General features: G+C 49.3%; 45 protein-coding genes and 1 tRNA gene (1 of these 46 running past the window's edge). 14 read left to right on the forward strand and 32 right to left on the reverse strand.

All coding sequences use genetic code 11. The annotated features are described in order from the left end of the window. Window positions 1–203 precede the first annotated feature (203 nt). Together scpA and V2I46_07665 are read right to left on the reverse strand one after the other, a co-directional pair. Window positions 204–2357, reverse strand: coding sequence for a methylmalonyl-CoA mutase (gene scpA, locus V2I46_07660; protein ID MEE4177369.1), 2154 nt, complete (start codon window positions 2355–2357; stop codon window positions 204–206). 34 nt (window positions 2358–2391) lie between these two features. Beyond that, window positions 2392–4236 carry a methylmalonyl-CoA mutase family protein gene (locus V2I46_07665; GenBank protein MEE4177370.1) on the reverse strand — a complete coding sequence of 615 codons (1845 nt, stop codon included), beginning with the start codon at window positions 4234–4236 and terminating at the stop codon, window positions 2392–2394. 260 nt (window positions 4237–4496) lie between these two features. Between V2I46_07665 and V2I46_07670 the strand changes: the two genes are divergently transcribed. From V2I46_07670 to V2I46_07695, 6 genes are all read left to right on the forward strand, one after another. Next, a complete protein-coding gene (locus V2I46_07670) occupies window positions 4497–8609 on the forward strand; it encodes a trypsin-like serine protease (protein ID MEE4177371.1) in 4113 nt (1370 codons plus the stop codon). 151 nt (window positions 8610–8760) lie between these two features. Then, window positions 8761–11523, forward strand: a complete 2763-nt coding sequence (leuS, locus tag V2I46_07675) for a leucine--tRNA ligase (protein MEE4177372.1) — start codon at window positions 8761–8763, stop codon at window positions 11521–11523. A 136-nt stretch (window positions 11524–11659) separates the two neighbouring features. After that, window positions 11660–12490, forward strand: a complete 831-nt coding sequence (locus tag V2I46_07680; GenBank protein ID MEE4177373.1) for a DUF3108 domain-containing protein — start codon at window positions 11660–11662, stop codon at window positions 12488–12490. Window positions 12491–12553: 63 nt separating this feature from the next. Next, window positions 12554–12958 carry a hypothetical protein gene (locus V2I46_07685; GenBank protein MEE4177374.1) on the forward strand — a complete coding sequence of 135 codons (405 nt, stop codon included), beginning with the start codon at window positions 12554–12556 and terminating at the stop codon, window positions 12956–12958. Between the two features lie 18 nt (window positions 12959–12976). Further along, the gene (locus V2I46_07690; GenBank protein ID MEE4177375.1) at window positions 12977–13420 is read left to right on the forward strand and encodes a peptidylprolyl isomerase; all 444 of its coding nucleotides are present in this window, start codon (window positions 12977–12979) and stop codon (window positions 13418–13420) included. Then, window positions 13413–13646: an RNA-binding S4 domain-containing protein gene (locus V2I46_07695; protein MEE4177376.1), complete on the forward strand. Its 234-nt coding sequence runs from the start codon at window positions 13413–13415 to the stop codon at window positions 13644–13646. The genes V2I46_07690 and V2I46_07695 overlap by 8 nt, the downstream gene beginning before the upstream one ends. A 402-nt stretch (window positions 13647–14048) precedes the next feature. Here V2I46_07695 and groL read toward each other — a convergent pair whose 3' ends face one another. The 7 genes from groL to V2I46_07730 all read right to left on the reverse strand — a co-directional run bounded on the left by groL (window position 14049) and on the right by V2I46_07730 (window position 19619). Next, entirely contained in the window at window positions 14049–15683 is a 1635-nt protein-coding gene (groL, locus tag V2I46_07700; GenBank protein ID MEE4177377.1) for a chaperonin GroEL, read from the reverse strand. A 41-nt stretch (window positions 15684–15724) separates the two neighbouring features. Then, the gene (locus V2I46_07705; GenBank protein ID MEE4177378.1) at window positions 15725–15994 is read right to left on the reverse strand and encodes a co-chaperone GroES; all 270 of its coding nucleotides are present in this window, start codon (window positions 15992–15994) and stop codon (window positions 15725–15727) included. Between the two features lie 205 nt (window positions 15995–16199). Further along, entirely contained in the window at window positions 16200–16553 is a 354-nt protein-coding gene (gene secG, locus V2I46_07710; protein MEE4177379.1) for a preprotein translocase subunit SecG, read from the reverse strand. A 3-nt stretch (window positions 16554–16556) separates the two neighbouring features. After that, window positions 16557–17294 carry a hypothetical protein gene (locus V2I46_07715; protein ID MEE4177380.1) on the reverse strand — a complete coding sequence of 246 codons (738 nt, stop codon included), beginning with the start codon at window positions 17292–17294 and terminating at the stop codon, window positions 16557–16559. A gap of 15 nt (window positions 17295–17309) precedes the next feature. Beyond that, window positions 17310–17825: an LptE family protein gene (locus tag V2I46_07720; GenBank protein ID MEE4177381.1), complete on the reverse strand. Its 516-nt coding sequence runs from the start codon at window positions 17823–17825 to the stop codon at window positions 17310–17312. A 45-nt stretch (window positions 17826–17870) separates the two neighbouring features. Beyond that, the gene (locus V2I46_07725; protein MEE4177382.1) at window positions 17871–19118 is read right to left on the reverse strand and encodes a sigma-54 dependent transcriptional regulator; all 1248 of its coding nucleotides are present in this window, start codon (window positions 19116–19118) and stop codon (window positions 17871–17873) included. Window positions 19119–19121: 3 nt separating this feature from the next. Then, window positions 19122–19619 (reverse strand): hypothetical protein, encoded by a 498-nt coding sequence (locus tag V2I46_07730; protein ID MEE4177383.1) that lies wholly within the window; start codon window positions 19617–19619, stop codon window positions 19122–19124. Between the two features lie 289 nt (window positions 19620–19908). Here V2I46_07730 and V2I46_07735 point away from each other — a divergent pair, with 289 nt between their 5' ends. The 4 genes from V2I46_07735 to V2I46_07750 all read left to right on the forward strand — a co-directional run bounded on the left by V2I46_07735 (window position 19909) and on the right by V2I46_07750 (window position 24825). Continuing rightward, window positions 19909–21996 carry a PAS domain S-box protein gene (locus tag V2I46_07735; protein MEE4177384.1) on the forward strand — a complete coding sequence of 696 codons (2088 nt, stop codon included), beginning with the start codon at window positions 19909–19911 and terminating at the stop codon, window positions 21994–21996. A gap of 275 nt (window positions 21997–22271) precedes the next feature. Next, on the forward strand, window positions 22272–24344 hold the full coding sequence (metG, locus tag V2I46_07740) for a methionine--tRNA ligase (protein MEE4177385.1): 2073 nt from the start codon (window positions 22272–22274) through the stop codon (window positions 24342–24344). Window positions 24345–24444: 100 nt separating this feature from the next. Continuing rightward, window positions 24445–24516: transfer RNA gene (locus V2I46_07745), tRNA-Arg, on the forward strand. Window positions 24517–24609: 93 nt separating this feature from the next. Further along, the gene (locus V2I46_07750) at window positions 24610–24825 is read left to right on the forward strand and encodes a hypothetical protein (protein ID MEE4177386.1); all 216 of its coding nucleotides are present in this window, start codon (window positions 24610–24612) and stop codon (window positions 24823–24825) included. Here the strand turns inward: V2I46_07750 and V2I46_07755 are convergent. Continuing rightward, window positions 24822–26789, reverse strand: a complete 1968-nt coding sequence (locus V2I46_07755) for a M1 family aminopeptidase (GenBank protein ID MEE4177387.1) — start codon at window positions 26787–26789, stop codon at window positions 24822–24824. The genes V2I46_07750 and V2I46_07755 overlap by 4 nt on opposite strands. A gap of 107 nt (window positions 26790–26896) precedes the next feature. On the opposite strand from V2I46_07755, the gene V2I46_07760 reads away from it, so the two are divergent. Further along, on the forward strand, window positions 26897–28399 hold the full coding sequence (locus tag V2I46_07760; protein ID MEE4177388.1) for a polysaccharide biosynthesis C-terminal domain-containing protein: 1503 nt from the start codon (window positions 26897–26899) through the stop codon (window positions 28397–28399). Between the two features lie 244 nt (window positions 28400–28643). After that, window positions 28644–30848 (forward strand): KamA family protein, encoded by a 2205-nt coding sequence (locus V2I46_07765; protein ID MEE4177389.1) that lies wholly within the window; start codon window positions 28644–28646, stop codon window positions 30846–30848. Window positions 30849–30871: 23 nt separating this feature from the next. On the opposite strand, the gene V2I46_07770 is transcribed toward V2I46_07765, so the two are convergent. The 7 genes from V2I46_07770 to ileS form a co-directional block, all read right to left on the reverse strand. Continuing rightward, window positions 30872–33268 (reverse strand): ABC transporter permease, encoded by a 2397-nt coding sequence (locus V2I46_07770; protein ID MEE4177390.1) that lies wholly within the window; start codon window positions 33266–33268, stop codon window positions 30872–30874. Window positions 33269–33567: 299 nt separating this feature from the next. After that, complete coding sequence (locus V2I46_07775; GenBank protein MEE4177391.1) at window positions 33568–33798, reverse strand: 4a-hydroxytetrahydrobiopterin dehydratase; 231 nt, start codon at window positions 33796–33798, stop codon at window positions 33568–33570. 6 nt (window positions 33799–33804) lie between these two features. Continuing rightward, the gene (locus tag V2I46_07780; protein ID MEE4177392.1) at window positions 33805–34785 is read right to left on the reverse strand and encodes a lipoate--protein ligase; all 981 of its coding nucleotides are present in this window, start codon (window positions 34783–34785) and stop codon (window positions 33805–33807) included. A gap of 118 nt (window positions 34786–34903) precedes the next feature. Beyond that, entirely contained in the window at window positions 34904–35680 is a 777-nt protein-coding gene (locus V2I46_07785; GenBank protein ID MEE4177393.1) for a radical SAM protein, read from the reverse strand. 35 nt (window positions 35681–35715) lie between these two features. After that, window positions 35716–36435 carry a lipoprotein signal peptidase gene (locus V2I46_07790; GenBank protein ID MEE4177394.1) on the reverse strand — a complete coding sequence of 240 codons (720 nt, stop codon included), beginning with the start codon at window positions 36433–36435 and terminating at the stop codon, window positions 35716–35718. Window positions 36436–36451: 16 nt separating this feature from the next. Continuing rightward, window positions 36452–36841: a TraR/DksA C4-type zinc finger protein gene (locus V2I46_07795; protein ID MEE4177395.1), complete on the reverse strand. Its 390-nt coding sequence runs from the start codon at window positions 36839–36841 to the stop codon at window positions 36452–36454. A 29-nt stretch (window positions 36842–36870) separates the two neighbouring features. Beyond that, complete coding sequence (gene ileS / locus V2I46_07800) at window positions 36871–40239, reverse strand: isoleucine--tRNA ligase (protein ID MEE4177396.1); 3369 nt, start codon at window positions 40237–40239, stop codon at window positions 36871–36873. Window positions 40240–40468: 229 nt separating this feature from the next. On the opposite strand from ileS, the gene lipA reads away from it, so the two are divergent. Next, window positions 40469–41332 (forward strand): lipoyl synthase, encoded by an 864-nt coding sequence (lipA, locus tag V2I46_07805; GenBank protein MEE4177397.1) that lies wholly within the window; start codon window positions 40469–40471, stop codon window positions 41330–41332. Window positions 41333–41334: 2 nt separating this feature from the next. Beyond that, window positions 41335–42003 carry a lipoyl(octanoyl) transferase LipB gene (gene lipB / locus V2I46_07810; protein MEE4177398.1) on the forward strand — a complete coding sequence of 223 codons (669 nt, stop codon included), beginning with the start codon at window positions 41335–41337 and terminating at the stop codon, window positions 42001–42003. Window positions 42004–42092: 89 nt separating this feature from the next. Here the strand turns inward: lipB and V2I46_07815 are convergent, their stop codons facing one another. The 15 genes from V2I46_07815 to V2I46_07885 form a co-directional block, all read right to left on the reverse strand. Next, window positions 42093–43268, reverse strand: coding sequence for a C1 family peptidase (locus V2I46_07815; protein MEE4177399.1), 1176 nt, complete (start codon window positions 43266–43268; stop codon window positions 42093–42095). A 267-nt stretch (window positions 43269–43535) separates the two neighbouring features. Continuing rightward, entirely contained in the window at window positions 43536–44660 is a 1125-nt protein-coding gene (locus V2I46_07820) for a PQQ-dependent sugar dehydrogenase (GenBank protein MEE4177400.1), read from the reverse strand. Between the two features lie 139 nt (window positions 44661–44799). Continuing rightward, the gene (locus tag V2I46_07825) at window positions 44800–45564 is read right to left on the reverse strand and encodes a class I SAM-dependent methyltransferase (protein ID MEE4177401.1); all 765 of its coding nucleotides are present in this window, start codon (window positions 45562–45564) and stop codon (window positions 44800–44802) included. A 94-nt stretch (window positions 45565–45658) separates the two neighbouring features. Next, entirely contained in the window at window positions 45659–46066 is a 408-nt protein-coding gene (locus V2I46_07830) for a GtrA family protein (GenBank protein MEE4177402.1), read from the reverse strand. Beyond that, window positions 46059–46763 (reverse strand): CDP-alcohol phosphatidyltransferase family protein, encoded by a 705-nt coding sequence (locus V2I46_07835; GenBank protein ID MEE4177403.1) that lies wholly within the window; start codon window positions 46761–46763, stop codon window positions 46059–46061. The genes V2I46_07830 and V2I46_07835 overlap by 8 nt, the downstream gene beginning before the upstream one ends. 145 nt (window positions 46764–46908) lie before the next feature. Further along, the gene (locus V2I46_07840; protein ID MEE4177404.1) at window positions 46909–47247 is read right to left on the reverse strand and encodes a hypothetical protein; all 339 of its coding nucleotides are present in this window, start codon (window positions 47245–47247) and stop codon (window positions 46909–46911) included. A gap of 40 nt (window positions 47248–47287) precedes the next feature. Beyond that, window positions 47288–48709 carry a glycoside hydrolase family 47 protein gene (locus V2I46_07845; protein ID MEE4177405.1) on the reverse strand — a complete coding sequence of 474 codons (1422 nt, stop codon included), beginning with the start codon at window positions 48707–48709 and terminating at the stop codon, window positions 47288–47290. A 347-nt stretch (window positions 48710–49056) separates the two neighbouring features. Beyond that, window positions 49057–49479: a DUF3788 family protein gene (locus V2I46_07850; GenBank protein MEE4177406.1), complete on the reverse strand. Its 423-nt coding sequence runs from the start codon at window positions 49477–49479 to the stop codon at window positions 49057–49059. 84 nt (window positions 49480–49563) lie between these two features. Continuing rightward, window positions 49564–50556: a zinc-dependent peptidase gene (locus tag V2I46_07855; GenBank protein MEE4177407.1), complete on the reverse strand. Its 993-nt coding sequence runs from the start codon at window positions 50554–50556 to the stop codon at window positions 49564–49566. A 212-nt stretch (window positions 50557–50768) separates the two neighbouring features. Continuing rightward, window positions 50769–51749, reverse strand: a complete 981-nt coding sequence (locus V2I46_07860; protein ID MEE4177408.1) for an alpha/beta hydrolase — start codon at window positions 51747–51749, stop codon at window positions 50769–50771. 24 nt (window positions 51750–51773) lie between these two features. Then, the gene (locus V2I46_07865; protein MEE4177409.1) at window positions 51774–53354 is read right to left on the reverse strand and encodes a hypothetical protein; all 1581 of its coding nucleotides are present in this window, start codon (window positions 53352–53354) and stop codon (window positions 51774–51776) included. 124 nt (window positions 53355–53478) lie between these two features. Next, on the reverse strand, window positions 53479–54000 hold the full coding sequence (locus V2I46_07870; protein ID MEE4177410.1) for a hypothetical protein: 522 nt from the start codon (window positions 53998–54000) through the stop codon (window positions 53479–53481). A 76-nt stretch (window positions 54001–54076) separates the two neighbouring features. Then, on the reverse strand, window positions 54077–55582 hold the full coding sequence (locus tag V2I46_07875) for a long-chain fatty acid--CoA ligase (protein ID MEE4177411.1): 1506 nt from the start codon (window positions 55580–55582) through the stop codon (window positions 54077–54079). Beyond that, window positions 55582–57120 carry a hypothetical protein gene (locus tag V2I46_07880; protein MEE4177412.1) on the reverse strand — a complete coding sequence of 513 codons (1539 nt, stop codon included), beginning with the start codon at window positions 57118–57120 and terminating at the stop codon, window positions 55582–55584. The genes V2I46_07875 and V2I46_07880 overlap by 1 nt, the downstream gene beginning before the upstream one ends. Before the next feature lie 18 nt (window positions 57121–57138). Beyond that, window positions 57139–57671, reverse strand: the 3' portion of a protein-coding gene (locus V2I46_07885; GenBank protein ID MEE4177413.1) for a ketoacyl-ACP synthase III. It continues 457 nt past the right edge of the window; 533 of the gene's 990 nt are visible here — the last part of the coding sequence; its start codon lies beyond the right edge, outside the window; it ends in the stop codon at window positions 57139–57141.

The raw sequence follows: 57671 nt of genomic DNA on the forward strand, positions 1-57671 counted from the left end.
GTCAAACTTGAAGTGCATCAGACCAACACCGCCGCCATAGAACTATACAAAGGCCTGGGCTTTCAGTATCTGGGCGATTACGATGTTTACATCATCCGCAAATACTGAAAAAAGGCCTGAGATTCAAATCGGTAGATCTGAAACCACAAGCCCGTTCTTTTGAACTTTGAACCTTAAACTTTGAACCTAAAAACTTCCCCGTTCTATTCTTTCCGGCTTTCCAGCAAAATGGCAAGCATTTTAATGGCCGCCTCGGCAATAACGGTTCCTGGGCCGAATACGCCCACCACTCCGGCATCGTAGAGGAACTGGTAGTCCTGTGGGGGGATTACCCCACCCACGATAACCATGATGTCATCGCGACCGAGGGCTTTCAGCTCTTCGATGATCTGGGGTGCGAGGGTCTTGTGCCCTGCGGCGAGACTTGAGACGCCCACGATGTGCACGTCGTTTTCCACGGCCTGGCGGGCAGCTTCCTTAGGGGTCTGGAACAGGGGTCCCATATCCACGTCAAAGCCCATATCGGCATATCCGGTGGCGACCACCTTGGCGCCACGGTCGTGACCATCCTGCCCCATCTTGGCAATCATAATGCGGGGGCGGCGTCCTTCGAGGGCGGCAAAATCATCGGCCATTTTGCGGGCTTTGGCAAACAGGTCGTTATTTTCAATTTCCATGGAATACACTCCTGATATAGAACGAATTACCGCCTGGTAGCGGCCAAATACTTTTTCGCAGGCCATACTGATCTCGCCCAGCGAAGCACGTTTGCGGGCGGCATCAACGGCCAGTTCGAGCAGGTTGCCCTCGCCCGTTTCACAGGCATGGGTAATGGCATCCAGTGCGTCCTGCACCTCCTGGTTGTTGCGGTCGGCGCGCAGTTTTTCCAGGCGCCTGATCTGTGAAGCCCGGACAGCAGTGTTATCCACATCGAGGATCTCGATGGGGTCTTCCTTCTCGCGGCGATACTTGTTTACGCCTACAATGATATCTTTCCCCGCGTCGATCCTGGCCTGTTTACGGGCGGCGGCTTCCTCGATGCGCATCTTGGGGATGCCGGTTTCGATGGCTTTGGCCATTCCTCCCAGGCTTTCAATCTCCTGGATGTGCTCCCAGGCACGATGGGCAATCTCGTGGGTGAGGGCCTCCACATAATAGGAGCCTGCCCAGGGATCGATGGCTTTGCATACGTTGGTTTCCTCCTGGATGTAAAGCTGGGTGTTGCGCGCAATGCGGGCCGAGAAGTCGGTGGGCAATGCAATGGCCTCATCGAGGGCGTTGGTGTGCAGCGACTGGGTGTGGCCCAGCACGGCGCCCATTGCTTCAATGGCCGTGCGTGCCACGTTGTTGAACGGATCCTGTTCCGTAAGGCTCCAGCCCGAGGTCTGCGAGTGGGTCCGCAAGGCAAGCGACTTGGGATTTTTCGGGTTGAACTGCTTGACGATCCTGGCCCACAACAGACGTGCAGCCCTCATCTTGGCAATTTCCATGAAGTGGTTCATTCCCACGGCCCAGAAGAACGACAGGCGGGGGGCAAAAGCGTCGATGTCCATGCCCGAATTTACGCCCGTCCTGAGATACTCCAGCCCATCGGCCAGGGTATAGGCCAGCTCGATGTCGCAAGTGGCCCCGGCTTCCTGCATATGGTATCCGCTGATGGAGATGGAGTTGAACTTAGGCATGTTCTTCGAGGTGAACTTGAAGATGTCGGCAATGATGCGCATGGAGGGCAGGGGAGGGTATATATAGGTGTTGCGCACCATGAACTCCTTGAGGATGTCGTTCTGAATGGTCCCGCTCAGCTTTTCCATGGTGACGCCCTGCTCTTCGGCCGCCACGATGTAGAAGGCCATGATAGGCAATACGGCCCCGTTCATGGTCATCGATACCGACATTTTATCGAGGGGTATCTGGTCGAACAGGATTTTCATATCGAGGATGGAGTCGATGGCTACGCCAGCTTTCCCCACATCGCCGACCACCCTTTCGTGGTCGGAGTCGTAACCCCTGTGGGTGGCCAGGTCGAAGGCCACCGAAAGGCCCTTTTGCCCTGCTGCCAGGTTGCGGCGATAAAAGGCATTGGATTCCTCAGCGGTACTGAAACCTGCATACTGCCTGATGGTCCAGGGCTTCATCACATACATCGTGCTGTAAGGACCGCGCAGGTAAGGAGCAATACCGGCAGCATAGTTCAGGTGTTCCATTTCCAGCAGGTCATCAGGGCCGTAGGCTGGCTTTACCGCGATCTGCTCGGCGGTGAGCCATTCCTGTCCGGCCGGCTGCTTTTCGCGCATGGATGCATAAGCGGCATCCTTTGTTTCAGACTGGAAAGCGATATGTTTAAAATTCGGTCTCATATTGGTACTTGTTTTTTGATTCAACTTACGGCCATTAAACGATGCCCATCAGCTCATTGAAGTGGGTAAGGGCTTCCAGCAGGTTGGTGCGCATATGAATGTAGTGATCCACCCCAGCGGCATCCAGTTGCTCAAGCAACTCTTTGGGAAAACCGGCCACCACCACCCGGGTATTGGGTGCTTTTTCCTTGATGAGGCGAGCAGCCGGTTTCATATCGGCATATTCTTCATCACTGCTGCACAACACCACGATCTCGGCTTTCGAATCAAGGGCCGCCTGAACCCCTTCTTCAATGTTCAGAAAGCCGGGGTTATCGATGATTTGATATCCGGCCACCCCGAAGAAATTGGTGGAGAACCCTGCCCGAGCTTTTCGCATGGTCAGGTTGCCGTAAGTTAATAGGAATACGTTGGGGACTTCCAGTCCTTTCTTTTTATGATTTTCTACTGCCAGGCGCAGTGCCTCAATGGCCTGCAATCCGCGATAGGGCCTGAGGCCTGCCAGGTCACTGAGTTTGGCAGTAGGCTCTAATTTGTCCAGCATCTTTTCGTTCAGGTTGGGATATTGGTTTACCCCCACAAACACCTGCTTGCGCATGGCAATGTCCATGTCACGCTGCTGGCAGGTCTTGTCAATCTGTTCACGAATGAAGCGGCTTTCCACGGCAGGGATAAAACCGCCTTTGTCTTCCACTTCCACAAAGAGGTTCCAGGAGGCCTCAGCAATAGAGTGGGTGAGGTTTTCCACGTAATAGGAACCTGCAGCGGGATCCGCGATCTTATTGAAGTACGATTCGTATTTAAGAACGATTTGCTGGTTACGTGCGATGCGTTCCGAGAAATCGTCAGATTTTTTATAGGTGAGGTCGAAAGGCAGCACGGTCATGCTGTCAGCTCCCCCTATGGCGGCTGCCATAGCTTCGGTGGTGGTGCGCAGCATGTTCACATAGGGGTCGTAAATGCTCTTGTTCCAGGTGGAGGTCACTGCGTGGATGTTCATCTTCATGCTGGCTGCACTGGCAGGCTTGTATTGTTCCACAATGCGCGCCCAGAGGAGGCGGGCTGCTCTCAGCCGGGCGATCTCCATAAAATAGTTGGATCCTACCGCAAGGGTAAACTGCATGCGGGGGGCGATGTCATCCACGCTGAAGCCTTTATCGGTAAGCGATGCAAGGTATTCATTACCCTGTGCCAGGGCAAAGGCAAGTTCCTGTACAAGACTGGCTCCGGCATTATGATAATGCTGCCCATTGACAGTGATCATATAAAAATTCGGGAGCCTTTCCTGGCCAAGGGTGATCAGCGCAGCGGCCTCTTCAAGGTTTTCCTCAAGGCCACCGTAAAATTTGTTGTATAAAACAAAATATCCCAGCGGGTCAAAGTTTACCGATCCACGGGCTTCCACCGGAACCATATCCTTCAGCCATTCCATAAGCTGGGGGAAGTTTTTCCCATGGCTGAAATGCAGGGCGTGCTTATTGGAGTCAATGCCTTCAATAAGTTTTGCCAGGTCACGTGCGTCTTCTGCCTGTCCAGCGTTCAGTGCCACGCCTTCAGCGCCTTTTGAAAGGGCCTTTAGGGCTTTCTGGTTTGCCAATGCGATATCTTCCTCGTCAATGTCCTGGCGGATCTCCCAGTCGTTGTCGCGGGTTTTTCCTCCGCGCACAAAGGGAGGTTCCCCGGGAAGGGCATGCATATGCGCCAGCTTTTCAAGGTCTTCTGCACGATAATAGGGCCGGATATTTAAACCCTCAACGGTTTTCCATATCAGCTTCTTGTAATCCGCACCCTTAAGGTCTTCCAGAATCTTTTCTTCCCACTGCTGGGTCGAAACCGGCGGGAACTCTTGGAATAAGCCGGTGTTCTTTTTCTGATCCATAAAAAGTATTTTTGGTTTGTGGCTGGTAAATGCTTTTAGCGCTGCAAAATTACAACAAAAAATGCAAATGGCTTAATTTAATAGGCCTTTCAGCTAATCCTTGCCAGGATAATAGTTGATTTTCTTCTCCTATTCCTTTTTCCCGTTTCGGCAATTTATCCTACTTTTACTGGAATAAATTTATTTAATCCCGGAACCTGCCGTTTGAGCACTTTCTCTTTCTTGTAAATTCCTGATTTTAACCCATAATTTCAAAATCTATGCATTCAAAATTTACCTTTAAGGCCCTTTCCCGGCTTGGCTTGCTTCTTATGCTCATGATTCCCATGCTTGGGGTTGCACAGATCAATCCACCACACCAGGGGCAGGAAATGGGGTTTTCATTGAAGGAAAGCTCAGCAGATAAAGATCAGGTTGTTCAGGAGCCCACCCTGGAATCTTTCCAGCGCTTTCTTGAATTTCACGATCTTCAGGATCGTATTGTTGGCGGGGATCCGGTTGAAATAAGGGATTATCCCTGGCAAGTTTCCCTTCAACTGCAGCCGCAGTATGGTGGTGATCATTTTTGTGGCGGAACCATCATCAATGGCGAATGGATTCTTACCGCTGCCCACTGCCTGGTTTGGGATGATGTAGACTTCCAGCCCGGTTTTATGAGGGTCAGAGCGGGGTTCACCGGCTTGAGCTCCAATGAAGGAAGCTATTACAATGTAGTGGAATTTGTCCTGCATCCCGACTACAATGACGATACCCATCAGAATGATATCGCTTTGGTTCGCCTTTCCAGCCCCATCGATCTTACGAATCCCCTTACCAAGGCTGTGAAAATCGTAACCCAGTCTGATGCTGCTGCAGGACTTACCGATCCCGACGTTATTGGGTTGGTGTCCGGATGGGGTACTTTATATTCCGACGGCCCTTCACCCGATACGCTGCAGGCCGCCGCCATTCCCATTGTTGATCCTTCCCAGTCAAGCTATCCACCTTCCATGATCACAGCCGATATGCTGATGGCAGGAGAGCCTGGCCTCGATGCTTGCCAGGGAGATAGCGGCGGGCCTTTTGTGGTTCCCGATGGTTTTGGGGGATACAAGATTGCCGGCATAGTTAGCTGGGGGATTGGCTGCGGACTCCCTGGATACCCCGGCCTGTATGCCCGTGTTAGCCATTTTGAGGAATGGATTGGCCAGTATGTTGTGGTTTCCGACCCCAACCAGTTTACCAACCTGTGGTTCGAAGGTTTTGAGCCACCCATGCAGAATGGCGCCATGCCTGATGGCTGGACCCTGAAGCGCAATACTGCTGCCGATGGTGGCCTTAACGGAAATAACCTGGTTGATCCTACTGCAAATATCCCGCTCAAATGGTTCCGCCTTTCAAGCCTTAACTATCCCTATTCTTCAGGTAACGCGGGGCAGTATATCCATTCGGGCGAAGCATCCATGCACATCAACTGGAATGCCACCGACTTCAACTGGGCCATCACACCTGAGATTACCCTGCCCTCCGAAGGAAACAACCTTGAGTTTTCTTTCTGGCTCTGGTCCAACAGCGATATTCCCCAGGGCTGGATCACCAAGTTGTATGTCAATATCTTCGTGAATGGGCAATGGGAAACCATCGCCTCACTCGATGACGGCGCTTCTAACCTTTTTGCCAGCAGCGTGGATATCGCTCTTGATGATTACCTTGGTGAAACGGTCAAATTTGCATTTATTCACGAATGGAATGATGGGATTCAACTGAGCATCGATGATGTCTCCATCAGGTATGAAAATCCCGCTGCAACAGCCATCTTCAGGGTGACCGATGGGGAAAACCCCCTTTCGGATTCCAATGTGGATGTGACTGGCGTGGGCACGTTTATCACTGACGTGGATGGCACTGTTCCTGTAAATGTTTTCATTGGCCCCCATGCCTATCAATTTTCCGTGACCCGTCAAGGTTATTTCCCCTTTAGTGGATCAGTGGAAATTACTGCTGACAACCAGCTGGTAGAGATCGTTCTGGAGAAGATTCCTGCTCCTGAGATCGAAGTCAGCCCCCAAAGCATTGTCATGGAAGTTTTTCAGGGGCAAACAGTTTCACAAGGACTTACCATTTCCAACACAGGAGATGCAGAGCTGAACTTCAACCTGTTTTCTGTTCCTGCTGTAAAAAAGGCCTCTCCAGCCATCCATGCTGAAGGCCCCGTGATGTATGACGACATCAAAGCGGAAGGAGTTTTCTCGGCAGCAATAGTTCCTGCTGACCTTTCTGCCGGCCTGACTCAGGATGACCGCCAGTTTGAACAGGTAGAGATTCACTACGATTCAGGCCCCGGAGGAAATGCTATTGGCACAGGGGGTGCAGCCACCTGGATCTCAGCCGTTCGCTTTACCCCGGAAGAACTGGCACTCTATTATGGAATGTATGAATTAAGCGCCATTAAATTCCACATCAATGGTCAGACTTTTTCTTCGGTCACGGCCAAGATATGGAAAGGGGGCAACGATATGGGGCCATCCGAGGAAATTTATTCGGCGGATGTGACATCAGATATAATCCCGAATAGCTTCACGACCCATGAGTTGCCTGAAAACCTTCCCCTTGAATCGGGTTACGAATACTGGATCGGATACCAGATCCAGGCTACCAGCGGCTATCCCTCCACCGTGGATGCCGGCCCTATGGTCGAAGGCAAGGGCGCCTGGATGTATTTAAACAACACCTGGGCTGAACTTACCGACATCAATGCTTCGCTTGATTACAACTGGGTCATCCGTGGGATACTCGACCCCATCCTGGGCGTCGACTGGCTCTCCTTTGACCCTGAAAGCGGTAATGTTTTACCCGGTGAGGACGCCACACCTATGGTGATTGCTGATGCAACCAACCTTGAACTGGGCGAGTATCAGGCAAACATCGTGGTTCGCAGCAATGCCAGCGATGATGTGCTGGTGCCTGTAAATCTTACCGTGGTTCCTCCGGCCTTCCTGGTTGCGTTCGATGTGGTTGATACCAATGGCGATCCGATTACCGATGCCGTGATTTCCCTGGCCGGACAAACCAATGCTTCCGGCGACTATACATTCCCTAACCAGCAGGCAGGAACGCTGGCATACGCTGTGGAAAAGGAAGGCTTTCTAACGGCCAGTGGTTCTGTAATGGTGGTCGACCAGAATATTCTCCTTGCCGTTACCCTCATCCCCGATGATGCCACCACCTATGCCCTTGATGTATTGGTAAATGATGAATTTGATACTCCTGTCGAAGGCGCCTATTTCACACTGGAAAGTGTGGGAAGCTTCTTTACGAATGAATTAGGGCAAATTGGCCTTACCGTTGTTCCGGGAGAGTATAACTTTAGTGTCTCCAAAGAAGGGATGCTTGCCCAATCCGGCACGGTGACCATTGTGGATGACAATATGGCTCTGGGCATTTCCCTGAACTACATGCGTTACCTGGTAGAGGTCGTTGCGGATCCTGAAACCGGAGGTGCCGTTATTGGCGGTGGCGAATATTATCACGGACAAAGTGTCACGGTAAGTGCACAGGCGGCCGAATATCATTCTTTCCTCAGCTGGACCGAAAACGGTGAAGTGGTTGCCGAGACTACTGACTACACCTTTGAAGTGATTGGCCCGCGCAGCTTGGTGGCTCATTTTGAGATTTTTACCTATGATATCATTGTCTCGGCAGATCCGGAAGAGGGCGGTACTGTTGCAGGTTCTGGAACATACGAGCATGGCACTGCTGTTTCTGTTCTGGCTCAGCCTGCCACTAACTACCAGTTCCTGCATTGGACCGAAAACGATGTGGTCATCGAAGGGGCTGAGGAATCTTATTCCTTCCCTGCCGAAAGCGACCGCAACCTGGTGGCTGTCTTTGCCATGATTCAGCATACCCTTACGATCGTGAAAGAAGGAGAGGGCATCACTGATCCTGATGAAGGCGAGCACCCCTATCCCCATGGCACCCAGGTGACCCTGACGGCCACCAACAATGGCATGTGGGAATTTGTGAAATGGAGCGTTGGACCGCAAACCATCCCCGGAAATCCCATCACCATTACCATCAGCAATGATGTAACCTTAACGGCTACTTTTCAGGATGTCACTTCCGTAATCGAAACCGGTGCATTGGATGAAATGATTGTGTACCCCAACCCAGCCTCCGGAAAGGTATTTATCAAGCTTAACCAGCAAATCAGCAATGGGCTGTTGCGCGTAATTGATGCATCCGGCAGTGTGGTCTGGTCAATGGAGCTGCAGGGGATGGTCCCCTCGCAGATTCTCCAACTGGACGCTACCCACTGGAACCGTGGTATTTATTTTGTCAGCCTTACCGGCGAAAATGGCGTACAAACCTTGCCGCTGGTTATCAGCAGGTAAGCGGAACAAGACGCCTGGCTTTTATCACCTTTTCAGAAGCCCCGGCAAATCTTGCCGGGGCTTTGTTTTGGATGCAGGAAAATTTTAACTCCCTGTTTGTTTTACATTTACTAATTTCGCAGTTTGAACCGACATAACCTTTTTTATTGATATGGATTACAATTTCAGGGAAGTAGAGAAAAAGTGGCAGGACGTCTGGAAGACCAAAAAAACCTATAAAACCGAGATTGACCGGCAGAAGCCTAAATTCTATGTGCTGGATATGTTTCCATATCCTTCGGGCGCAGGCTTACACGTTGGCCATCCACTGGGATACATAGCCTCTGACATCTATGCACGCTTTAAGCGCCTGAAAGGCTTTAACGTGCTGCACCCCATGGGCTATGATGCCTATGGGCTGCCCGCCGAGCAGTATGCCATCCAAACCGGGCAGCACCCGGCAATCACCACCGAAAGAAACATCAACCGTTACCGCGAACAGCTGGATAAGATTGGTTTCTCGTTCGACTGGGATCGCGAGGTGCGCACCTGCGACCCCGGCTATTATAAATGGACCCAATGGACTTTCATTCAGCTTTTCAACCACTATTATAACAACAAAACCCGAAAAGCTGAACCCATCGCCGCGCTGATTGCCGAATTTGAGAAGCAGGGTAATGCAGGCGTTGATGCAGCCTGCGATCCCGTTCCTCCTTTCTCGGCTGCCGATTGGAAGAATATGGATGAAGCAAAGCAGCAGCAAACCCTGATGCAATACCGCCTGGCCTACCTGTCTGATACCATTGTTAACTGGTGCCCCGCTTTGGGTACGGTACTGGCCAATGACGAGGTGAAGGAAGGTTTCTCGGTAAGGGGCAACCACCCGGTCGAAGGCAAGAAAATGCAGCAGTGGTTCCTGCGTATTACGGCTTATGCCGAGCGCCTTCTGGAAGGCTTGGAGCGGATTGAATGGAGCGACTCGTTGAAGGAGATCCAGCGAAACTGGATCGGGCGATCGGAGGGTGCCACCATATTCTTTGGCCTCAATGGCCACGATGCCTCCATCGAAGTGTTTACCACCCGCCCTGATACCATCTTTGGCGCCACCTTTATGGTGCTCGCGCCCGAACACGAGCTGGTGAAGCAAATCACCACCCCTGAATATTCCGCTGCAGTTGAGAACTATGTAGTTCAGTCAGCCCGCCGTTCTGACCGCGAACGGATGACCGAAGTGAAAACCGTTTCCGGGCAGTTTACCGGCGCTTATGCCAAGCACCCTTTCTCTGGCAATCCCATGCCCGTTTACATTGCCGACTATGTGCTTGCCGGTTATGGCACAGGTGCCATCATGGCCGTTCCGGCCCACGACAGCCGCGACTATGCCTTTGCCCGTCATTTCGGACTTGACATTGTCGAGGTGGTTTCGGGCGGTAACCTTGAGGAAGGATCCTATGACGCCAAAGAAGGCACGATGATTAACAGCGACTTCATCAATGGCCTGGAAGTGAAGGAAGCCATTTCGACGGTCATTGCCCGTCTCGAACAAATGGGCATCGGCACCGGTCGGATCAACTTCCGCCTGCGCGACGCCATCTTCAGCCGCCAGCGCTACTGGGGCGAACCCTTTCCCGTTTATTACAAAGACGGTATCCCCTATGTGCTGGATGAATCTGAACTGCCCCTGGAATTGCCCGAAGTGGACAAATACCTGCCCACAGAGACCGGCGAGCCACCCCTGGCACGTGCCAACAACTGGAAAACAAAGGATGGCTATCCCCTCGAGCACAACACCATGCCAGGCTTTGCTGGTTCCAGTGCCTATTACCTCCGGTATATGGATCCCCGCAACGACGAGGCACTGGTGTCAAAGGAAGCCGTAAGCTACTGGCAGAACGTCGACCTCTATGTGGGAGGTGCAGAGCACGCTACCGGACACTTGATCTATTCCCGGTTCTGGAATAAGTTCCTGTTCGACCTCGGCATCGTGGTGAAGGATGAGCCCTTTCAGAAACTGATCAACCAGGGGATGATTCAGGGACGGTCCAATTTTGTTTACCGCGTCAAGGGCAGCAATACCTTTGTCTCCCATAACCTTCGCAAGGACTTTGATGTGATGCCCATCCATGTAGACGTAAATTTCGTGCATAACGACATACTCGACCTGGAAGCTTTTCGCCAATGGAATCCCGAATACCGCGAAGCCGAATTTGTCCTGGAAGAGGGGAAGTACCTCTGCGGATGGGAAGTCGAGAAGATGTCCAAATCTTTCCACAATGTCCAGAACCCCGACGATCTTATTGAACGATATGGGGCCGACACCCTCAGGCTCTACGAGATGTTCCTGGGGCCTATCGAGCAGGCCAAACCCTGGGATACCAATGGCATTGAAGGCGTTTTCCGCTTCATCCGTAAACTGTGGCGCCTTTACAATGGCAGGAACAACGAATGGTTTGTGTCGGATGAGCCTGCCACCGAGCAGGAAAAAAGGGTGCTGCATAAGACGATAAAGAAAGTGGGTGAAGACATTGAAAAGTTCTCGTTCAACACCGCGGTCAGCAGTTTTATGATCTGCGTCAACGAGCTGGGCGACCTGGGCTGCAACAAGCGGGAGATCTTAGAACCCCTCGCCATAACGATTGCTTCATTTGCACCCCACCTGGGTGAAGAACTCTGGCACCTGCTGGGTCATTCCCATAGCGTTACCCTGGCCACTTTCCCTCAATGGGAAGAAAAGTTTGTGGCCGACGATATGCTGACCTACCCCGTTTCTTTCAATGGAAAGACCCGTTTCAAGCTTGAGTTGCCTGCCGAAAGTACCCGCGAAGAGGTGGAGGCCGCGGTGATGGCTGCCCCCGAGGCAGCCAAATGGCTTGAAGGGAAAGCCCCGAAGCGGGTCATTGTGGTGCCCGGAAAAATTGTGAACGTGGTGATTTGAGCATTGTCATAGAAATGCCTTTGCTGGTTTTCAGGAACTTGCATTTTTTGGAATGTTTTTTGAAACCCAATGGGATGGCAGGGGCCTGTGAAATTTTATGCCCCTCAAGCCGTTTTAATGCTGTAATTCAAAAGCCATGATGATTTCCATTCATAGATCCCTGTTTTCGCAGATGATTTTTTCCCTTCACCTTGTATTGCTGGGCCTTTTCTTTTCCCTGCAGGCCAGCGGACAGGAGTTGCGCAAAATTGACAATACAGCCTTTGCCCCCGGCGAAAGACTGGTGTTCAGGGCTTACTACAGCAGCGCCCTTACCGGGAATGTTACTGCGGGAGAGGCCAGCCTCGAGATTGGCCAGCAGCCTCAATTCATCGGCGGACGATCCACTATGCATATAGTAGGACGTTTACGCACCAAAGGATTATTTAACCTGTTCTTTAAAGTTAACGACCGCTTTGAGACCTATATCGATCATACTGCCATTGCGCCCCTTTTGTTTATCCGCAGGGTCCACGAAGGGAATTACCGCAAAAGCCAGGATGTCATTTTTAACCATGTTGAAAATATTGCCATTAGCAATACGGCTACCGTCCCCGTGCCGCCTTATGTGCAGGACCTTATTTCTGTCTTTTATTTTGCCCGCACCCTTAAAATCGAGGACCCCAAAGTTGGCGATGAATTCAATGTGGACTTTTTTCTTGACGATTCGGTTTATGTGACCCGCATCGTGTTTGATGGATACGAACGTCTGCAAACCCGGATGGGGACTTTCAACACGCTGCGGTTTAAGCCCATGGTGCTTGAAGGGAAGGTGTTCTCGCAACCTTATCCGATGACGCTCTGGATCTCTGAAGACAAGAACCGCGTGCCCATCCTGGTTGAATCAGGCCTCGTGGTGGGCAGCGTCAAACTCGAACTCTCTGAATACAGCGGCCTCAAAAATCCTTTAAAATCACAGGTGTACTGACCGCTGAAGATTTGAACAGATAGCTACTTTTAACCAAATTATCCACCATAAAAACCAAGCGCCATGAAAACCAAAAAAAGCCTTACAGCCATTGCCTTGCTGCTCCTGGTGCTGGCCGGCTGCAGCAAGATCGAAATCGATTCCCGCAACCAGTTTACCGGTCGCTATAATGTTGAAGAGTTCAACTATACCGATGGAGGTCTTTCCTACTATGATGTGCGGATACGCAAAGTAGCCGAATCGGAAGATGAAATCGTATTTGAAAATTTCTTCAATGCCGGCATCGATGTCTTTGGTATAGTCGTCGGCAACAGGGTTTACATCGAATCACAGACCGTTGACATTTTCTGGATCGAAGGACAAGGTACTCTTTCCGGCAATGTGCTCAACATGGTCTATGACGTAGTCGTAACCCTGGGTCAGTCGACCTATGATCATGAGCTGGGCGCCACCTTTACGAAATATTAATTCCAAAAACCATAACACATGCTGACAGCAGAAATCAAGACCATTAAGGGAACCATGAAGGTTCATTTTTATGAAAAAGATGCCCCCAACACGGTGAAGAACTTCGTTGACCTTTCGCGCAAGGGTTTTTACGATGGCCTCACCTTCCATCGTGTCATTCCTGACTTTGTGATCCAGGGCGGCTGCCCCGATGGCACAGGGATGGGTGGCCCCGGTTACCGCATCAAGTGCGAGCTCGACGGCGATAACCAGTATCACGACCGCGGGGTGCTTTCAATGGCTCATGCCGGTCGCGACACCGGCGGCTCACAGTTCTTTATTTGTCACAGCCGAGAAAACACCGCCCACCTCGACCGCAACCACACCTGCTTTGGCAAGGTGGTAGAAGGCCTCGAAGTCATCGACCTGATCCGCGCCGGCGACCGAATCGAAAAAATTATCATTACCGAAACCGATGCCTAAAACCCGCAACTTCGTCATTCGTGGCGAATACATCGAGCTCATCCAGCTGCTCAAGGTCCTGAACTATGCCGAAAGCGGCGGCCAAGCGAAAGCCCTCGTCGAACAGGGCCTGGTGAAGCTCAATGGCCAGACCGAACTGCGCAAGCGCGCCAAACTGCGCCCCGGCGACCAAGTAGAATATCGTGGAAACTTGATCGTGATGCAGGCCGAAACTACACAGGCATAAGCGTTCAGCGATTTTTTCATCTTTAATTTTTACCAGGGCTGCCCCAATCAGCAGCCCTGGTTTTTTCCCAAAAAAACATTCCATTTCAGGTATAAGGGAATTTATACCTTCAATCTTTCTCCAATACCCTTGCTAACAATTCAGGAGTTTAACCAGTGTTTAAACGTAGTTTAACCAATTATAAACGGTTAAACACCGGTTAAACACCGGTTAAACTCCGATTTTGATTCAATTTTAAACAGGTTTAGGTTGTTTTCAGGGAATGGAGGGCTTGGGGCTAAGGCTGCTCACCCGATGCAATAAATGAAGAGGCTGTTTTAGGAATTGACCAGACAGGTAAATGGAAATAAAAAAAGCCGCTCCTGGTCGGAACGGCTTTTCCAATTAGAATGAGGGTTGCTATTACATCATGCCGCCCATGCCACCCATACCGGGGTTCATTGGCATTTCGGGCTTGTCTTCCTTGATGTCGGCCAGGACGCACTCGGTGGTGAGCAGCATGCCTGCGATAGAAGCGGCGTTTTCGAGGGCTACGCGGGTTACTTTGGTGGGATCGATAACGCCCGACTCATAGAGGTTCTCATACTTTTCAGTACGGGCGTTAAAGCCAAAGTCTTCCTTGCCTTCTTTCACCTTCTGCACCACGATGGAACCTTCCACGCCGGCATTTTCAACGATCATGCGGAGGGGTTCTTCGAGGGCGCGGCGAACGATGGCCACACCAGTGGTCTCGTCTTCGTTTTCGCCTTTGAATTTTTCGAGGGCTTCCAGGGCGCGGATGTAAGCTACACCGCCACCGGGTACAATACCTTCTTCAACGGCGGCACGGGTGGCGTGCAGGGCGTCGTCAAAGCGGTCTTTCTTTTCCTTCATTTCCACCTCGCTGGCAGCACCTACATAAAGTACGGCAACACCACCGGCAAGTTTCGCCAGGCGCTCCTGCAGCTTTTCGCGATCGTAGTCGCTGGTGGTATTTTCCATCTGGGCCTTAATCTGGTTGATGCGGGCCTTGATCATTTCCTTGTCGCCTTTACCACTTACAACGGTGGTGTTGTCCTTGTCGATTGAAATTTTTTCGGCGCGACCCAGATGCGAGAGGTCAGCGTTCTCGAGTTTGTAACCCTGCTCTTCGCTGATGACGGTACCACCGGTAAGGATGGCGATGTCTTCGAGCATGGCCTTGCGGCGGTCGCCGAAGCCAGGGGCTTTCACGGCGGCGATCTTAAGGGAGCCGCGGAGTTTGTTTACCACGAGGGTGGCAAGGGCTTCACCATCCACATCTTCTGCAATGATCAGCAGGGGCTTGCCGGTTTGAACCACTTTCTCGAGGATGGGAAGGAAGTCCTTCATGGTGCTGATCTTCTTGTCGTAGATCAGGATGAAAGGATCTTCGAAAACGGCTTCCATTTTATCGGTATCGGTGACGAAGTAGGGGCTGATGTAGCCGCGGTCGAACTGCATCCCTTCCACAACCTTTACGCTGGTTTCAGTGCCTTTGGCTTCTTCAATGGTGATGACACCTTCTTTTTTCACCTTGCTCATGGCTTCGGCAATCAATTTACCGATGGAGCTGTCGTTGTTAGCCGAAATGGTAGCCACCTGTTCGATCTTGTCGGAGCTGTCGCCCACTTCTTTCGATTGTTTGCGCAGGTTTTCGATTACTTTTTCAACGGCTTTGTCGATACCGCGTTTGAGATCCATGGGGTTGGCACCTGCGGTGACGTTTTTCAGGCCGTTGGTGACGATAGCCTGTGCCAAAACGGTTGCGGTGGTGGTACCATCACCGGCCACATCGGCGGTTTTGCTTGCCACTTCCTTCACCATTTGTGCGCCCATGTTTTCCACAGCGTCTTCCAGTTCAATATCCCTGGCAACGGTTACGCCGTCCTTGGTGATGGAGGGGGCGCCGAATTTCTTGTCAATGATCACGTTGCGGCCTTTGGGGCCAAGGGTTACCTTTACTGCATCCGAAAGCTTGTCAACACCCACCTTGAGTGCATTTCTTGCTTCCAGTCCGAAAATGATGTCTTTTGCCATATGATTATGAGATTTTAAATTACGTAAAAATGAATGAATTATTAGATGATGGCCAGAATATCTGATTCACGCATGATCAGATAATCTTTTCCTTCGTAGCTCAGTTCTGTGCCTGCATACTTGCCATAAAGCACCTGGTCACCGACCTTTACGGTCATTGGGTTTTCGGGAGTTCCAGCGCCTACGGCTATTACGGTGCCGCGCTGGGGTTTTTCCTTGGCGGTGTCGGGGATGATGATGCCGCCCGTGGTTTTTTCTTCGGCGGGGGCTGGTTCAACCAGAACGCGGTCTGCTAAAGGTTGGATGTTAATTTCTGCCATTTTGTGTTTGATTTATTTGTTAAACAATGTTGTTTTGATGCGAAAATAAAATGCTTGCACTCGGCATTGGCATAATCCGTGCCAAAGGCTGCAAAGCGGGATTTTGCAGACAATTTTGCAAAAATAGCGCGAGTTGAAAAAAAAATGTCAGAATGGTCTGCCATTCTGACATTTTAAAATAAGATTATAATAAGCCCTAGTTTTCAACTTCTTCAGGGACTTCTTCGGCTTCCTGAACGGGCGCCTGAAAGTCAGCAGGGGGAAGCTGCTGGGCCGGAATCAATTCGCGAACCTCGCTTTGGGGAGCCTGGCTTTGGTTAGAACGGGGAATGACAAAGGTAGATACCAAAGCCAGCACGACGAGGATTACAGCCAGCGTCCAGGTTGTTTTTTCCAGGAAGTCGGTGGTTTTTCTGACGCCCATCACCTGGTTACTTGAAGAGAAATTGGAGGCCAGACCGCCACCTTTGGAGTTCTGGACCAGTACGATCAGCACCAGCAGGACAGAGGTAATGAGGATCAGGACCGAAATTAAAACATACGCACCCATGGGTTATTTCTTTAAATTGATATCGTTTTTAATGCTGTTTATTTTTTCTGCAAAGTAACTGCTTTTTTCCGGAAATTTCAAGGATAATTTTTGGTAGATATCGAGGGCCTTCTCATGCAATCCTTGTTTCAGGAAAATGGCCGCAAGGGTTTCGGTACCAATATCTTCCGGGCTGAGCAGGTTCTTTTCGGCAAGGTTTTCGTCGTTCGAGGGATCGCGCCGGGGCCTGATACGGGGTTCTTCTTTCAGGAAACGATCGATCAGTTCGTTGTGTTTTCGCTGGGGGAAAGCCTGGGAATTCTGGGGATTGGGCGTGTCATTATTTCCTGCTTCAGGGGTGGCTGGTGGTTGAACTTCTTCGGGCTTTTCGATGGGAGTACCCGTTTTTTCCGGCTTGGTTTTTTCCTTTTTCGAGAACCAGGAAAGAATGCGTGCCGACAGGCTGTCAGGCCGTGCTTTTCTTTCAGCCGTGCTTATTAGGTCCGGGATGGTTGCCTGGATGGGCTTCACCCGTCCCGAAAGGAAGGCTTGGAAATGCCTGCGGTCAAAGGCGCTGGCTGCTGCTACATTGACCTGCTGCTCAAAGTCGGGGTGTTTTAATTCCTGGAGATTCCTGGCAAGGAGAAACCGGATGGGCTGGCTGTAAGGATAGCGGCGGGCCAGCTCGCGCAGAGGCTCGAGGGTCGTTTTATCAAGTTTCTCCGGGTGGTTTATCAATTCCAGAAATCTCTGTGGTTGCATAGGGCGGGGTTTTGCTTACCAGTTGACCACGGCCTGGTTAAAGATGTCTTCCACCAGGGCTTCGGTAATGACGGTAATGGCTTCGTCCTCTACTTGCGAAAGGCTGAGGTTGCTGTCGTAATCCCAATACCGCGAGAAAGATCGCTCAAAATCATTATCAGGTTCAAATTCGTTGATGAAAGTCACCCGCACGGTAATGGTGAGCCTGTTGAGGGCTGCCTGGTCGTTACCGCTGATGGCAGCCGGAGCAGTGGTATATCCTGTGATGCTGCCTTCCAGATGAAGGTCACCCCCCGAATCGACCATGCGTAGATTGGTTTGCTTCAGGAACTTATCCTGCAGCGCTTCGGTAAAACGCTGACTGAGGGTTGGCTGCGGCAGTTGGGCGTTGTTGGGGAAATAACTGACGGAAAACGTGGTGGCTTCCGGGGGGATACTGGCCCCGGTGAAGGAATAAACCCCGCAGGCTGCAAGGCCAGCCAGCAGCGCCAGGCTTAAGACCATCCGGATGGAAAACAGTCGGTATTGCATATCGGTGTAAAACTTTGAAAGTCAACAAAAATACAAAAAATGATGTCAGCCAATACCGTATTCCTTGATTTTACGGTAAAGGGTGCGTTCTGAGATTCCCAGTTCCTCGGCGGCTCGCTTGCGGCGGCCCTTGAATTTTTGCAGTGCCTTGATAATGAGGTCTTTTTCGTTTTCGTGAATGGAGAGGCTCTCGTGGACCTCCTCGTGGGTGGCTTCCTCAATGGTCTCAAAATCCTCCGGTTCCTCAGGGCGGGAAAAGGTCACTTCATTCTCCTGGTTGTAGACCTGCGGCAGGTCAGTCTTTTCATACAATTTCTGAAGGAGCTGGGTGTGTTCGGTATCGAGTGAGCCTGAGATCTGGCCGCTCTCCACAATTTTGCCGATAATCTTTTTCATATCGGTAATGTCGCGCCGCATATCGAAAAGCAGTTTGTAGAGAATCTCACGTTCGCTCATGTCGCCCGAATAGTTTTGACTGTTGCTGAGCAGGACGGGGAGGCGGTTTTCGATCTCAGATGGCATGTATTTCAGGATTGTATCGGCCGTAATGTTGCGATTACTTTCGATGACGGAGATTTGTTCGGCCAGGTTTTTCAGCTGTCGGATGTTGCCCGACCAGCGTTGCCGCATCAGGAAGTCTTCGGCATCAGCGCTAAGCTGCAGGGTAGGCATGCGGTACTTCTCGGCAAAGTCGGAAGAGAACTTGCGGAAGAGCAGAACGATGTCGTCCTTGCGTTCACGCAGCGGGGGGACGTGGATGGGAACGGTGTTGAGCCTGTAAAAAAGATCTTCACGGAACTTTCCGGTAGCAATGGCTTCCTGCAGGTTGACGTTGGTGGCCCCCACCACCCTTACATCGGTTTTCTGGACTTTGGAGGAGCCAACACGAATAAACTCGCCCGATTCGAGTACGCGCAGCAGGCGCACTTGGGTAAGCAAGGGCAGCTCGGCCACCTCATCGAGGAAGATGGTACCGCCATTGACGACTTCGAAATATCCTTTGCGGGCGTCGTGAGCGCCCGTGAAAGCCCCTTTTCCATGGCCGAAGAGCTCGGAGTCGATGGTGCCTTCGGGGATGGCACCGCAGTTTACGGCAATATAGGGGCCGTGCTTGCGGGCACTGAGCTGGTGAATGATCTTTGGAAACACCTCCTTACCGGTTCCGCTTTCACCGGTAATCAATACGGTAATGTCGGTGGGTGCCACCTGCCTGGCCACATCGATGGCCCGATCCAGGCGGGGTGAAAACCCGATAATGCCAAAACGTTGCTTTATGGTTTGAATGTCAAACATGATTTATTTCTTATGAATGATGACCGCATTGGGATGGTTTTTCAAGATATCAAGAAAAATCTCCAGCTGACTTGCGGTTTCAAATTTTACGTTGTATTGTAGGGGGCCGAAGCCGGACTTCACTAACAGGACAGAGTCATCGCCCTCATAACTCCCCAGGAAAAGGCCAACAGCTCCCAGCAGGTATGAGACTGGGGGGTGGTAGTCGGCGCTGTGCCCCGGCTTGAAAAGGACCTGTTCGATTTTATCAGCAGGAATTTCGATTTGTGTTTGCTTGTCTTTGTCCAGTATGAAGAAGTCAGCATCGCTAAAGCTGATAAAGCCTGCATTGACAGAAGTTTTTAAAACCGTCCTGAACAAGATGCTGATAAACAGGAAACCCAGCGCTGCCAGGAAGACATAATCTATGTTTTTTCCCAGCCCGGTAAAGCGTGAGGTCATTTGGAGAAAAAGGGCGAGAAGGAACAGAAAAACACTGGTTCCAATCAGGATCCTAAGCATCAGTTGCCGGCTCTTTTTTTTGATGGGAAACAATAACATAGTTTATGCCAATACGTCAGTTTATTTATGCAAAGTTAATACTTTAATCAGTCCGGTCGTCATAAAGGCATTGTTAGCCTCAATGCAATAAAAACCCAGACAGGTGTTATTTATTTGAGAGGTTGTATAACAATAGTTGGTTTTTATCTAATTAATTATTAACTTTAATCTTAAGGTGGGAATTTTTTTTTAAGTTACCCCGTTTATTTTTATGGAAAGGACGGTTAAGTACTCACTTAATACCTGAGCCATGAGCAAGTTGAAAATGCATCAGGCCTTTAAGGATAAGGCTGAAATTTTTCTTAAAAAACTGAATGGCGGATTTGGCGGCCGAGATGACCTCGGGGGTAATCTCCGGGATTTTCTGGAAGAAATTATTGCTTTCGATTTCCAGGAGAAGGTTTACGATGAAGAACATCTCCTGCGACTTTCGGCAGCATTTGAACAGAGCGCTAACGCCATTTTTATTACTGATACGCGGGGAAACATAGAGTATGCAAATCCCCGGTTCTATCAGGTGAGCGGCTATTCTGCAGAAGAGGTTTTGGGTCAGAACCCCCGCCTCCTGAAATATGAACATTCGAAGATCAATTACAAGGAATTGTGGGAAACAATTAGCAGTGGGAAGACCTGGAGGGGTGAGTTTTTGAACCGGTCAAAATCTGGTGAATTTTTCTGGGAGATGGGCACCATTACCCCGGTAAAGAACAAACGGGGAAAAATCATCAATTACCTGGCCATAAAGGAAGATATTACCCATCGTAAGAAAGCCGAAGAGGATTTGCTGCATTCAGAGCAAAAGTACCGGGCGTTGTTTGACCGCTCGTATGACGCTATCCTGATTCTTGACAGCCTTCAGATCATGGACTGCAACCGGAATGCCGGACTGCTTTTCCAAAGAACCTGTCATAAACTGCAGCGGTCGAATATCAGTGAATTAATGCCCGTGGAACGGAAAAATGGTGGAGACAATCTTGAAAAATTTCGTTCTGCAATCGGGGAAGTCCTAAGGGGGAAGCCCCAACATATTGACCTCCTGATGAAACGGGGCGAAGGAATTTTTGATGCAGAGGTGAGTCTAAACCGGATTAACAGCGGTCAGAAAACTATGGTTCAGGCCATCATCCGTGATGTCAGTCAAAAAAGGCAGGCGGAAAAAGAACTGATCAGGGCAAGGGATGAAGCAGAAAAAGCACGGAAATCCCAATCAGATTTTCTCTCCCTGATGAGTCACGAGATTCGCACTCCTCTGAATGCTGTGGTAGCCCTGACGGATTTGATGCTGCACGAAAAACTCAATGCAGATCAACTGGAAAACCTGCACTCGGTTAAAGCCTCGGCCCGGCATTTGCTTGGGTTGATTGACGACATCCTGGATTACAACAAGATTGAATCGGGCAACATCGAATTTGAGGAATATGATTTTGATATCCGGTCCTTGGTATCTGAGGTTAAGAAGACCCTGGAAATAAAGGCGCAGGAAAAGAACATCAAGTTGACGGTTGGAGTAGATGAGCACGTTCCAAAGGTCCTTCAGGCCGACACCTTGCGGTTAAAACAGGTGTTGTTTAACCTTGTCTCGAACGGGACCAAATTCACTGAAAAAGGCTTTGTGAGCTTGAGGGTGATGCTTGGAGAATCGAAAAAGGACGATCATCAGATTGTGTTCGAGGTGGAGGATACGGGCATTGGGATTGCCAGCGACCGGTTGGATGCCATATTTGAAAAATTTACGCAAGCAGAAACCAGCACTACGCGTAAATATGGGGGCAGCGGTCTTGGTTTAACCGTTTGCAAGCGATTGATAGAATTGCAGGGGGGAGAGATCCATGCGAAAAGCACCCCCGGAAAAGGTTCAATATTTACTTTTTACCTTTCCATGAAAACAGGAGGTCTGTATGGTGCAGACCTGACCCCGGAAAACGAAACCATAGGAATGGAAAGCTTGGAAGGAATGCATATCCTGATGGTGGAGGATGACCCCATGAACCAGTTTGTAGGCCGCAGAGTCATAGAGAAAAAGTGGAATGCCATGCTGACCATTGCTTCTTCGGGTGAACAAGCACTTTCTTTGCTGCAGAAAAAGGACTTTGACCTGGTATTGATGGATTTGTTGCTGCCGAGCATTGACGGGTATGATCTGACCCAGATGATCAGGAACAATTACCAAGGCAAAATCAGGAATACTGACATTCCAATCATTGCCCTGACTGCTGATGCATTTCTGGAAACCCGAAACCGGGCCTATAAGGCTGGAGTGGATGACTTTCTCACCAAACCCTTCGATTTTTACAGGCTTTTTCAAAAAATAGCAAGATATTTTCCTTCAAAAAGTTGAAAGCAATCGACTTTCAGCCAATGAGCTACAAAAGATATGAATGGTTTTTTTAACTTTGCAGTTTATTTGCCGTGAGCGAAGCGTTGTTTTTCTAAACTGTTTTTCTGAGTCCTGAAAGGATAATTTTGTAGCGGCCTGACAAGTCACCCGGAATGGGTTAATTAGTCAATTAGCGAAGGACAAAATACCGGGGCTGCCCAGCACAGTTTCTTTCAGCCTTTGGCAGATAAAGAAGACCCAAACGAAGTATTCCTGATATTGAAAAAACCATCATTGTGAACAAGGCTGATCAAACACCTAAAAAAAATTTTAAACGCTATACCGTAACCTCTGCACTGCCCTATGCCAATGGACCGATTCATATTGGCCACTTGGCGGGGGTTTACGTTCCTGCCGATATTTATGCCCGCTATTTAAGGCTCAAGGGTGAGGATGTGATTTTTATCGGGGGCAGTGATGAGCACGGGGTGCCCATTACCATTAAGGCACGCCAGGAAGGCGTCAGCCCCCAGCAAATTGTGGACAAGTACCACAACATGATCAAGGATTCCTTCGAAAGGTTTGGTATTTCGTTTGATGTTTACAGCCGCACTTCGGCCCCGGTGCATCACGAAACCGCTTCGGCCTTTTTCCGTAAGTTGTATGACAATGGCCAGTTTATAGAAAAGGAGAGCGAACAATACTATGATGAGGAGACCCGGCATTTTCTGGCCGATCGTTATATCACAGGCACTTGCCCGCACTGTGGTTTTGAACGTGCTTATGGTGACCAGTGTGAAAGCTGCGGCACTTCACTCAGTCCCACCGACCTGATCAACCCCAAATCAGTATTGAGTGGAAATCCGCCGGTGATGAAGCCCACCAGGCACTGGTACTTGCCCCTTGATCAGTATGAACCCTGGCTCAGGGAATGGATTTTGGAAGGGCACAAGCACGACTGGAAACCCAATGTTTACGGGCAGTGTAAGTCGTGGATTGACCAGGGTTTGCAGCCCAGGGCTGTAACGCGTGACCTCGACTGGGGCGTAAAAGTACCCATAGAAGGGACCGAAGGGAAAGTTCTGTATGTTTGGTTTGATGCACCAATAGGATATATCTCTGCCACGCGTGAATGGGGCGAGGCCAATAGGAAAGAATGGGAAAAATACTGGAAAAGCCCCGATAGCAAACTGGTTCACTTCATTGGGAAGGATAATATCGTGTTTCATTGCATTATCTTCCCGAGCATGCTGAAGGCCGAAGGCAGCTATATTTTGCCTGATAATGTACCTGCTAACGAGTTTTTGAATTTGGAAGGGGACAAGATCTCCACTTCACGCAATTGGGCGGTATGGCTCCACGAATACCTGGAGGAGTTTCCCGGCAAGGAGGATGTATTGCGTTATGTGCTTTGTTCCGCTGCTCCCGAAACCAAGGACAATGATTTTACCTGGAAAGATTTCCAGACACGCAATAACAGTGAACTGCTGGCTATCTTCGGTAATTTTGTGAATCGTACCCTGGTGCTTACTCACAAGTATTTTGACGGTAAGGTGCCAGGAGTTCAAATTTTGAGCACAGAAGACAAGCAGACGCTGGAGGCGCTTGCCGCACTTCCTGATAAGATCTCACACAGCCTTGAACTCTACCGGTTCAGGGAGGCGCTTTCGGAATTCATGAACCTGGCCCGGCTTGGGAATAAATATCTTACAGATGCCGAGCCCTGGAAGATCTTTAAAACAGATCCTGACAGGGTTGGCACCATCCTGAATGTCAGTTTGCAGATTTGTGCCAGTCTGGCCATTCTGTCTGAGCCATTTTTGCCCTTTACTGCCTTGAAACTGAAAGACATGCTGAGCCTGGAAGGGAATCTTTGGGGTGAGGCCGGAAACTCCAATGTTTTACCGTTTAATCATAGCATAAAAGAGCCATTTCTTTTGTTTGAAAAAATTGAAGATTCGGCTATAGATGCCCAGGTTCAGAAATTGCTGAAGACCAAGGAAAACAACGCAAATCTGGCAACCGAGGCGGCTCCCTCCAAAGTTCCCGTAAACTTTGAAGATTTTTCAAAAGTGGACATAAGGGTTTCTACGATCATTTCAGCCGAAAAAGTGGCAAAAACAAAAAAATTGCTAAAACTGGAAGTCGACACAGGAATAGACCGCCGCATCATCGTTTCGGGTATTGCAGAATACTACCCCCCGGATGAGATTGTCGGCAAAAAGGTAGTGGTTTTGATAAACCTTGAACCTAAAACCATTAAAGGCATTGAGTCGCATGGTATGCTTCTGATGGCGCAGGACAACCAGGGGGCACTTAGTTTTGTCTTTCCGGAGAAAGATTTTGAAAACGGAAGTATCATAAGTTAAAAATGACCTTTTTAGACTATAATTTTTTTTGGTTTTGTGTTAATTAATCGGAGGTGCAATTATTAGTAACTGAAAAATTAATTATATTTGCGGCGATTTTGGCCCCGTAGTTCAACGGATAGAACGGAAGTTTCCTAAACTTTAAATACAGGTTCGATTCCTGTCGGGGCTACAAACATTAGAAAAAAAATTTAAAAACTTCATTTTTTACTTAGGTTTTTAAAGATTTGTTTTAACTTCGCTGTACCCTCGAAATTATTTAAACATGAACAGAAAAGACGACAGGCCGAGTAAAATCTCTTATGAACGACATTTGAACCAGTTGGGTATTCCTGAGCAGGAGAAAAAATCGAGCGGAGGGATTATTCCTGACTACGTAAAATACGGTACTTGGTTGCGGGTTAATGATCCTGATGCTTTTGAAGAGGGCTATCAGGCCTGGAAAGCTAAAGTTCGCGCCGAAGAGGGTAATAGGTATTAATCCAGTCGAATGAGTTTAACCCAAACGGGTTCCCTGCCTATTTTGGAAAAAACTTCCAACAGGTAAATGTTTCCCCCTGTCTGAGGGGTCAAAGACACCTCGGTGTTCATTCCTTTAATTTCTCCTTGCTGCAGTAACCTGCCATTCGTGTCAAAGATTCTGTAAGTTCCCCCTGGTTCCGGATTTTCTATATACAGATTGAATTTTTGTCTGACCGGATTTGGAAATACGCTTACGCGATTCCCTGCGATTTCTTCCACCTTTTGCAAAACACTGGACTTTTTCAGCAGCCAGGCATCGGGGTCAAAGGTCAGGCCCAGCACGGGCTGTCCTACATAAGCTGTGAAAGTCTGATCGGGCTGATCCTGGAAGAACCTGAGTTTAGGGGAGAGCCCTGTTGTTTGGAGGCGAACCTCCAGGCTGGTTTTGAAAAAAGTGGGGTAAGCAGCCGAGCCCTGTTGAATCGACCGCAAATAAAGGGTGTCATTGCTCGTCCACCAAAAGATATCGAAAATGGGGTAACCTTCTCCATAATACCATTGGTCAAAAAAATACGCCCAGTTTTTGCCCGTAACCTGTTCTGCAATCATTTGAAAATCATCACCGGTAGCCACACTGTCGGCAAAAGCCTCGCGATATATTTGAAGTACCTCGAAGAACAGGGGGTCGTCATTGATTTCGTTGCGGAGCATATGCAGGATGGCAGCGCCCTTTTTATAGGAGAGCCTACCATTGAAGATACGCCAGACATCGTTGGTTTCCAAGGGTGGGACATAAACACTGCCATCCGGGGCGCTAAGCACGTTTTGATAAGCGGAATTGAGCCAGGTTTGTGCGGTAGACTGATCATACAGGTACTCGCGGGCGAGGTATTCTCCATAGGAGGCAAACCCTTCATTGATCCAGATGTCGCTCCAGGTGGCGCATGTCACCTGGTCTCCAAACCATTGGTGCGCCAGTTCATGTGCGACCAGATCGGCGCCAAAAGAACTCAGGGTGGTCATGGTTTGGTGCTCCATCCCTCCACCCATAGGGGCATTGGCATGACCATACTTTTCCTGGGCGAAGGGATAAGTGCCAAACAGGTTGGAAAAGATCTGAAGGAAATCACCCGTACGGTCAATGTTTTCCTGTTGCGCAATGAGATAAGACGGATCATTGTAAATGAAGTTTTGCACAAGCATTTCTTCCTGCTCATCACCCAAGGCTGTGTAAAAGTTATATTCGGCATATTCGGATACAGCCAGCGAGACCAGGTAATAGGCAATGGGGTAGTTCGATTTCCAGGTATATGCTGTTGAGTTTTCGGTGGGATTACTTACCTCAATGAGAAGGCCATTGGATGCCGCCTTGAATGGATTTGGGGTGGTAATGCGAACCATGACGCTGTCGGCCTTGTCTTCAAGGACCTGTTTTACAGGCCACCACTGGCGGGCATTCAGGGGCTCGCTTAAAGTCCATAAAACGGGTTTATTATAGGGTGTTTGGCCGATGGAAAACCCTGAGAAAAAACCGGAAGACTCAGGTGAGCCTTGGTAATAAACAGTTAAATTCACCCATGTTCCTTCCTGAATGGTCCATGGCAGCTCAATCAGCAACTCATCCCCCTGGTGGATGAATTCAAGGATTTCATCATCCATAATGATGCTGTCGACCTGCATGTTATTGAGCAATTCCAAAACAAAGGTGCCAAGGAGTTCTTCTGTGACAACGGCCAGGATATTCACGCTTCCCTTGATGGCATTGACATTGGGGTCGACTTCCACATCGAGGCCGTAATATTTTACATCATAGGACCAGAGCAGTTCATTCTGGGGGTAGGTCCCGCTTCTTGAAGTATTGGAGCGGGCATGGGCGCATGAATGGAGTTCTTGTTCTGCTTCAGGCATTATGGCATTGATCTGCTGTGCTTTTAGTGGAAAGAGAAAAACAAAAAAGAGAGAAATTAAGGCAGCGGATCTCATGGGTTAGAAATTTATTGCAATGTACGAAAACCGCCTGAATTTTATTCCATCGAAATGATTATAGGCTTTTGTTGAAATTAATTTGCAAATTTGTAAGCAAAAAGGAGATGGCGGTCCACCCCATTAAACGTCTGGCAGGACAAACGGTCATTTATGGCCTGAGCAGTATTGTTGGCCGGCTCTTGAATTACTTGCTGGTACCGCTGTATACCCACCTGATCTTTGAAACGCAGGAATATGGGGTGGTCACACTGATGTATTCCTACGTGGCTTTCCTGTTGGTAATCCTGACCTATGGCATGGAAACGGCCTTTTTCAGGTTTTATGAAAACAACCCTGATAACCGCCTCTCCGTCTTCAGCACCACCTTGTTTTCTATCCTGACGACTTCATCGTTATTTATCCTCCTTACCAATGTTTTCAAACAACCCATTGCCACCTCCCTGGGTTTTGGCAGTCATCCTGAATACATTGCCTGGATGGGGATCATCGTGGGTCTCGATGCCATTGCTGCCATTCCGTTTGCACGTCTGAGGGCAGAAAACAAACCACTTAAGTTTGCCCTCATTAAATTTGTGAATATTGGTGTAAATATCGGGCTTAATTTATTTTTGCTGTTATTCTGTCCTTGGGTGATGGAGCAGGGCCCCGAAAGCATCAGGCCGTTCATTTCCGGATTTTATGACCCAGGCATGGGGGTTGGTTATGTGTTTATTTCCAACTTGGTGGCCACTATTGTAACCTTGTTGTTATTAATACCGGTTATGCTTCGAAGCCGGTTAGACTTCTCGGGGCCTTTGCTCAGGAGCATGCTGTTGTATTCCCTTCCGTTAATGGTTGCAGGCCTGGCAGGGGTGATTAATGAATCGCTCGATAAGATTCTGCTAAAATATTTGCTGCCCGAGGACATTGCCATGTCACAGGTGGGGATTTACGGCGCCTGCTATAAGATCTCTATCATGATGACTATTTTTATTCAGGCCTTCCGTTTTGCGGCAGAGCCATTTTTCTTCGCGCAGGCAGCCAAAAAAGGTGCCCCTGAATTGTATGCACAAGTGATGAAATATTTTGTCATTGCTTGCCTTTTTATTTTCCTGGGCATCATGCTTTATATTGACATTGTTCAGCATTTTATCGGGGAGGCCTACCGTGAGGGGCTTGCGGTAGTACCGATATTGCTTTTGGCAAATATGTTCCTGGGGATTTATTTTAACCTGTCCATTTGGTATAAACTCACAGGGCAAACCCGCTATGGTGCCTGGATCGCCATTATCGGAGCTGTGATTACCATTTTACTGAACATCTGGTGGATCCCAGTTTGGGGGTATTATGGCTCGGCCTGGGCCACATTAGCGTGCTATTTCCTGATGACATTGCTTTCCTATTTATGGGGGCAGAAATTTTTCCATGTTCCCTATGAGTTGAAAAAGCTCAGCCTCTTTATCCTTGCCGCACTGGCTGTTTATTTTGTTAGTTTGCTGACAGCATCTTTCCCTGCTGCAGAAAAATATGCCATAGCTTTTGCTCTGCTCGGCGTTTTTTCCCTTTTGATCCTTTTGATTGACCGTTCGTTGAAGGATCAGGTAAAAAGGATGATTACATTTAAATGAATAAATAGACTTTTTTAATTAATTGAAAGATAAGGAGTTGATGCGATATTAAGAAAAAACCCCTTAAAAAATTCCCTGAAATTTCGTATATTTGTATTTAGGATCAAGGTTTTGAGCGCTAATTTTCTTTATTGTGTTTAGACCAAGCATTTAAGGATCCTTTTTTTAGCCGGTTAATTATTGTACCCCGGAATTTATTTGTGAAAACAGGCCTTTGAACTGAGGGCAGCAGAGGAGTGACATAATGAGTGAAGTTAAAACCAGTTATATTGAAAAGGTGGAGGCAATGGAAATCACCTCTCATGCAAGAAATATTTTAAGCAAATTATTGGCAGAAAATCCAGAATTACATGCTTTGCTTGATATTGCGCAAAATGAGCAGGAATTGACCGATGGGGTAAAGCGAATAGTACTGAGTTACATGAATGACCGCCCGCAGGCCTTGGCCTATTATAGGGGAGCGGTTCAGGGACGTGAGGCAATGGAACAACTCAGCTGGCAGGATATGGCAGCCATCCGTTTGCTTGATTATGCTGAGCATTCCGGAAAAGAATTTAAAGACCTGAACTTGCGGGGGCGCAAGATTTATATTCATCCTTATCAAATTCTTTGGAAGGCGGTAAAAACAGGTAAGGGGGGAGCCAAGTCGGCCTTTTTCAAGGATATGCTTGAGCTGTTCAGGCAGTTCCGCGGGCATTCCAAACGTCACCTGCCTTCCCGCGAACAAGTGCTGGAATGGATGGAACGTTTTCCTTCGGGCTTAGATCCCCGGGTCGTGAAGATCAGGGAAGAGAACAAACGCCGGATTATTAACATCCTGATCCGTAAAATGGAGAATAAAGAGATTACCAGCAAGCGTTTTGTCCTTCCGGATGAAATTAGCCATGAGGAAAAAGTCAAACTTGTTGAACAGTGGTGGGATAATCATCTCTTTCACCTGCGGTTTGCTATTCGGGATCCTGACTTGCTGAACGAGATGCTTGATCATTCGCTGGATGCGGAGACCATGGATGTGCTTTATAAGGCCAGGGAGAGGGGAATCCCGTTTTTTATTAATCCCTATTACCTTTCTTTGCTGAATACCCAAAATGTGCCAGAGTTTGTCCGTTATAAGGATCAGGCGATCCGCTATTATGTGATTTATTCGAAGCAGTTGGTAGAGGAGTTTGGACACATTGTTGCCTGGGAAAAAGAAGATATTGTAGAACCTGGCAAACCCAATGCTGCTGGCTGGATCCTTCCAACGAGGCACAACGTGCACCGGCGCTATCCTGAAGTGGCCATACTCATTCCTGACACCATGGGCAGGGCCTGCGGGGGTTTATGTGCTTCATGCCAACGTATGTATGACTTCCAGCGTGGACGGTTGAATTTTAACCTCGATAAACTTTTGCCCAAAGACAGTTGGGAGGTGAAACTTCAGCAGATCATGCAGTATTGGGAAGAGGATGCAAGTTTGCGCGATATCCTGATTACGGGAGGGGATGCCCTGATGAGCCGGGATGATTCGCTGCAGAAGATCCTGGATGCAGTTTATGATATGGCTCTTAGGAAAAAGGAAAAGAACAAAGAAAGGCCCAACGGACAAAAATTCGCAGAAATTTTGAGGATACGGCTGGGAACTCGGTTACCAGCTTACTTGCCGCAGCGTATTACCCCTTCGCTAACCAAACTGTTGGCCGACTTCAAAGCCAAGGCTTCTGCCATCGGTATCAAACAATTTGTGATTCAGACGCATTTTCAATCACCCATGGAGATCACCCCTGAGGCAAAACTTGGGATTTCCCGCCTTATAAGCGCAGGCTGGATTGTGACCAACCAATTGGTGTTTACATCCCCGGCTTCTAAAAGGGGGCATACAGCCAAACTGCGTCAGGTGCTGAATGATATTGGGGTGCTGCCCTATTATACTTTTTCGGTGAAGGGTTACAGGGAGAATAGTTTTAAGTTTGCCACCAATGCCCGGGCTGTTCAGGAGCAACATGAAGAGAAAATTATTGGCTTTATTCCCCTTAAGGAACGGAAAAGGATTAGGAACTTTCCACTGGATGCAGAAAACATGATTGAACATATTGACCAATTGCGTAAAGAAGCGGGTATTCCCTTCCTGGCAACAGATCGCAACGTACTAAACCTTCCGGGAGTGGGGAAAAGCATGACTTTCCGTGTGATTGGCATTACCAGGCATGGCAGAAGAATCCTGGAGTTTGACCATGATCATACAAGGAGCCACAGTCCCATTATCAACAAGATAGGAAAGTTTGTGATCATTGAGTCAAAATCCATCTCCAATTATCTCGATCAACTGGCAAACATGGGCGAAGACGTCACCGAATACAATAGCCTTTGGGGGTATTCCCTGGGTGAAACGGAGCCCCGCATGTCGATTTATTTGTATCCGGATTATGAATTTGATCTCACCGATCAAATCACTAATTTCGGGGGTTAACACGCCAATCTGTCCGCGCAGGATTATTCGTATTTCATTGATTCAACCGGGTTTGCCTTGGCGGCTTTTAAGGCGTGGTATATCACGGTCAGAAAAGCAACCAGTGATACTACTGCCAGTGCAATACCGAAATGCCACCACTGCATCTTGATGCGATAAGCAAAGTTATTGAGCCAATTACTGGCAAAGATGAACCCAATGGGTGCTGCAATGGCAAAGGCGATCAGCACTAATACCATGAAGTCTTTCTGCAGAAATACAATGATATCCCTGATTCCGGCACCATGGACCTTTCTTATACCAATTTCCCTTCTTTTTTGTTCGGCCACGTATGACGTTAGACCATAAAGCCCCAGAGCTGAAATAATCATGCAAAGCATGGAAAAGTAGGTGAAAACCTTCATTGTGTTGGCTTCTGCACGATATTGGCGCTCCAGGTTTTCATTGGCGAACTCGGGCTCAAAAGGCAATCCTGGAAAATATTCTGCCCAAACTTCCCGTGCATGTTCAAGGGCTTGGTCACGCTGGGCTTGATTATATCTGGCCACAATGGTTCTTAGCCGTTCAGGATTGGTAAGATAAAAAGCCGGTTCTATGATGCCATGCAGTGAATAATAGTTATAATCTTGCACCACCCCAATCACTTCCAGGTTCTCCTCCGGGTTGAAAGGACTCTGGAATTTTCGTCCTATGGGGTCACTCCAGTTCAAGGCCCTGACAGCTGCCTGGTTGATTATTACTGCTTGTGACCGGTCTGTCCCGTAATCCGGGTTGAAATTCCTTCCCATAACGACCGGAATCTCCATGACGGTAAAGTAATCATGGTCTACGTAGCCGTAGCGCACCATCAAGGGAATCAGTACACTGTCGATGGCATTTACTGGTCCCTGGCTTCCTGCCACGCCATTGGTACCGCTGGCTATTGCTACCTCCACAAAAGCAGGATGGGACAGCAAGTCATTTTTTAAGGTGGCCATTTTTATTTCATCCACCCCATCCTGCTGGATATACATTGAAAGGACATTCTGGTAGTTGACCCCCAGATCCTTGTGAACCATATAATGCCATTGGTTGAAAATGACAAGGGTTATTAGTACTAGAATGGAGGATATGCCAAACTGAAAGACCACCAGAATTTTTCTGAGAATTCCTGCGGGGGTTTTGCTGCTGGATGAGGCATTCTTTAATACCGCCACCGGTTGAAAACGACTAAGATAAAAAGCCGGATAGGTTCCTGCAAGCAAGCCAACCAGCAGCAACAAGACAATAAGCCCCAGGTTGAAGATCCAATTGCCAACGAAATCAATATTCAAACTGGTTTCGAGCAAGGCGTTGAAATCCGGAAGAATAATCTCTACCAGGCCTATGGCAATGATCAGGGCAAGAAAAACCATAATGACCGACTCACCGATAAACTGGAAGATTAGGTTCTGGGGCCCGGCACCCAGCACTTTTCTGATCCCGACTTCCATAGCCCTTTTGGCTGAGCGGGCTGTCGAAAGATTGATGAAGTTAATGCAAGCTATCAGCAGGATTAGGAAGGCCACCAGTGAGAACAGGTAAATAAGCTTGATGTCTCCCCGGGTATTGTATATGCTGAATTTAATATGCTGCGATTTCAGGTGAATTTCGCGCAGAGGCTGCAGGTACATGTCAGGCCTAGGTGCATCTTCCATTCCCATTGAATTCATCTGCAAATCGATCATTTTATGCAAGTTCTCCTCCGCGTGCTCTTTATCCACCCCTTCCCTTAGCATCACATAGGTGGAAAGGTAGTTATTTCCCCAGTTTTTCAGATCGGGAAGAATCTCTTCAGCACTGCTAAAACTGAGCAGGATCTCGAATTTCAGGTGTGAGTTGCCTGTTGATTCTGCCATAAGGCCCGTGACACGGTAGGGTTGATTGCCGTACCTGAAGGTTTTTCCTATTACATCGCGGGAGTTGAAATAATTGTCGGCAATGCGTTCTGAAATTACAGCAGTATGCAACTCCGACAGGATGGTTTCAGGATCACCAGCAACCAGGGTCAAATTAAAAAAACGAAATACCTGCTGCTCGGCGTAATAGGCATATTGTTCCCCGAATACCTTGTCATCCACACGATATAATCCTCCCCAGACAGGCATTAATCGAAGGGCGTCTTTTACTTCAGGGAGGCTGTTGCGAAGTTCTGCAGCCCAGGGGCCACTGGTAATGGCCACGTGTTGAACATCAATACCAGCAGGCCTTTGAATCTCCACCAGCCGGTAAATGTTCTCTGAGCCGGGAATGTGTCGCTCGTAAGAAAGTTCGTTCTGAAGAAAAAGCAGAATGAGAATAAAGCTGGCAAGACCTGTACTTAACCCCAGGATATTAATCAGCGAGTAAATTTTCTGGCGATATAAATTCCTGAACCCAGTCTTTAAATAATGCTTCCACATATGTAAGTTCTCTTCTTTTTTTGGTTACAATTACATATGCAAAATTATGCCAATATCTTTACTGAGTTGCTAATCAAATAATTATTTCCTAAACGATTTGTATAAATCCATAGTTATGTCCGCTAGCGAACAACCAACTGTGCGCTTGTGAACAACAAATTGGGCTGAATGACCCCGTCCATGCAAATAATTACTGACCCAAAAGGGGGACACCTCTCAGGAGTGAAAAAGACGACATTGAGTTTTGGCACGATCTCGGGCAAGATTACCCTGATCCTCACCAAAGGTTTTATTCCCGCTTACAAGAGGGCGTCAATGGCTGTGGCCAGTTTACGGTCTTTTTCTGTAACTACATTTCCTGCATCGTGCGTAGAAAGCCGGATTTCCACCTTATTATAAATGTTTTTCCACTCGGGGTGGTGATTTTGCTTTTCTGCCAGAAAGGCCACACGCGTCATAAATGCAAAGGCTTCTGTGAAATCCCTGAACTCAAATTTCTTAACCAGTTGGTCGTTTTCTTTTTTCCACATAGCAGTTTAAAAAAGCCCTTTTACAAATTCTTCAGGCAAGACATTATGAAAATAGTCATCAAAGGGCAAGGGTTTTAGTTTCTTAAGGATAATTGCTTCATCATGGCGGGTGTCGCGCAACAGGCTTTCCATCTCTGAGATCTCATGGCGGCTGAAAAAATCACCATAGATCTTTATGTTCTTAATAATTCCATGTTCCACATTGAGGTGAAACTCAATGAACCCTCCATTGGTTCTGATCATTTTCTCCAGGTCATAGCTGGGCGAATACCCGTAATTCCATTCCCAGGTTGAATATTTTTCCTTCACCAACTCATTGATTTGCCTGAGATCTTCTGGTGAATAATCATATAATTCGCAATCCGCGTAAATTTCCATGATATGTTCCATGACCAGGTCGCGGAATTGCAATACGTCAAGTTCATGTTTCAGGTGCTCACTGATGTTGGTTACCCGGCTTCTGACGCTTTTAACAGCTTTGTCCTTGTATTTGAGAGGGTTCACCTTCAGGGCATTGCTCAGGTCGCTCATCAGGGAGGAGAAAAGCAGGGTGCCGTGATGAAGAACCCGTTGCTTGTATACATGCTCAGCGTTGCCCGAAAACTTCAATCCCCCAATGGTCAGGTCGTTGCGCCCCTCGAATTTGGCATCAATATCCAGTTTTCTTAAAACGTCAAGGATGGGTTGCGTAAATTTCCTGAAATCCACCAGGTGACCTTCCTCTCCGTTCATGATAAAGGTAAAATTCAGATTCCCCAGGTCATGAAATACTGCACCGCCTCCCGACATGCGACGGACTACCTTGATGCTTTTTTCCTTAACATAATCAATATTAATCTCGGCCAGGGTGTTTTGGTGCTTTCCCACAATGATTGCATTGTGGTTTCGCCACAACATGAAAACGTCATCGCTGAAATGTTTCAAAACATATTCTTCAGCGGCCAGGTTAAACCAGGGGTCGGTATTGGGGTGTTTGATACAAAGCATGTCGATGGGTTTGTTTTAGGACTTGCAACCTGCAAAATTTGGGGTTTACTGAAAAACACCTGCCGCCAACTTTTGTTTATTGCAGCTGGGTTAAAAAACTCAATATTTCCAAGGAAACTTAGGTGTATACTTCTGTGGCAATTCCCAGGGATTCAACCCGCTGGGCGATCTCCCATAGCTTGTCAGGTCCAATTTTTTCAACGTCTTCAGCAGGCGTTGCCCGTGCGATGGGATAGATCATAACCAGCTTTGGTTGCAATTCATAAAGGTGCCGCAGCCAGGCCGTCAGTTCCTCTTCGGTCGTGTTGTCGAAAGACACGCCCCGATAATGGCCTTTTACAAACAATGTTTGAATGATCATCTGCCCCTTAAATTGCCTCAGGTTTTGCAGAATATCCTCCAGGCTGATGTTGATCTTTGGGTTGTTGATCTTTTGGAAAGTCTCCTCTGTTCCTGCATCGAGTTTCAGGATGTTCTGTTCTATCTTTTTCAGGGCTGAAGCAACCTTGGGTTTCCCCGCTTTGGTGGCATTGCTCAGTACGGAAATGTTTGCCTTTGGGTAATATTGATCTCTGAGGATTATAGTATCATCAATAATTTCAGCAAATTCCGGATGAATGGTTGGTTCTCCGTTGCCGGCAAAGGTTATGGCGTCGAGCATGGCGTTCTTTGCCTGCATCGAGGCCAACTTTTTTCCCAGTTCTTCCCTGACTTCTTCCCGCCCCGGAAAAACCGCTTTATCCGTTTGAGGCAAGGTCCAGCCACACTCACAGTAAAGGCAATTGAACGTGCAGTGTTTTTTGTTGAGCGGCAGCAAATTCAATCCAAGCGAAATACCCAGGCGACGGCTTCGGATGGGGCCAAACACAATTTGTTCAAACAAAAAACCATTCATGACGGCAAGATAAGATAGGATTCGTAGCCTCCCCCTCAAGAAGCCTGTTCTTCCGAAAAGTCTTCCGGAACAGGTTTTGCATGGGGTTCATTGGCGACTTCCTCTGCAGGTTTTTCTGATTCTTTGGGTTCCGTATTCTGATGTTCAAAGGCAAAAAGACGCTTCTGAAAAATCAGTAAAGAAAATACGCCAAGGGTAATCGAGGCATCAGCCACATTAAATACCGGTCGGAAAAAAATAAACTCCTGTCCTGCCCAGAAGGGGAACCACGAAGGATAGTAACCACGGATGAGGGGAAAATAAAACATATCGACCACCTTTCCGTGGAGGAAAGTACCATAGCCTCCGCCTTCGGGAAATAAAACGGCAACCTGGTTAAAATAGCTTTCGCTGAAGATCATGCCATAAAAAGCACTATCAATGATATTGCCCATGGCTCCGGCAAAAATCAACCCCATACAGACCAACAGGCCTGCCGGGGCATCTTTTTTTATCAGTTTATGGGTGTACCAGCCAATAAAAACCAGGGCAACAATGCGGAAAAGACTCAGAAACAACTTTCCGTATTGTCCCGAAAATTCGAGCCCAAAGGCCATCCCGTTGTTTTCAGTAAAATGAAGATAGAACCAGTTACCCAGCACCGGGATGCTTTGACCCATTGTCATTTGAGTCTTCACCAGGATCTTCAGCACCTGATCAATCAGCAAAACAAGCAGAATAATGACCCAGGGAATATGCTTCTTTTTCAAGATAATAGCGTATTGATTCCCGTTATTTGGTAATGCCCAGTTTTGCTTCGATGCTCATGGTGGCATGGGGAACGCTTCTGAGGCGTTCTTTCGAGATCAGTTTTCCCGTTACCCTGCAAACCCCATAAGTGCCATTTTCAATCCGGATCAGCGCGTTCTCCAGGTCACGGATAAACTTCTGCTGGCGTGCCGCCAGTTGCCCGTTTTCCTCTTTCGAAAGGACCTGTGAACCCTCTTCCAGGATCTTAAAGGAAGGGGAAGTGTCGTTGGTGTCATTCTCGTTTTGGGTGGTATACGCTTCTGTAAGAATTTTCAATCCAGCCTTGGCTTCTTCCAGTTTCTTCAAGATGATCTCCCTGAACTCCTGGAGTTCTTCATCCGAATACCTCGTTTTTTCACGCTTTGTTTCCATAACCATCGGGGTATTTATTGCTTAGCAATTTAATTATTTACTCTTTGAATTAGAACACAGGTCTTTATTTCATCAGTGAGCTCAACTTCAACCTTTTGCGGATCTGCAATTGCCTCGGAATATTCGAGGCGCGCAGCCAGGGTCTCCGAACAAATATAATCATTATTGCTTACAATGGCTTCCGTAATATCACTATGTTGTTCAACAAAAACCTCTATTTTATCGGTAACCTCAAAACCCTTGTCTTTTCGCAGGTTTTGGATGCGGTTGATCAGTTCACGGGCAATGCCTTCATTGCGCAATGCCTCAGTTATTGTAACGTCAAGGGCCACTGTTAAAGTACCTTCGTTAGCCACTAACCAGCCAGGAATATCCTCCGAGATGATCTCCACATCGCTGAGCAGGATCTCAACGTCCTCTCCCTCAACGTTCAGCAGGTATTTTTCTTCGGTTTCGATGCGTGCAATGTCTTCCTGTCCAAATCCGGCAATGGCAGCGGCAATTTGTTTCATCAGTTTGCCATAACGCGGCCCAAGCGTCTTGAAGTTGGGCTTTATCTTTTTCACCATTACCCCGACGGTATCTTCCAGGTAATCCAGCTCTTTCACATTCACTTCCGAAAGGACCAGCTGCTCCACAGCCTGTAGTTGCTGGCGAAATTTGTCACTCAGCACTGGTACCATGATCTTCTGCAGGGGCTGGCGTACCCTGATATTCACCTTCTTGCGGAGGGCCAGCACCATCGATGAAACCTGTTGTGCCAGCTGCATGCGCTCTTCCAAATCGGTGTCGATCATACGTTCATCGGCAAGCGGGAAATCAGTCAGGTGAACCGAGATCACCTGCTGCCGTCCGGAAACATTGTTCAGGTCAGTGAAAAGCTTTTCACTGAAGAAGGGGGCGATGGGAGCCGAAAGCATCGAGAGGGTTTCCAAACAGCGGTAAAGGGTCTGATAGGCCGAGATCTTGTCGTCGCTGTAATCGCCCTTCCAGAAACGGCGGCGGCTGAGTCTTACATACCAGTTGCTCAGGTGTTCGTCAACAAACGACTGAATCAGTCTGCCGGCACGGGTAGGTTCAAAGGTATCAAAGCACTCATCTGCCTTTTTGATCAGGGTGTTTAGCTCCGAAAGGATCCAGCGGTCTATCTCAGGCCTTTGCTCCAGGGGGATCTCCTCTTCGGCATAGGTGAACCCGTCAATGTTGGCATACAAGGCAAAAAAGGCGTAGGTATTGTAAAGCGTTCCAAAGAATTTTCGCTGAACCTCAGCCACCCCTTCAATATCAAACTTGAGATTATCCCAAGGTTGTGCGTTGGTAATCATATACCACCTCGTGGCATCAGGGCCGTATTGTTCAATGGTTGTAAACGGATCAACGGCATTGCCCAGACGCTTCGACATTTTATTGCCCGCTTTGTCAAGCACCAGTCCATTCGATACAACCGTCTTGAATGCAACCGAGTCAAAAGCCATGGTAGCGATAGCGTGCAGGGTGAAGAACCAACCGCGCGTCTGGTCAACCCCTTCGGCAATGAAATCAGCCGGGAAGTTGGCCTCAAATTCCTCCTTGTTCTCAAAGGGATAATGGAACTGGGCAGCAGGCATGGCGCCGCTGTCAAACCATACATCGATAAGGTCTAGCTCGCGCTTCATCTTTCTGCCCCTGGGCGATACCAGGATGACCTCATCCACAAAGGGACGGTGCATGTCAAACACCTTATAATTCTTTTCCGACATATCGCCGGGCTGGAAATCTTTTAGCGGGTTTTCTTGCATATAGCCCGCTTTTACCGACTTCTCAATTTCATTTTTCAGCTGTTCCAGCGAGCCGATGCAGATGCGCTCCTCCTGGTCTTCAGTAGCCCAGATGGGAAGCGGTACCCCCCAGTAACGCGACCGGCTGAGGTTCCAGTCCTGAAGGTTCTCCAGCCAGTTTCCGAAACGCCCTGTGCCGGTGCTCTCGGGTTTCCATTGGATGGTGTTGTTCAGCTCTATCATACGGTCCTTGAGGGCAGTGGTGCGGATAAACCAGCTGTCGAGGGGATAATACAGGATGGGTTTGTCGGTGCGCCAGCAATGCGGGTAGCTGTGCTCATAGCGTTCAGCCTTGAAAGCCTTGTTTTCTGTCTTCAATTTGATGATGATATCCACATCTACCGGACGGCTTTCCTCGCCTCCGTTGCCATTTTCATATTCAGGCCTTACGAAGCGGCCGGCAAACTCACCCATCGACTCCACAAAGCGGCCGCGCTTGTCCACCAGCGTTAGCGAACCCAGGCCATACTGTTTACCTATCTTAAAGTCATCGGCGCCAAAGCTGGGGGCAATGTGGACAATCCCGGTACCATCCTCGGTGGTGACAAAGTCGCCAAGCATCACCCGGAATGAGTCGCCATCCTCGGGTTGCACATAGGGCAGCAACTGTTCATAGCGGATGTTCTCAAACTGCTTGCCCTTGTATTCACCAATGATCTTATAGGGGATCTTTTTGTCGCCTGGCTGGTATTCCTCCAGTTTCATTTCCTCCAGCTTGGAGTTGAAGAAATTGGGCAATAGGTCTTTGGCAAGGATCACCTCCACCGGGTCGTAAGTATAGGGGTTGAAAGTCTTGACTTTCACATAGACTATTTTTTTCCCAACAGCCAGCCCGGTATTGCTTGGCAGGGTCCAGGGGGTTGTGGTCCAGGCAAGAAAATGAACGGCTTCAGTGCCATCAGCAAAGAGGACCTCCGATTGCTTGTTGCGGATGATTTTGAATTGTGCCGTAACGCTATTGTCCTTTACGTTTCGGTAACATCCCGGCTGGTTCAGTTCGTGGGTGCTTAGTCCCGTTCCGGCTGCTGGCGAATAGGGCTGTATGGTATAACCCTTGTAAAGTAACCCCTTTTCATAGAGTTTACTCAGTAGATACCATACCGTTTCAATGTATTTGTCTTCAAAAGTGATATAAGGATTATCCAGGTCCACCCAATACCCCATCCGTTTGGTCAGGTCGTCCCAGGTATCCTTGTATTTCATCACATCCTTGCGGCAGGCCTGGTTATATTCCTCAATGGTGATGCTTTTCCCAATGTCTTCCTTGGTGATGCCCAGCATTTTCTCCACCCCGATCTCTACGGGCAGGCCATGCGTATCCCAGCCGGCCTTGCGGTTTACAAGGTAACCCTTCTGGGTGCGGTAGCGGCAAAAAATGTCCTTAATGGCACGGGCCATTACATGATGAATTCCCGGCAATCCATTGGCCGAGGGTGGCCCTTCATAGAACACCCAGGGTTTATGACCCGCACGGATCTCCAGGCTTTGTTCAAACACCTTGTTCGCCTCCCAGAATGACTGGATTTCCTTGCCTATGCCCGACAAATCCAGCCGCTTGTATTCCTTGTATTTTGCTTTCATAAGCATCATTGCCCCGTCCATTTTTTTGTTTCTTCCCTTTTTGCGATGGGGCCTTTATTTTCAAAGGTGCAAAATTATAAAAAAAAACCTTACAAAGTCCTAAAAAAGCGGATGTTGTGTGTATTCGAAAAGCGGATAATCATGGGTTAATATACTTTAGGTTAAGGGGATGGGTCAGGAAAAGTAGTAAATTTGAGAACGAAAACACTGATTACTTTTGATTGATCCCATGCAAGAATTCAGCAATGACCGTCCTTTGCGAAAGCCACCATGGTTAAAGACAAGGGTGCCTGGCGGCAAAAATTTTCGATTTGTTAAGGAGATTGTTGAGCATCACCGGCTGCATACCATTTGCAGTAGCGGTCATTGCCCCAATATGGAGATATGCTGGGGTGCTTCTACGGCCACCTTAATGATCCTGGGCGAAATTTGTACCAGGGCCTGCAAGTTTTGCAATGTGAAAACCGGCCGGCCGCTTCCTGTTGACCCACTGGAACCACAAAGGGTAGCAGAATCCGTAAGCCTTATGAAACTTAAACACGTGGTGCTGACCTCTGTCGACAGGGATGATCTGCCCGATGGTGGTGCTGGTATCTGGGCTGCCACGATCCATGCCATTAAAAACCAAATGCCAAAGACTACCATTGAAGCTTTAATTCCAGACTTTGATGGTAAGAAATCATTGATCATGCAGGTAGTTAATGCCGGACCTGAAATAATTTCGCACAACCTTGAAACCGTTCGGCGTATAACCCCTTTGGTGCGCAGCCGGGCTCAATACGATTCCAGTCTGGGTGTGCTTAGGCACATTGCTGAGGCGGGGGTAATTACCAAATCAGGGATTATGCTCGGGTTGGGAGAGACCACGGATGAAATACTCGAAACTTTGGTCGACATGCGCCATGCAGGAGTCAGCGTAGTCACCATTGGTCAGTACCTGCAGCCTACCCGCAAACACCTATCGGTGAAGGAGTATGTTCACCCTGATATGTTTGAATGTTATCGCAAAGAAGGCTTGAAAATGGGCTTCCGGCATGTGGAAAGCGCCCCTTTGGTCAGAAGCTCGTTCAAAGCCGAAAAACATCTGCATTAACTATGAGCACCATTGTTTTTCATGACCTCGGCCTGAAAGACTATAAGGAAACCTGGGACCTCCAGGAACAGCTTTTTTCTGAAATGATGCCAGGTCAGCAACAGCAAGAAATGGCCGGTCACTTGATCTTTGTCGAACACCCCCATGTTTTTACCCTGGGCAAAAGTGGTAACGAGCAAAATCTGTTGATTAACGAGACCATGCTCAAACAAAAGGGTGCACAGTTTTATCACATCAACCGCGGCGGCGATATCACCTACCATGGCCCGGGACAGGTGGTGGGCTATCCCATCATACGCCTGGATCTTTTCGGTTTAAGTGTCCGCTCCTATATCTTTAACCTGGAAGAAACCATTATCCGGACCCTGGCCCGCTACAACATTATCGCAGGACGCCTCGAAGGGGCGGCCGGGGTTTGGCTGGATGCCGGTCAGGCCTTTGCCCGCAAGATCTGCGCCATTGGCGTACGCGCCAGCCGCCAGGTCACCATGCACGGATTTGCCTTTAATGTCAATACCGACCTCGACTTTTACCGCTACATCAACCCTTGCGGTTTTATTGACAAGGGCGTGACCTCCATGCAAAAGGAACTGGGAAAACTGGTGGATATGGCCGAACTGAAAGGGGTGCTCCTCGAAATATTTATGGAGGTTTTTGGAGCAGAGGTCTAAAAAAGAGTGACCCGAGGCTTTAGCCAGGGGTCACCTGAAACTTTTTCAATCATGGGATTTAGCTCTTCCCAATTCTTTTTTCATATTCTCTAAAGCCCCAGTTTCCTTTTGATGTGCCTTGGAATGGCATCCTTGTGGACCATAATGTAAATGGTCTTGGCCCTGACAAAGCTCTCCGACATGTTTAGGTAGCCTCCGAAGGTGTTGCGCTCGGTTCCCCAGGAATTCTTGGTGATGTAATACTTGGTGCCGTTCTGGTCGCGGGTGATCCCGGTGACGTGCATCAGGTGGTCGTCGGTGGTGGTAAAGCCTTCATAGCCTTGCTGCCTGATTTCCTGGTCAACTACAATTTCCGGGTAAGGCTCTTCAAACTTATAAACCTCTTCCAGTTTTTCTTCCGTCGTCATCTTTTCAAATCTTGCCCGGTCTGTGGTCGAATAGGTGTCAACAGGGGCCTCCACATCGGGATTGATGGCCACCCCGTTTTTGTGCGAAAAACCTTTCTCGCTCACATCCCCGTCCCAGTTTACCGTATAGCCCTCCTGAAGGGAATAATCCATGATCTCAATCAGCTCGTCAAGCGGCACATTGTAAAACTGCCCGTGAGCCCAGTTATCAGGCACTTCCAGCGGGAAGGTGGTATAAAACGGGAAATGGTTGAAAGAGGTGATCTCTACATAATCGTCAGGGTTGAAATCCAGCGACTCAAAAAAGGATGGAGCGGTATAGTTCTCGCCCTTGTACGTAAACGTCTCTGGCAAAGGTCCCAGGTAGATGTCTAGCAGGCTGTTGACCAGCTCCTTGTATTCGGGGCTTTCCTTACGGATATCCACGGGAATCTGACCAATGGCCTGAATAAAACGGTTCAGCTCACGATGGTTGTGCCTTTCCGAGTCATAGTTAATTCCGCTATACACTCCATCAGGCACCAGGCCGTGTTCACGGATTACGTTAAAGGCATTGTGTGCCAGGCTGCCCTGGCTCAGGTTGCCTTTTCCCCTGCGGAGGTAATTGTCGCGCAGACGGTTCACGTAATTGTGCCTGACAATAAACATCTCCGAAAGATCGTGCTCACCCTTACCCATCCTGAGCAATTCTGACTCAATAAACGAAACGGTGGCAAAACACCAGCAGGTGCCTGTGCTGGCCTGGTTTTTAACCGGGGTAACCTTTAACTCCACAACAGGGATGAATTGATAGCCCGGCTTCTGAACCGAGTCTGTGGCATCTTGTGCCAGGATATTTTGGGAAAGGAAAAAAACCATCCCCGTGAACATCAATGAAAGGATCAGCCTCTTTTTCATGGTATTTGTGTTTTGATTTGGTTGTTGATGTGCAAATATAAAGGAAGCAGGATAAGCTGAGTAAATTTTTTATGGAAATTTAAAAAAATCACTGGTCGGCAATGTTTTCTTCAGGAACCTTACCTGCAAAAGGACTCTTTTGCGCCAATGGTTTGCTAATAAACAAAACACCCGGCTGTTTTCAGCCGGGTGTTTTGTTTATACATTTCTCGATTATTGGTCTTTTTGTTATTGGTTCCAGGGCTGAATTCTGAAGAAGATCCCCGGACCTTCAGTCAGCACATAGATGTAGCCGTCGGGTCCCTGGCGGATGTCGCGGAAGCGGGCAAAGCCTTCCAGCAGGCGTTCGGTATGGGTCACCTGGTTTCCTTCCAACGCCACGCGGTGGATGTGCTGTCCGGCAAGGGCGCCTGCCAGCATATTGTTCTCCCAGCCTGGATACTTTTCACTGGTTACAAAGGCCAGTCCGCAGGGGGCTATTGAAGGGGTCCAGTGCATCACCGGGTCCATCATGCCGGGCAGCGTGGTATCGGGCGTAATGATGCTGCCATCGTAGTTGATACCGTGGGTCACCCTGGGCCAGCCGAAGTTTTCCCCTTTCAGGATGCGGTTGATCTCATCGCCGCCCTGAGCTCCGTGCTCGTGTGCCCAAAGCTCGCCCGTCACCGGGTGAAGTGCCATCCCCTGGATGTTGCGGTGGCCATAGGACCAGATCTCGGGCCGGGCCTCGGGATCCTCCACAAAAGGATTGTCTTCAGGGATTCGCCCGTCATCGTGCAGACGCATCACCGTGCCATTGTGATTGCTGATCAGCTGGGCATTTTCCTGCTCGCCGCGGTCTCCAATGGTGAAAAACATATAGCCGTTGCCGTCAAACACGATGCGGGTGCCAAAGTGATGGGGACGGCTGGTAAAAGGCTGTCCATGAAACAACAGCTCCACATCAGTCAGGGTGTTCCCCACCAGCTTGCCACGTGCGATGGCCGTATTTCCACCCTCGCCACCCCGGGCTGCATAGCCCAGGTATATCAGCTGGTTCTCTTCAAAGTCGGGATGCAGCACCACGTCGAGCAGGCCACCCTGTCCGTGCACCCATATCTCGGGAAGGCCCCCAATGGGTTCAGGCAGCAGCGCCCCGTCTTCAAAAATGCGCAGCCGGCCAGGGCGCTCGGCGATCAGGATGCGGCCGTCGGGTAAAAAGGCCATCGACCAGGGGTTCTCAAGGCCCGTGGCAAGGGTGTCTACCGTAAATTGCAAGGCTTCGCTTTGTATTAGGTTTTCCGGTGGAGCCTGCTCCCTGGCATTGCAAGAAAACAAAATCAAGCTTAGTGTCAGTATGATCAGCGTTCTCATTGTTTGAAAGTTTTTAATGGTTCTATTTCCTTTTCAAACCCTTCCCCGGGCTTTTATTTGATAAAGTTAGTGAAAAATCAGGGAAAAGAAAAGACCCGGGTAGTCCGTTGTTTTCCTGTTGAGAAAATGAATTCTGGCTTTAAGCCGGAAGTATCCCGATCAGCAAAAAGGCTCCTTGCTGCACGACTTTCTCCAGCAAGCCATCCTGGTAAAGCACCCCCTCAAACCCTGCCCGTTCCAGTTCCTTAAACCATAGGTCCTTGCTGAAAAGGCCGAGGATATGCACATCGATCATGGTCTTGAGGCGTCGCTGGTCGCGAATCAGGCAAATGAAAGTGGCTTCAAAGCTAGGGTCTCCCTGGTCGGGAACATAATTGTTCTCAATGAAGGTGATCTCTACGCCTTTTTCAGAAGCCGTTTCAACGGTGGTCCGGTTTTGTGGAAACTTCTCAGGGTCGTAGCCCACAATGGCCAGCAGCAAGCCCCCGGGGTTCAGCAGCTTTTTGGCATTGCTGAACACCTGTAGCATCTCGGAAGGCGAACGCAAATAATCAATCGAGTCGGGAATGATCACAGCATCGAAGCGTTTCGTGGTGCTGAAAGTCCGCATATCGCCGGTATGATAATCACATTCGGGGTTTTTCCTGCGGGCGCTGCTGAGCATATCTCCACTCAGGTCAACACCCGTCACACTGAAATGCTGTTTCAGGTGATGGTCCATGTTGCCCGATCCGCAACCCAGATGCAACAGGCTGCGGGTAGGCTGCTGCTCATGGTCCCTGATTTGCATGACCACATAATCAGCCAGGCTGGCATACTCCTCGCGGCTGCTTACAAGCTCCCATACCCACTGATAATCCGTGTATAACTGGGGACCGCTCGAATACTCCTTTTTCTTTTTCATGATTCGATAGAACTGATGATAGGGAAAAGGAAATTCTTTTCCTCCTTAACAAAGTTAAGAAGTTACCGATAAATATGTTCTGTAAAAGGAAGCCTCAGACTTTTTTTGCTTTTTTAAACACCCAGTGTTTCTGAAGGTTGAAGTTGATCAGGGTAACGCACAGATCGGTAATGATCCGGCTGATCTTGTAGTCCAATCCAAACAGGGAAGTCACAAAAAAGGTGCCGGAAGCCTTTAGTAGAATGCTGTTGGCCACCACCGGCACAAACTTCATAAACTGTTGCCAGGAAGGGTTTTTATAGGGCAGGTCTTTTGTGCGGAAAGCCCAGCGCCTGTTGAGGGTGAAGTTTACCAGGGCGCCCAGGACCCCGCCAATGGCAATAGAAATGGTATAGTGTACGTTGAAAAACTCGGTGATGATGACCATAAACAAGTAGTCAATCGCCCCGCCAGCAAAAGCGGAGACCTGTGCCTTGGAAAACATTAGGATTCGCTTAACCATTCGCTGCTTTTTTTGCTTTTTCCTCCCGGTCACGCGCATCGGCCAGGACAAGCAATTTCACAAAGTCAATCAGGTTAACCATAAACAGCACGATACAGGCCAGGGAAGCGGAATACAGGATGGAACCATTCACCAGCACCTCCAGCACCAGGAGGGCTGAAATAAGCAGGCGCACCTCAGTGGGTCCGAAAGCTCCTGAATCGATCGAGTATTTCCCTGTGACCTGGTAACGCAGCAGGGCGGTGATCATCTCCCAGCCATACAAAACCACAAACACAAAACCCACTATTTTCCAAAGCCCGGGGGCAAAAAAAATAAAACCCAGGCCCATCAGGATGATGCCCAGCCAGTCGACGGTCAGGTCGAGCGAGAAACCATACCACTTGCGGGGTTTGTTGCGGTAATAGGCAATGCGCCCGTCCAGCGAGTCGCCAAACCAGCTGATGAAAAAGCCTGCCACACCCAGCAGCAGCCAGGTTTTCCCCACTGTGGCAGCCAATATAAAGGACAGGAGGACCACGATGCTGCCAACAAACCCAATGCCTGTCAGCATATCCGAACTGATCCAGCCCGGGATGATCTGCACCAGGTAGGCAATGGCCTTTTGTTCGTATTTCCTCAATAGATTGGTACGTTCCCGCCCCTGCGAAATGCTCTTTACCACCTTACCAATGGGCTCCTTCGACGTTTCTGTCATCTCTTTCCCTATTAATACCTGGTCATTTCCATTGGCCAGAAAGGCTGCCCCCGGCCTTGCCAATTCTCCTGGCAACACAATGAACAGCCCCTATTCGATTTATGGCAAATATATAAAATAGAATCAGATCAGTTGCCTTTAAAATTCAAAAAAAACTGCAGAAAGTTATTTTTGTTTGGATCAATAAATATTGCAACCAGCTCATAATGAGGTTAAAAGACAAATAATAACCGTCTTTTTCTTGTTTCTTATTCTTTGTCAGGATAAAGTGATCCAACACATTGCTTCTGTCCAAAGATGCATAGCCTTGCATAAACGCCCATCCATCCGTCCCCATATCAGCAATAGCCCTCATTTTATGATCGTCTAAAATGGATGTTCCGGTCCGTTTGCAGGATTTACTCGCGGGGCTTTCCTGTTCGGCAGCCGGTAACACTAGCTCCTTGGCGGAAGCCCTGCTTTCCAGCCACCCCGGAATCATCACGGTAAGCAGTCAGTGTTTCGTGGGTCGAAGGTTTGGATGATTAAAAGCCAAGGTATTCCCTGGCAAGGGTTTTGTCAAAATCGCTGCGGCGGAAAGGATGCGCCTCGGTGTTGAAAATGTTATCCTCAAAATCAAACTTTTCCTGATGGTAGGAGAAGGTGAGATAGAGGTATTTTAGCGTTTCAGCAAAGAAGAAGGTAGCCATCTCATCGCGCTGTTCCATGGTCTCCACATCGGCCACGGCAGTATAGGCCACCTCGGTGCGACAGTGCTGTTTGATGCTGTTCCAGTAGCGTTCATTCCGGTTGAAATACAGGGTGTCGCCGTTAAAGTGGTAGAGGTAATAGGCCGATTCGATGACTTCGGGGTTGAGGTCATACACCGGGTAGTTGGGCTGCCCGCTTTCATAATCGTAAACCATTGGCACCAGCCCGTATTTGTTCCACAGCCAGTCCCAGGTGGTGTGCAGCCTTTCGGCCAGGGCGGTGTCGCCTGCCAGTGCCAGGGTGGCGGGGAAGAAGGCATCGTAAAGCGTTACCGAGGCGCTGGTTTGCTCGCCCGTTTCCATATCCACCCGCGCATTCCAAAGCAAACCCTCGTGTTCCTTCAAAATATATCCCTTGATGGAGCTGATGCTTTTATTAAAGATTTCTCCAAGTTCAGGATCACCAAACAGCAGGAAACTCTTCAGCAGGTATTCGTAATAAGAATCGACCCCAGCGCAGATATGGCTCTGCTTCGACACCCATTCGCCGGTTTCCACATCAATGATGTCGCCGATCAGGCCCAGTTCTGAACGGCGCTCATAAATCGCCAGGGTGGCTTTTTTAGCCGCCTGGTAATATTTGGGGTCGCGGGTATAATAACTCAGGATCCCCATTTCCATGGTATAGGTCGCGGCCTCGGCCACATTCACCGTGTCGCCCCGCGCCACCCCCGTCTGCAGGTTCACCCAGTAGGTCGGGATACCTGTCGTGGTATTGAAGGCCGGCAGCATCCGGTCACCAAAGTCGCGCGCCTTTTCCAGCACCCGATCATTTCCCGAAAGGGCATACATCGACAGCAAGCCCCCCAGGATGCGGATGTTCACCTCAAACACCTTGGCGTCGATGTTCTTGTCGAAATGCAATGAATCGACCACGTAGCGCTCGATCTCTGCCGCCTCCTCCATCAGCCCCATCACGTGCAGGGTGCTGTAAGCATCGATGGGCGAGATGTACAGGGGCTCGTCATACCAGTCCGTGTACGACTTCGACAGGGGCGTCAGCACATCATGACCCCAGGCATATTCCTTGTAAGCCTGCCACGCCCTCAGGGTCTCGTTCACCACATCAGTGGCCAGCGAATCGGCGTGGGCTATTGCCTCTGCTGAGATGGCATCTTCATCCTGGTTTGCATTGCGTTGGTTGCTGCAAGCCGAAACGATCAATAGGATCAGCAGGAGAGGGATCAATTTTCTCATTGTCAATTTTGTTTTTTTGAAGATGAATATCCGGTTCATTTAAAAAGTTTCAGCCAAAAAAAGACCGGTGAACAGCCATTACCTGCAAGAGTTCCCAGTCTAACCAGGGCGGAAAGTTAATAAACTTTCGGCAAATTTTCAGGCACACTGGTTGGGAAAATCGCCCTTATCACAGAGGTACCATAGAGGTACCATGGTCGTAGTTTATTCGGTTTAAACCGTATAAACCCCGTTTAAACTCCGTATGAACCATGGGCCAGTCCACAAAAAAATCCCTGGAGAACCCAGGGATGTGGTTTATTATCAAAGCTTTGATAGCCTTCAGAAAAGATGCCTGTCGAAGCTGATCACTTCAGGCTTTTCTTGTAGCGGGCCACTTCCAGCAGTTCGGGCAGTTGTAATTTATCCTGGATGTTGAATACCAGGGGGATCATGCGTCCCGAGGGTTTTGTTTGGCGGAAGGTTTCCTTCAGGCTTGCGGAAAGGTTGAGTTCAAACACGCCCGGGGCGGTCTTTTCATTGAAATAAAAAGCAGTCTTGAAAAAGCCATCCCACACGGAGAGCCAGCATACTGTTTTTTTGCCAAAGACGATCTTACAAAGCCAGGCCTTGCCATCCTTGTAATAGCTCCAATGAGGTACAAGGCCAAATTCGGGGCCTGCCAGGGTTTCCATCAGGTTCTCATAAGTGGGGTAACTGTCGCCCAGGGCGTTTAGCAGCACCTCAGCCGTCGGTCGCACTCCTGGTTCGCGCAAAAGCAAAGTTTCCATTTTACTTGTTTTTAGGTTCAAGTAAATGTATGAAAAAATGGGGGTTTCTGAAAGGATTTGGCCTAAGAAAAGGGGGTGTCGGGCTCAGTTGTTTTTGCCGCAGCAGTGCTTGAACTTTTTGCCGCTTCCGCAGGGGCAGGGGCTGTTGCGGCCGATGCTGCGTTTTTTGAAATTCAGGGGCAACCTTTCGGTGCCTTTTTGACTGAAGATCTTTTCGAGCATGACATAGATTTCGGGGTGTTTTTGTTTGAGCAGGTGGGGCTGCTCGAAAAAATATTCGCTGACCACCGCGAAAAACTCCTGCTTGTTGGTGGCACCATAAGGGTTAATGCCCGACTGATTGTTGAAGATCTTCTCCATTTCTTCTTCGACCAGGTTGAGCCAGGGGATGGCATACTGGTTCTGCAGGAGGACCTCAGGCAGGCCGTCGGCCACCCCATCAGTCATATCGATCAGGTGGGTAAACTCGTGAATGCCCACGTTTTTCTTGTCGTTGGCAATGGCAAAGCCCTGCCGGAGGGCCTGTTGCGAAAGGATCATCATACGGTCCATGGCCCCGGTGCCAACCATCCCCAGGATGAATTTCTGGTGGCCGGTGTCGTATTGCTCGTCGAAGGAGCCGGGATAAAGCAACACCTCGCTCAGGTTGCGGTATTCCCATCCGCGGAAGCGAAATACGGGGATAACAGCGCTGGCCGACACCAGCAGGCGGTCGGTGTCGTTGATGCGGGTTTTGATGCCGGTGATGCGTTTCTCGGCAAGAAAGATCTGTATGTCCTTTTCAAAGACAGGCTTTTCGCTGGCAGGCAGGTGGTTATAGTAAATCACCTTTTCGGTGAGGATCTTGCGCCAGGCCGGGGGAAATTCCGTGGCAAGAATTTTTTTTCGTCTCCTGTATTTAAGGGTCGCCCAGCGCCAGATCAGGAAAAGCCCCAGGGTACCTATAATGATGAGAAAGATGAATTGGCCGGATGACTTTTGAAGGCTGCTGATCAAAAGGGGCGAATATACAAGCACGAATGCACCAGACAGGATCCAGGGCAATGAGCCTCTTTTATTCGGATGCGGATCTTCCATTCTTTTTTTGTTTGGCAGGTGCTGGCCTGGAGGTACAGGTTCATAAAAACAAGCCTTTTTGGCTTGCTCCAATCCTCAAATATAAAAGGATTCTGAGGATAATTTATGTTTTCTGTATGAATATTTTAGGATTCAGGACGATCGGCAATGAAAACAAAAACGCCCCGGAAGCCAACTGCCGGGGCGTTTGTCATCCACGAAAGTGGAAGGGATTATCTGGGCTTGAGGAAGCTGATGACCTCCTCGTTGAAGCGGTCAGGGTTTTCGAATTGCAGAAAGTGGCCTGTATCGGGCAAAATCACCAGTTGGCTTTTGGCGATCTTTTCGGCCCCCACTTGTGCCACCGCGGCCGTAGTGCCGGGGTTGAGGAAACGGTTGGGGATCAGGTTGTCCTTTTCGCCAAAAAGAATCAGGGTAGGTTGGGTGATCTTTTCGAGGTGATCGATGACGGGTTCGTCGACCATGCCGTTGACCGACTCAACCACGGCATGGCAATAGGCATCGAAGTCTTCGGCGCTGCGCATGGCAATGCGGTCGGTGATCATGAACTCGGCATCGTCGGGCAGTTCATAGAAGTTGTAGGCCAGGTTCGACACGATATCTTCTACGCGGGTGAGTTTGACGCCGCGCAGGGTCATGACATTCCGGAACCATTGCTTCTGGCCTTCGGTGAAGCGTTCAAAGCCGGCAGGTGCAGCGAGGATAAGCCGCTTGACCCTTTCAGGGTGCTTCATAGCGGCCACCATGCTGATCTGCCCGCCCATTGAATGCCCTGCCAGTACTGCCTGATCCAGTTCGAGCTGGTTCATAAAGTCAACCACCACGTCGGCGTAAAAGCTCATCATCCCGCTGTGGGGTTCCTTGCTGGAGTGGCCATAGCCGGGCAAGTCGATGGCGATGCAGCGGAAATCATCCTTCAGGCCTTCGATGTTCTTCTTCCAGGCGGGCAGGTAGGAGCCCAGTCCGTGGATGAAGATAATGGTTTCGTTGCCCTGGCCTTCGTCGACGTAGGCCAGTTTGCGCCCATCGCTCAGGGTGGCATGATGCACCGTATAAGGATATTCTATCTCGTTCAGGCTGTTGAGGCCCGGGAGATCATTGTAAGGATGCCATTGTTTCGGGTTCATGGTCTTACATTGGTTAAAGAGCACGAGGGGGGCGAGTATGACAATGAGTTTGAGAAAGTTCTTCATAGCTTACCTGATTTGGATAATACATTAGAACATCAGCCATTTATACACCACAAACATGGTCCAGGGGTTTGCGGGTCTCACGCCATCAATGCCCCCGTTGACTGCAGCGCTGTAACGGCTGTCGGCGCTGTCGAAGAAGTTGCCCAGCCACATATAGGCTCCGTGGAGTTCGATGCTCATAAAGGCGCCCAGGTTGTATACCAGAGCCCCGTTGACTTCAGCGCCCAGGAAGTGTCCGCCGCCGGCGGGAGTCACGTTGCTCAGCGCGGTGGCGGTGCCTGCCTTGACATTAAAACGGTGGGGGATCACGCTGCGATTGTAGTTGGCTACTACGGCGGTCAGGCCATAGCCCATGTTCGACAGGTCGGATACCACGGGAGTGAATCGGTTCACCACGTTAGCATGGGGAAAGAGCAGGTAAGCCCCGCTGTTGATATAGATACCACCGGGCGCTGCCCAGGTGTTGCCGGTAATGACTCCCGAGTAACGCTTGTCATCGAGGCCGTCGTCATCGCCCGAGGTAAATAAAAGCTCCATATTGACATTGTCGTTTAGGGTTTGCCCATAGCGATAGCCCATGCGCAAATTGGCGGCAAAGCCGAAGATGTCGGCGGCATTGTTGAAGCCGTTGCCGCGGTCGACCCTCACCAGGCCCATGTTATAGTTGAAATAGCCACTCAGGAAGAAACGGTCGAGCATCATGTCGGCGTTGCGCGAGAAGTGGGTGCCAATCCATCCGATGTCGGCCTTATAGGGGCTCGATCCATAGCGGAAGCGAAATACGCCGTTGTATTCCGTGAGCTGGCTGTTAAGGCCCTGCCCCAGGATGTTAACCCCGCCGTCACCGTTGCCACGGTCTCTTACATAATGTCCTGTAAGAGCGGCTTTCCAGAGCTTGTTGATGTGGGCTTCATACTGCACCTCATACAGATTCACGTCGTCATTGCGGAAGGTGCTGTTTTCATAGAACTTGAATGTGGCCAGCTTAAAGCGGTGGTAGTCGGCATCGCGATAAAGGGAGATGCCCACGGCATGGGTGCCGAAATAGTTGAGGCGATAGCCCGATTGGGTCAGTTTTTCAACCGTAGTGCGATAGGGATTGTAGGGGGTGTCATACATGCGCTGGAGGCCCAGGTTGATCATCCAGCCGGTCTTTGGGGTTAGTTCCAGTTCAATGTTCTGGGTCTGCATATTGACCTGGTGTCCTGATACAGCCCCGCCCTGGTTGCCACCGGCTCCATACGACACATCACCCCAGGTCCAGTCGATCTCAAAGGCCATCCTCAGGGTCGCCTTGCCATTAAAGAGGTGGGGTGAATAAATGAAGAAGGGGATAAGCCTTTGCTCGACATAAGCCGTGGTGGCGGTATCAGAAGTCATGGTGGTGTTGCGGCCGAACATCCGTCCTATCACCTGACCTCTTAAAAATTCTGTGGTTGGGAAGAAGTTTGAGGTCACGCCCTGGTTGATGTAAAAGGCCATGAACTGAAACTCACGATCAGCTTTGCGTGGCAGGTCGGTGTCGAACAAAGGACCTGCGCCTTGTCCGTGAAGCAAGCCCAGGGGCCAGAGCATCAATAGAAACAGTAAAATTTTGCGGTTCATTCGGGATCACTTTTAGGGTTGGAAAAGGATCAAAAGAAAGTAATCCCCCCTTGAGGGGACAGGCAGAGAGGAGGAAAGAAAGAGGCGGCGGAATGCACCGCCGGCCTCTCAGGGTTCAATGATATTAATCGATGCGAACAAAAACCTGGACATTGGTCTGCCCAAGGATCCCGCCTGCAGTGCTGCCAAAGCCACCTTCGGGGGTGGGAGGGGTGAGACCCAGTGCGGGTTCGGTTTGCAGCACTTCATATTTCATGTTAATGGGGTCCTCATCCCAGTAAATCTCGAAGATGCCTTCGCTGGTGCCCGAATAGGGAACGCCCTGCTGCAGGGTTATGGTCCATATCTCGCCAGTTCCGGATTCTTCCTGGGTAAAGGTGCCGGTGAAAAGGGTCATAACACCTTCGTTACTATAGGATTCCACGCGATAGCTTCCGTCATCGTTCATTTTGGCATAAATGGAATCGGTGAAGAAGGGCTCGCCCTGGAGCAGAAGCGCTACGTTGTCGCCCGAGCTTTGCCACTCGCCGATGATCCCCTTGGAAGGATCCACATCATCATCACCATCCTCTTTTTCGCAAGCAGCGAAACTAAAGGCTAATGCTCCAAAAAGGAGTGCAAAAAGAAAAAACCTGTTTTTTTTCATTGTCTTTGTTGTTTTAAAGTTAAAAATAGTCACTCTTATCAAGACGAATAAACCAGGGCAAATGCTGCCTGGTTTTTCATTCGTTTTCCTTTAATTTTTTTCGGTCGATTTTCCCTGCGTGGTTTTTCGGTAGTTCCTCCAGGAAAACAACGTGGCGGGGTATCTTATATTTTGCCAGTTTCCCGGCGCAAAAGTCCAGGATGTCTTCGATGGTCACTTTTATGTTTTTTTGGGGAACGATGAAGGCTTTCCCGGTTTCGCCCCATTTGGGGTCGGGGACGCCAATGATGGCGACCTCATCTACGGCGGGGTGCTTGCGCAGCAGGTATTCAACCTCTGCGGGGTATACGTTTTCGGCTCCCGAGATATACATGTTCTTGATGCGGTCGACCACATAGATGAAGCCTTCCTCATCGCGGCGCACCAAGTCACCGGTATGAAACCATCCGTTGTGAATGGTATCAGCAGTGGCTTCGGGGTTGTTCCAGTAGCCGGGGGTCACGGTAGGCCCTTTCAGGAGGAACTCGCCCACTTCACCCGTGGGTACATTTTCACCCTTATCATCAACGATGCGAACCTCGTAATAAAAATTGGGCTTACCGATGCTGCCTGCCTTGCGGGTGGCATCCTGGTGGTTGAGTGACATGACATTGGGTCCCACCTCGGTCAGGCCGTAGCCCTGACGAATGAAGATGCCCTTCTGGTGCCATTGTTCAATGAGGGGTATGGGCATGGCCTCGCCGCCTACCACGAAATACCGGACCTTTTCGAGTTTTGCCTTTCCGTAGCCGGGGTTTTCCTGCATCAGTTTCAGCATGGTGGGTACCGCCCAGAAGATGGTCATGTCGCGTTCGTCAAGGGCTTTCAGCACAGCGCCAGGGTCGAAGGTACGCATCATCAGGGTGTAAGCCCCGTGGTGCAGAAAGGGAGTCTCGAGCACGTTCCAGCTTCCGGTATGGAAAGGCGGAGCACAGTTGATGCTGCGGTCGTCGGCGGTCAGGTCGAGACGAAGCTGGGTGTTGATGCTGTTCCAGAACATCATCTTGTGGGTGTATATGCTGCCCTTTGGGAAGGCTGTAGTGCCGCTGGTGTAAATGATCAGTGCAGCATCGTCTTCGGTCACCTCATGGGCTGGGCATTCTGCCATTTCCCCGCTTTTCACGAATGCGTCGGAGCGGGCGGAAAGATCTTCAAGGGGAAGGACCCTGGTCAGCTCGTTGAGGTTTTCAATGCCTTCGAACTTGTCGCGGAATTTTTCTTCTACAAAAGTGATCTTTGGGCGGGCATCACCAAGCATAAACCGGAGCTCGTGCGGGGTCAGGCGGTAATTTAGGGGCACGATGATCAGGCCGGTTTTCTGGGCTACCGCCAGCAGGGTGATGTATTCGAGACAGTTCTCGGCGAGTATGGCCAGGCGATCGCCTTTTTCAAGGTTCAGCTCATCGGCAAACCAGCGGGCGGTGAAATTGCCCAGTTGGTGGAATTGCCCGTAGGTAAAGGCGCGGCCTGTCTCATATTCCTCGATGGCAACCCTGGAGGGGTTGTACATATTCCAGCGTCCAAACCAGTCAATCCACGACATCAGGCTTTCCTCCTATTGAATAACAACAACAAAAAGGCCACGAATGTTGATACAACGATGGCCGAAGAAGAAGCAATGGCGGGGTTTTTCACCGGGCCCGTAAGGAATTGGTTGAAGAACCCGAAATCCCAACCAGCATTCACCAGGGGTTCGAGGCCGAAGAATACCAGGAAATGCACGATAACAGCCGTGATGGAAGCCACGAAGGAAATGCTGGTTTTCAGGTCTTTGACAAAGATACCAAAGATGATCGGGATAAAGGCAGCGGAGAAGAAGGCATAGACGCCGTTTTGTGCAAGGATGGCAACGCTGAGGTTGGGGTTGAGGATCTGCCCCCGGGCTATGAACCAGGCCAAAATGCCTAGCAGAATGATAGCCGCCTTGTTGATGCGTATTAGGCTTTGGTCCGAAAGCTTTTCTTCTCCCACCAGGGGTTTGATAATATCGGAAGTGATGGAAGTGCTCACTGACTGTATCAGTCCCTCGAGGGTTGACATACCTGCCGACATCAAACCCAAAACCACGATCAGGCCTACGATGACCGCCAGAAGGTTTCCACCAAAGATCTGCACCACGTAAACGGGGATGATCTGGTCATTTCTGAGGGGGGCGCCGTTGGCCATCAGGTCGGGGAAGGTCAGCCTGGCATAGAGCCCGGCAAACACCACGAAAAAGAAGATCATCTCAACGATAATGGCGGTGGTCAGGAATTTATTGACATCGCTGTCTTTTTTCAGCAACAGAGATTTGGTGATAATGTGGGGTTGCACCACAATGGCGATGCCCACCACAACTTGCGCAAAGATGATTTCATAGAAGTTACGGAATAGGGGGCTGTTGGGGTTGGTGGGTGCGGTGAGAATAGGGTCGATCTCTCGCAGTTTCGAAAGAAAACCACTGAAGCCATCACCAAAGAATTTGATACCGCTGCCCAGTAGGACAAATGCGACCACCAGCATAATAATGGCCTGGATGGTGTTGGTATAAACCATTGAATTGGCTCCGCCAAACATCATGTAGCCAAAGACGAAAACCACGACACAGGTCAGTACAATGATGGGGTCGGCATTGAGGGCAGTGGCGATCACACTGACGATGGCCACCAGGATCAGGACGATGAAGGTGATGAGCAGCAGGGACAGGAAGGCCATAAAGAGCGAATAGTTCTTGCTGTTGTAACGCTTGCCGATCCATTGGGCCAGGGTCAGGGCCTTTACCGTTTCCCCGTATTTACGAAAGCTTTTGGTAAGCACTGCAAGGCTGATCATCGAGGCAATGGGCAGGGCAATGCCATAGGAGATCACCCCGCTAATGCCAAAGTTGGCAATGAAGCCCGGGTTGATGACGAAGGTGGCAGCGCTGGTCATGGCGGCAGCAAGCGAAAGCCCAACGGCATAGGGCGAAAACAGGATGTTCCCCAGGGCGTAGTCGGAGATGTTTTTGATCTTGGAGGCGCCCCGAACCACGAAGAACAGTATCACTGCCATATAGAGCAGGATGAGGATCCAGGCGCCCGTAACCATTGTTGCTGTGGCCAATTTCTTACAATTTAAGGGTTAATATCTGAAGGCTGCGCTGGCAAAGGCAAGTCCGCCCCCGGAACCAATGAAAAACAGGAGGTCGCCCCGCCTGAGTTTGCCGTTCTGATAGATTTCGTTAAGAGCCAGGGGTATGCAGGCAGAACCGGTGTAACCGTAATGGTGCATTACCGTGGGTGCTTTTTCGCGGGACGCCCCCAGGCGGTCCATGGTTTCCCAGATGCTGTTGATGTTGATTTGGGTTAGCAGGTAATGATCCACTTCATTGGGCTTCACGCAAATGCGTTCGGCCAGGGTGTTAGCCATCATGGTCCACATTTCGGGATTTAGCTCCTTAGGGAATTTGTGGACGAATTTCAGTAAATGGTCCTTCTCATCGAGCACCTGCTGGCTGAGGGGATGGTTTGTTCCGCCGGCATAAATGCCCATGTGGCCATAATATTCTCCGCGGGTGATCTGCTGGCTGGTAAGGTAGCCCCGTCCGGCTTCTTCTGAAACTTTCAGGACCACAGCACCTGCCCCGTCGGCAAAAAGGGTCACCGTTTTCTTGT

Origin of the sequence: Bacteroides sp., from assembly GCA_036351255.1 — a bacterium.
Classification (GTDB): domain Bacteria; phylum Bacteroidota; class Bacteroidia; order Bacteroidales; family UBA7960; genus UBA7960.

Bases quoted from the DNA above. Each gene is read 5' to 3' on its own strand.
- V2I46_07785 (MEE4177393.1), bottom strand. From the start codon at position 35,680: ATGAATGGTTTTTTGTTTGAACAAATTGTGTTTGGCCCCATCCGAAGC.
- scpA (MEE4177369.1), bottom strand. From the start codon at position 2,357: ATGAGACCGAATTTTAAACATATCGCTTTCCAGTCTGAAACAAAGGAT.
- V2I46_07845 (MEE4177405.1), bottom strand. From the start codon at position 48,709: ATGAGAAAATTGATCCCTCTCCTGCTGATCCTATTGATCGTTTCGGCT.
- V2I46_07760 (MEE4177388.1), top strand. From the start codon at position 26,897: ATGGCGGTCCACCCCATTAAACGTCTGGCAGGACAAACGGTCATTTAT.
- V2I46_07825 (MEE4177401.1), bottom strand. From the start codon at position 45,564: ATGAAAAAGAAAAAGGAGTATTCGAGCGGTCCCCAGTTATACACGGAT.
- V2I46_07685 (MEE4177374.1), top strand. From the start codon at position 12,554: ATGAAAACCAAAAAAAGCCTTACAGCCATTGCCTTGCTGCTCCTGGTG.
- V2I46_07730 (MEE4177383.1), bottom strand. From the start codon at position 19,619: ATGCTTAGGATCCTGATTGGAACCAGTGTTTTTCTGTTCCTTCTCGCC.
- V2I46_07775 (MEE4177391.1), bottom strand. From the start codon at position 33,798: ATGTGGAAAAAAGAAAACGACCAACTGGTTAAGAAATTTGAGTTCAGG.
- V2I46_07875 (MEE4177411.1), bottom strand. From the start codon at position 55,582: ATGTCGTGGATTGACTGGTTTGGACGCTGGAATATGTACAACCCCTCC.
- V2I46_07835 (MEE4177403.1), bottom strand. From the start codon at position 46,763: ATGACAGAAACGTCGAAGGAGCCCATTGGTAAGGTGGTAAAGAGCATT.
- V2I46_07770 (MEE4177390.1), bottom strand. From the start codon at position 33,268: ATGTGGAAGCATTATTTAAAGACTGGGTTCAGGAATTTATATCGCCAG.
- V2I46_07865 (MEE4177409.1), bottom strand. From the start codon at position 53,354: ATGAACCGCAAAATTTTACTGTTTCTATTGATGCTCTGGCCCCTGGGC.
- V2I46_07670 (MEE4177371.1), top strand. From the start codon at position 4,497: ATGCATTCAAAATTTACCTTTAAGGCCCTTTCCCGGCTTGGCTTGCTT.
- leuS (MEE4177372.1), top strand. From the start codon at position 8,761: ATGGATTACAATTTCAGGGAAGTAGAGAAAAAGTGGCAGGACGTCTGG.
- V2I46_07755 (MEE4177387.1), bottom strand. From the start codon at position 26,789: ATGAGATCCGCTGCCTTAATTTCTCTCTTTTTTGTTTTTCTCTTTCCA.
- V2I46_07850 (MEE4177406.1), bottom strand. From the start codon at position 49,479: ATGGAAACTTTGCTTTTGCGCGAACCAGGAGTGCGACCGACGGCTGAG.
- V2I46_07860 (MEE4177408.1), bottom strand. From the start codon at position 51,749: ATGAAGAACTTTCTCAAACTCATTGTCATACTCGCCCCCCTCGTGCTC.
- V2I46_07870 (MEE4177410.1), bottom strand. From the start codon at position 54,000: ATGAAAAAAAACAGGTTTTTTCTTTTTGCACTCCTTTTTGGAGCATTA.
- V2I46_07815 (MEE4177399.1), bottom strand. From the start codon at position 43,268: ATGGTTTTTTTCCTTTCCCAAAATATCCTGGCACAAGATGCCACAGAC.
- V2I46_07715 (MEE4177380.1), bottom strand. From the start codon at position 17,294: ATGCAACCACAGAGATTTCTGGAATTGATAAACCACCCGGAGAAACTT.
- V2I46_07720 (MEE4177381.1), bottom strand. From the start codon at position 17,825: ATGCAATACCGACTGTTTTCCATCCGGATGGTCTTAAGCCTGGCGCTG.
- V2I46_07725 (MEE4177382.1), bottom strand. From the start codon at position 19,118: ATGTTTGACATTCAAACCATAAAGCAACGTTTTGGCATTATCGGGTTT.
- lipA (MEE4177397.1), top strand. From the start codon at position 40,469: ATGCAAGAATTCAGCAATGACCGTCCTTTGCGAAAGCCACCATGGTTA.
- V2I46_07680 (MEE4177373.1), top strand. From the start codon at position 11,660: ATGATGATTTCCATTCATAGATCCCTGTTTTCGCAGATGATTTTTTCC.
- V2I46_07735 (MEE4177384.1), top strand. From the start codon at position 19,909: ATGAGCAAGTTGAAAATGCATCAGGCCTTTAAGGATAAGGCTGAAATT.
- V2I46_07695 (MEE4177376.1), top strand. From the start codon at position 13,413: ATGCCTAAAACCCGCAACTTCGTCATTCGTGGCGAATACATCGAGCTC.
- V2I46_07765 (MEE4177389.1), top strand. From the start codon at position 28,644: ATGAGTGAAGTTAAAACCAGTTATATTGAAAAGGTGGAGGCAATGGAA.
- ileS (MEE4177396.1), bottom strand. From the start codon at position 40,239: ATGAAAGCAAAATACAAGGAATACAAGCGGCTGGATTTGTCGGGCATA.
- V2I46_07780 (MEE4177392.1), bottom strand. From the start codon at position 34,785: ATGCTTTGTATCAAACACCCCAATACCGACCCCTGGTTTAACCTGGCC.
- groL (MEE4177377.1), bottom strand. From the start codon at position 15,683: ATGGCAAAAGACATCATTTTCGGACTGGAAGCAAGAAATGCACTCAAG.
- V2I46_07690 (MEE4177375.1), top strand. From the start codon at position 12,977: ATGCTGACAGCAGAAATCAAGACCATTAAGGGAACCATGAAGGTTCAT.
- V2I46_07855 (MEE4177407.1), bottom strand. From the start codon at position 50,556: ATGGAAGATCCGCATCCGAATAAAAGAGGCTCATTGCCCTGGATCCTG.
- lipB (MEE4177398.1), top strand. From the start codon at position 41,335: ATGAGCACCATTGTTTTTCATGACCTCGGCCTGAAAGACTATAAGGAA.
- V2I46_07750 (MEE4177386.1), top strand. From the start codon at position 24,610: ATGAACAGAAAAGACGACAGGCCGAGTAAAATCTCTTATGAACGACAT.
- V2I46_07795 (MEE4177395.1), bottom strand. From the start codon at position 36,841: ATGGAAACAAAGCGTGAAAAAACGAGGTATTCGGATGAAGAACTCCAG.
- V2I46_07830 (MEE4177402.1), bottom strand. From the start codon at position 46,066: ATGGTTAAGCGAATCCTAATGTTTTCCAAGGCACAGGTCTCCGCTTTT.
- V2I46_07820 (MEE4177400.1), bottom strand. From the start codon at position 44,660: ATGAGAACGCTGATCATACTGACACTAAGCTTGATTTTGTTTTCTTGC.
- secG (MEE4177379.1), bottom strand. From the start codon at position 16,553: ATGGGTGCGTATGTTTTAATTTCGGTCCTGATCCTCATTACCTCTGTC.
- V2I46_07665 (MEE4177370.1), bottom strand. From the start codon at position 4,236: ATGGATCAGAAAAAGAACACCGGCTTATTCCAAGAGTTCCCGCCGGTT.